Origin of the sequence: Paraburkholderia sp. GAS32 (genome assembly GCF_050434225.1) — a bacterium.
GTDB classification, from domain to species: Bacteria; Pseudomonadota; Gammaproteobacteria; order Burkholderiales; family Burkholderiaceae; genus Paraburkholderia; species Paraburkholderia madseniana.
Window position 1 is genome coordinate 1 of sequence record NZ_JBNPVS010000031.1, and the last position, 57,671, is coordinate 57,671.

Annotated in this window: 45 protein-coding genes and 2 pseudogenes (1 of these 47 running past the window's edge); 23 read left to right on the forward strand and 24 right to left on the reverse strand. The window is 61.3% G+C overall.

Annotation, left to right across the window (positions count from 1 at the left end; translation table 11 throughout):
• Positions 1–616: 616 nt before the first annotated feature.
• A complete protein-coding gene (locus P3T25_RS30760; RefSeq protein WP_429360634.1) occupies positions 617–1,690 on the reverse strand; it encodes a purine-nucleoside phosphorylase in 1,074 nt (357 codons plus the stop codon).
• Between the two features lie 238 nt (positions 1,691–1,928).
• Between P3T25_RS30760 and P3T25_RS30765 the strand changes: the two genes are divergently transcribed.
• Positions 1,929–2,909: an aldo/keto reductase gene (locus tag P3T25_RS30765; protein WP_171928332.1), complete on the forward strand. Its 981-nt coding sequence runs from the start codon at positions 1,929–1,931 to the stop codon at positions 2,907–2,909.
• Positions 2,910–3,024: 115 nt separating this feature from the next.
• Here the strand turns inward: P3T25_RS30765 and P3T25_RS30770 are convergent, their stop codons facing one another.
• The 4 genes from P3T25_RS30770 to P3T25_RS30785 all read right to left on the reverse strand — a co-directional run bounded on the left by P3T25_RS30770 (position 3,025) and on the right by P3T25_RS30785 (position 10,881).
• On the reverse strand, positions 3,025–3,930 hold the full coding sequence (locus P3T25_RS30770) for a cation diffusion facilitator family transporter (RefSeq protein ID WP_054043383.1): 906 nt from the start codon (positions 3,928–3,930) through the stop codon (positions 3,025–3,027).
• A gap of 156 nt (positions 3,931–4,086) precedes the next feature.
• Positions 4,087–8,928 (reverse strand): NAD-glutamate dehydrogenase, encoded by a 4,842-nt coding sequence (locus tag P3T25_RS30775; protein WP_429360637.1) that lies wholly within the window; start codon positions 8,926–8,928, stop codon positions 4,087–4,089.
• 145 nt (positions 8,929–9,073) lie between these two features.
• Entirely contained in the window at positions 9,074–9,850 is a 777-nt protein-coding gene (locus P3T25_RS30780) for an alpha/beta fold hydrolase (RefSeq protein WP_429360639.1), read from the reverse strand.
• Complete coding sequence (locus tag P3T25_RS30785; protein ID WP_154567170.1) at positions 9,847–10,881, reverse strand: M14 family zinc carboxypeptidase; 1,035 nt, start codon at positions 10,879–10,881, stop codon at positions 9,847–9,849. The genes P3T25_RS30780 and P3T25_RS30785 overlap by 4 nt, the downstream gene beginning before the upstream one ends.
• Before the next feature lie 291 nt (positions 10,882–11,172).
• Here P3T25_RS30785 and phnC point away from each other — a divergent pair, with 291 nt between their 5' ends.
• The 4 genes from phnC to P3T25_RS30805 all read left to right on the forward strand — a co-directional run bounded on the left by phnC (position 11,173) and on the right by P3T25_RS30805 (position 15,057).
• Positions 11,173–12,087, forward strand: coding sequence for a phosphonate ABC transporter ATP-binding protein (phnC, locus tag P3T25_RS30790; RefSeq protein WP_429360641.1), 915 nt, complete (start codon positions 11,173–11,175; stop codon positions 12,085–12,087).
• Between the two features lie 42 nt (positions 12,088–12,129).
• On the forward strand, positions 12,130–13,107 hold the full coding sequence (gene phnD / locus P3T25_RS30795; RefSeq protein WP_429360643.1) for a phosphonate ABC transporter substrate-binding protein: 978 nt from the start codon (positions 12,130–12,132) through the stop codon (positions 13,105–13,107).
• The gene (gene phnE, locus P3T25_RS30800) at positions 13,104–13,943 is read left to right on the forward strand and encodes a phosphonate ABC transporter, permease protein PhnE (protein ID WP_154567167.1); all 840 of its coding nucleotides are present in this window, start codon (positions 13,104–13,106) and stop codon (positions 13,941–13,943) included. Before phnD ends, phnE begins: the two co-directional genes overlap by 4 nt.
• Positions 13,944–14,220: 277 nt before the next feature.
• Positions 14,221–15,057 (forward strand): EamA family transporter, encoded by an 837-nt coding sequence (locus tag P3T25_RS30805; protein ID WP_429360646.1) that lies wholly within the window; start codon positions 14,221–14,223, stop codon positions 15,055–15,057.
• Between the two features lie 18 nt (positions 15,058–15,075).
• On the opposite strand, the gene P3T25_RS30810 is transcribed toward P3T25_RS30805, so the two are convergent.
• Positions 15,076–16,593, reverse strand: coding sequence for a PLP-dependent aminotransferase family protein (locus P3T25_RS30810; RefSeq protein WP_429360648.1), 1,518 nt, complete (start codon positions 16,591–16,593; stop codon positions 15,076–15,078).
• Between the two features lie 138 nt (positions 16,594–16,731).
• On the opposite strand from P3T25_RS30810, the gene P3T25_RS30815 reads away from it, so the two are divergent.
• Positions 16,732–18,015: a 4-aminobutyrate--2-oxoglutarate transaminase gene (locus P3T25_RS30815; RefSeq protein ID WP_266239438.1), complete on the forward strand. Its 1,284-nt coding sequence runs from the start codon at positions 16,732–16,734 to the stop codon at positions 18,013–18,015.
• 839 nt (positions 18,016–18,854) lie between these two features.
• Positions 18,855–20,315 carry an NADP-dependent succinate-semialdehyde dehydrogenase gene (gene gabD, locus P3T25_RS30820; protein WP_429360650.1) on the forward strand — a complete coding sequence of 487 codons (1,461 nt, stop codon included), beginning with the start codon at positions 18,855–18,857 and terminating at the stop codon, positions 20,313–20,315.
• Positions 20,316–20,362: 47 nt separating this feature from the next.
• Here the strand turns inward: gabD and P3T25_RS30825 are convergent, their stop codons facing one another.
• The 4 genes from P3T25_RS30825 to mdlC form a co-directional block, all read right to left on the reverse strand.
• Positions 20,363–21,499 carry a porin gene (locus tag P3T25_RS30825; protein ID WP_429360652.1) on the reverse strand — a complete coding sequence of 379 codons (1,137 nt, stop codon included), beginning with the start codon at positions 21,497–21,499 and terminating at the stop codon, positions 20,363–20,365.
• Between the two features lie 210 nt (positions 21,500–21,709).
• The gene (locus P3T25_RS30830) at positions 21,710–22,981 is read right to left on the reverse strand and encodes an MFS transporter (RefSeq protein WP_429360760.1); all 1,272 of its coding nucleotides are present in this window, start codon (positions 22,979–22,981) and stop codon (positions 21,710–21,712) included.
• 356 nt (positions 22,982–23,337) lie between these two features.
• Positions 23,338–24,789, reverse strand: a complete 1,452-nt coding sequence (locus tag P3T25_RS30835) for an aldehyde dehydrogenase (protein ID WP_429360654.1) — start codon at positions 24,787–24,789, stop codon at positions 23,338–23,340.
• A gap of 54 nt (positions 24,790–24,843) precedes the next feature.
• On the reverse strand, positions 24,844–26,463 hold the full coding sequence (gene mdlC / locus P3T25_RS30840) for a benzoylformate decarboxylase (protein ID WP_429360656.1): 1,620 nt from the start codon (positions 26,461–26,463) through the stop codon (positions 24,844–24,846).
• 102 nt (positions 26,464–26,565) lie between these two features.
• Here mdlC and P3T25_RS30845 point away from each other — a divergent pair, with 102 nt between their 5' ends.
• On the forward strand, positions 26,566–27,474 hold the full coding sequence (locus P3T25_RS30845; protein ID WP_429360658.1) for a LysR family transcriptional regulator: 909 nt from the start codon (positions 26,566–26,568) through the stop codon (positions 27,472–27,474).
• 146 nt (positions 27,475–27,620) lie between these two features.
• On the opposite strand, the gene P3T25_RS30850 is transcribed toward P3T25_RS30845, so the two are convergent.
• The gene (locus P3T25_RS30850) at positions 27,621–27,947 is read right to left on the reverse strand and encodes a DUF4148 domain-containing protein (RefSeq protein ID WP_154566036.1); all 327 of its coding nucleotides are present in this window, start codon (positions 27,945–27,947) and stop codon (positions 27,621–27,623) included.
• Positions 27,948–28,164: 217 nt separating this feature from the next.
• Complete coding sequence (locus P3T25_RS30855) at positions 28,165–29,181, reverse strand: GlxA family transcriptional regulator (RefSeq protein ID WP_233465073.1); 1,017 nt, start codon at positions 29,179–29,181, stop codon at positions 28,165–28,167.
• Positions 29,182–29,545: 364 nt separating this feature from the next.
• Between P3T25_RS30855 and P3T25_RS30860 the strand changes: the two genes are divergently transcribed.
• From P3T25_RS30860 to P3T25_RS30880, 5 genes are all read left to right on the forward strand, one after another.
• On the forward strand, positions 29,546–30,499 hold the full coding sequence (locus P3T25_RS30860; protein ID WP_429360660.1) for a choline ABC transporter substrate-binding protein: 954 nt from the start codon (positions 29,546–29,548) through the stop codon (positions 30,497–30,499).
• A gap of 72 nt (positions 30,500–30,571) precedes the next feature.
• Complete coding sequence (locus tag P3T25_RS30865; RefSeq protein ID WP_266256789.1) at positions 30,572–31,501, forward strand: 3-keto-5-aminohexanoate cleavage protein; 930 nt, start codon at positions 30,572–30,574, stop codon at positions 31,499–31,501.
• Positions 31,502–31,577: 76 nt separating this feature from the next.
• On the forward strand, positions 31,578–32,543 hold the full coding sequence (locus P3T25_RS30870; RefSeq protein ID WP_429360663.1) for an L-carnitine dehydrogenase: 966 nt from the start codon (positions 31,578–31,580) through the stop codon (positions 32,541–32,543).
• A 104-nt stretch (positions 32,544–32,647) separates the two neighbouring features.
• Positions 32,648–33,172: a thioesterase family protein gene (locus P3T25_RS30875; protein WP_429360665.1), complete on the forward strand. Its 525-nt coding sequence runs from the start codon at positions 32,648–32,650 to the stop codon at positions 33,170–33,172.
• Positions 33,165–34,112, forward strand: coding sequence for an alpha/beta hydrolase (locus P3T25_RS30880; RefSeq protein ID WP_429360667.1), 948 nt, complete (start codon positions 33,165–33,167; stop codon positions 34,110–34,112). The genes P3T25_RS30875 and P3T25_RS30880 overlap by 8 nt, the downstream gene beginning before the upstream one ends.
• 20 nt (positions 34,113–34,132) lie before the next feature.
• On the opposite strand, the gene P3T25_RS30885 is transcribed toward P3T25_RS30880, so the two are convergent.
• Together P3T25_RS30885 and P3T25_RS30890 are read right to left on the reverse strand one after the other, a co-directional pair.
• Positions 34,133–34,975, reverse strand: a complete 843-nt coding sequence (locus P3T25_RS30885) for an alpha/beta hydrolase (RefSeq protein ID WP_154566026.1) — start codon at positions 34,973–34,975, stop codon at positions 34,133–34,135.
• A 220-nt stretch (positions 34,976–35,195) separates the two neighbouring features.
• Positions 35,196–35,972, reverse strand: a complete 777-nt coding sequence (locus P3T25_RS30890; protein WP_429360669.1) for an NAD(P)H-dependent oxidoreductase — start codon at positions 35,970–35,972, stop codon at positions 35,196–35,198.
• Between the two features lie 70 nt (positions 35,973–36,042).
• On the opposite strand from P3T25_RS30890, the gene P3T25_RS30895 reads away from it, so the two are divergent.
• Complete coding sequence (locus P3T25_RS30895; RefSeq protein WP_266256794.1) at positions 36,043–36,957, forward strand: LysR family transcriptional regulator; 915 nt, start codon at positions 36,043–36,045, stop codon at positions 36,955–36,957.
• A gap of 160 nt (positions 36,958–37,117) precedes the next feature.
• On the opposite strand, the gene P3T25_RS30900 is transcribed toward P3T25_RS30895, so the two are convergent.
• Entirely contained in the window at positions 37,118–37,999 is an 882-nt protein-coding gene (locus P3T25_RS30900) for an aldo/keto reductase family oxidoreductase (protein ID WP_429360672.1), read from the reverse strand.
• 106 nt (positions 38,000–38,105) lie between these two features.
• On the opposite strand from P3T25_RS30900, the gene P3T25_RS30905 reads away from it, so the two are divergent.
• Complete coding sequence (locus tag P3T25_RS30905; protein WP_266239453.1) at positions 38,106–38,999, forward strand: LysR family transcriptional regulator; 894 nt, start codon at positions 38,106–38,108, stop codon at positions 38,997–38,999.
• Between the two features lie 141 nt (positions 39,000–39,140).
• Here the strand turns inward: P3T25_RS30905 and P3T25_RS30910 are convergent, their stop codons facing one another.
• Both P3T25_RS30910 and P3T25_RS30915 read right to left on the reverse strand, forming a co-directional pair.
• A complete protein-coding gene (locus P3T25_RS30910) occupies positions 39,141–40,301 on the reverse strand; it encodes a porin (RefSeq protein WP_429360674.1) in 1,161 nt (386 codons plus the stop codon).
• A gap of 411 nt (positions 40,302–40,712) precedes the next feature.
• Positions 40,713–40,850: pseudogene (locus tag P3T25_RS30915) on the reverse strand (FCD domain-containing protein); the annotation flags it as partial.
• Here P3T25_RS30915 and P3T25_RS30920 point away from each other — a divergent pair.
• From P3T25_RS30920 to P3T25_RS30935, 4 genes and pseudogenes are all read left to right on the forward strand, one after another.
• Positions 40,834–41,043: pseudogene (locus tag P3T25_RS30920) on the forward strand (MFS transporter); the annotation flags it as partial. The pseudogenes P3T25_RS30915 and P3T25_RS30920 overlap by 17 nt on opposite strands.
• A gap of 137 nt (positions 41,044–41,180) precedes the next feature.
• Positions 41,181–42,398: a sensor histidine kinase gene (locus tag P3T25_RS30925; RefSeq protein ID WP_429360676.1), complete on the forward strand. Its 1,218-nt coding sequence runs from the start codon at positions 41,181–41,183 to the stop codon at positions 42,396–42,398.
• A gap of 469 nt (positions 42,399–42,867) precedes the next feature.
• A complete protein-coding gene (locus P3T25_RS30930) occupies positions 42,868–44,715 on the forward strand; it encodes a S10 family serine carboxypeptidase-like protein (RefSeq protein ID WP_429360678.1) in 1,848 nt (615 codons plus the stop codon).
• A gap of 61 nt (positions 44,716–44,776) precedes the next feature.
• Positions 44,777–45,169, forward strand: coding sequence for a 2-oxoglutarate dehydrogenase (locus P3T25_RS30935; RefSeq protein WP_429360680.1), 393 nt, complete (start codon positions 44,777–44,779; stop codon positions 45,167–45,169).
• Positions 45,170–45,252: 83 nt separating this feature from the next.
• Here P3T25_RS30935 and P3T25_RS30940 read toward each other — a convergent pair whose 3' ends face one another.
• Positions 45,253–45,648 carry a hypothetical protein gene (locus tag P3T25_RS30940; protein ID WP_429360682.1) on the reverse strand — a complete coding sequence of 132 codons (396 nt, stop codon included), beginning with the start codon at positions 45,646–45,648 and terminating at the stop codon, positions 45,253–45,255.
• Positions 45,645–46,607 (reverse strand): hypothetical protein, encoded by a 963-nt coding sequence (locus tag P3T25_RS30945; protein ID WP_211707178.1) that lies wholly within the window; start codon positions 46,605–46,607, stop codon positions 45,645–45,647. The genes P3T25_RS30940 and P3T25_RS30945 overlap by 4 nt, the downstream gene beginning before the upstream one ends.
• Before the next feature lie 353 nt (positions 46,608–46,960).
• On the opposite strand from P3T25_RS30945, the gene P3T25_RS30950 reads away from it, so the two are divergent.
• Together P3T25_RS30950 and P3T25_RS30955 are read left to right on the forward strand one after the other, a co-directional pair.
• Entirely contained in the window at positions 46,961–48,427 is a 1,467-nt protein-coding gene (locus tag P3T25_RS30950) for a metallophosphoesterase family protein (protein WP_429360684.1), read from the forward strand.
• Between the two features lie 183 nt (positions 48,428–48,610).
• Positions 48,611–50,941, forward strand: coding sequence for a patatin-like phospholipase family protein (locus P3T25_RS30955; protein WP_429360686.1), 2,331 nt, complete (start codon positions 48,611–48,613; stop codon positions 50,939–50,941).
• A 22-nt stretch (positions 50,942–50,963) separates the two neighbouring features.
• Here the strand turns inward: P3T25_RS30955 and P3T25_RS30960 are convergent, their stop codons facing one another.
• From P3T25_RS30960 to P3T25_RS30970, 3 genes are all read right to left on the reverse strand, one after another.
• The gene (locus tag P3T25_RS30960; protein WP_429360762.1) at positions 50,964–52,094 is read right to left on the reverse strand and encodes an ATP-binding protein; all 1,131 of its coding nucleotides are present in this window, start codon (positions 52,092–52,094) and stop codon (positions 50,964–50,966) included.
• 209 nt (positions 52,095–52,303) lie between these two features.
• Positions 52,304–53,227: an alpha/beta hydrolase gene (locus P3T25_RS30965; RefSeq protein ID WP_429360688.1), complete on the reverse strand. Its 924-nt coding sequence runs from the start codon at positions 53,225–53,227 to the stop codon at positions 52,304–52,306.
• 187 nt (positions 53,228–53,414) lie between these two features.
• Entirely contained in the window at positions 53,415–54,119 is a 705-nt protein-coding gene (locus P3T25_RS30970; protein ID WP_154564641.1) for a response regulator, read from the reverse strand.
• A 278-nt stretch (positions 54,120–54,397) separates the two neighbouring features.
• Here P3T25_RS30970 and P3T25_RS30975 point away from each other — a divergent pair, with 278 nt between their 5' ends.
• On the forward strand, positions 54,398–55,402 hold the full coding sequence (locus P3T25_RS30975; RefSeq protein ID WP_429360690.1) for a DUF535 family protein: 1,005 nt from the start codon (positions 54,398–54,400) through the stop codon (positions 55,400–55,402).
• A 248-nt stretch (positions 55,403–55,650) separates the two neighbouring features.
• Positions 55,651–56,031, forward strand: a complete 381-nt coding sequence (locus P3T25_RS30980) for a DUF2917 domain-containing protein (protein WP_429360692.1) — start codon at positions 55,651–55,653, stop codon at positions 56,029–56,031.
• Between the two features lie 180 nt (positions 56,032–56,211).
• Here the strand turns inward: P3T25_RS30980 and P3T25_RS30985 are convergent, their stop codons facing one another.
• Both P3T25_RS30985 and pcaF read right to left on the reverse strand, forming a co-directional pair.
• The gene (locus P3T25_RS30985; RefSeq protein WP_429360694.1) at positions 56,212–56,784 is read right to left on the reverse strand and encodes a hypothetical protein; all 573 of its coding nucleotides are present in this window, start codon (positions 56,782–56,784) and stop codon (positions 56,212–56,214) included.
• Between the two features lie 555 nt (positions 56,785–57,339).
• On the reverse strand, positions 57,340–57,671 hold the 3' end of the coding sequence (gene pcaF / locus P3T25_RS30990) for a 3-oxoadipyl-CoA thiolase (protein WP_266239467.1). It continues 871 nt past the right edge of the window; the window shows 332 of its 1,203 coding nt (coding positions 872–1,203); the start codon falls outside the window, past its right edge; it ends in the stop codon at positions 57,340–57,342.

Here is a 57,671-nt window from a genome sequence, read left to right on the forward strand (position 1 = left end):
GTGCATCTGGAATCCGTGTTCTCGCACATTCCGCGTGAGTGACAAAGGACTCATCAGCTCCCACTCCGCACTGCGTGCGTCGCGGACGGGTCTGCTAGGGAAACCAGGGGCTCCGGTTGAGGTCTGTGAGGGCCGTCGGCTTCGCCTCGGCGACACGCCGCCGCACTCACCCGGCAACCCCTTACTTCAAACGATATGTCGGTGTCCTGCAATCACAGTTCCGGTTGGAGTTCCAATCACAATCGCGATGGCGTTGGTGACAGCGGTGCAATGGCAAGCCACGGTCCGGTGGCGAGGCGTGAACGCCAAAACGTAGCGGGTGGTTTGATGAAGTACTCTTCGGCGCGCGCAGCGCCGCCGGAAGTATGACGCCCTTGTCACTGGCGTATGCAGGTGCATGAACCCAGATTCCAGATGCACCACTACCCTGTGCGAACTACGAAACCCACTTAGCAGGAGTGGTTTGAGCCGCTTTCTTTTGCCTACTTTTCTTTGCGGCATGCAAAGAAAAGTAGGTGCCGCCCCGCACAGGGGCAACGCTAATAGACCACTAACAAATCAAGGAAAGGCCAAAGCCCCAAGAACACAGACAAGAAGCGCCGCGAAGGCAAAAAAGCTACCTCTTTGGCACCCCCTCCCGCCACTCCCCCCAATGAGTAGCAATATCCTGCACAAGCGGATTCCCAGACCTGTAAAGGTTCTCAATAGCAATCGTAAAACCCCCTTGCGCAGCATAGTTAAGCAAATTATCAGCACTAGTCTGCCCATCATATGGCCGATCAAAATCAGACCCAGCCCGCAGCACCGCAACGCGGCTCAAATCAACCTTATGCACCGAGGCCGCGCGCTTAAGCGCCTCATACGTCGCGTTATCCTCCTGCTGCGTCGTGCAATACACACCATTGCCATCCGTCAGAATCTTGGTCCAATCCCGCGCCCGCTGCCCAAGCAGCGTCCCCGACCACCATGTATCGCCCGCGAGCGTGTCGCACTGAATGACAGTAGGCGGCCGATTCGCAGGCGCATACGAATACTTGGCCCGCGCAGCCTGCGCCTGAGCGTTATCTGACAGCACAACGCTGCGCGACAAGGCAAACGCCGTATCGGCTAGTTGGGTATTCAACTGAAACACCTCCGTCCGATAGTCGAGCGGCGGCTTAGCCGTCGGACTCGTGGTATTGATCCCGAGGTATCCGGTATTCCAGCCAGGCGGAATCTCCCGCCCGTCGATCTCCCACTGAATCCCGAAATCGACCAGGTACTTCGCCCACGCGGCGGATCCGACCGTGCCTTGCTGCGGATCGATCCCGGCAATCCCCGCCACCATAAAATACGTATGCCGCAAATCGAAGCGCGGCGAAAAGGTCAACGCCATGATCGACGCGGCAGCGTTGCTATGCCCCATGCCAGTCGTCATGACACACACGTCCTGCCTATTGCAATGAACCGTCGGGTAGTCAGGCGATAAGCCATCGACCGTAATCTCGCGCCATGGACCAAGCCGATCGAGCCATACCTGCCCTTCCGGCCCGAACATCGAAACGATCATCACCTTGACCGGCCGCCCGTGCGAGCCGCCGTCGCCTTGCGAGAAACCGTCGTTGTCGTCCGCGCTGGCAGGGCCAGATGTAAAGGCGGCGCATGCCGCGAGTGCAATGGCGGAGATTGCGCCAAGTGTGCGAGTCAGCATCGTGATCCTTCCTTTTTGCTTGTGATGCAGATTGGGAGAAAGGCCGCTTTCAAGCCGAAAGAAGTATAGATGCGAAGAAATTATTTTCCACTACGTATTGCAGCAATTCACCCACCACGACCGAACTCCGCCGACCCGCGCGTTCGGTTGGCCCTCCAGCACGTCAACGCGTCCGTTCCTATAATGGGGGGTCGTCAGCACGCACCGCGTTTGTGCACTTCAACACAGGAGCACCTCGATGGACTATGTGAAACTGGGCCGCACCGGCCTCGATGTATCGCGTCTTTGTCTCGGCTGCATGAGTTACGGCGTGCCCGCTCGCGGCACCCACTCCTGGTCGCTCGACGATGAAGCGGCGCGCCCCTTTATCAAGCAGGCGCTCGACCACGGCATCAATTTCTTCGATACCGCCAACGTTTACTCGGACGGCACCAGCGAGGAAATCGTCGGCCGCGCATTGAAGGACTTTGCGAAGCGCGACGAGATCGTGCTGGCCACCAAGGTGAATAGCCGCATGCATCCGGGCCCGAACGGCGCGGGTCTGTCGCGCAAGGCGATCATGGCGGAAATCGACAACAGCCTGAGGCGTCTCGGTACGGATTACGTCGATCTGTATCAGATCCACCGCTGGGATGACGACACGCCGATCGAAGAAACCATGGAGGCGCTGCACGATGTGGTGAAGGCAGGCAAGGCGCGGTATATCGGTGCGTCGTCGATGTATGCGTGGCAGTTCGCCAAGGCATTGCATGTGGCTGAACGCCATGGCTGGACGCGCTTCGTGACGATGCAGAACTACGTGAATCTGCTCTATCGCGAGGAAGAGCGGGAGATGCTGCCGCTGTGCGAAAGCGAGGGCATCGGCGTCATTCCATGGAGCCCGCTGGCACGCGGACGTCTGACGCGCGACTGGAACACTGAAAGCGCACGCTCCGAGACCGACGAGTTCGGCCGCACACTGTACGCACATACCGAAGACGCGGACCGCCGGATCGTGGAACGCGTCAGTCAGATTGCGAAAGAACGCGGTGTGCCGCGTGCGCAAGTCGCGCTAGCCTGGGTGTTGCAGAAGAAGCCGATTACCGCGCCTATCGTCGGCGCGACCAAGCTGCATCATCTGGACGATGCGGTCGCCGCACTGTCGTTGAATCTGAGTGCGGACGAAATCCGTCAACTGGAAGAGCTGTACGTGCCGCATGCTGTGACCGGTTTCAAATAAGCGGCCAATGCACCGGCCAGCGGACGCGAAAGTAAGGGCCTTCCTAGGCGGAGACACTAGCGCGATCCGTTGGCCCCCGACGAACCGGACATATCCCCGCCAGCGAGGCAATGCATCAAACCCGCGGCACGTCCGGTTCGAAAAACACCCAGCGCACTTGCGGAAACGCCTCCTGCAAGTCCGCTTCGATCACGTTGATCGCATCGACCATCGCGCGGCCGCTCGCGTAGTCGATCATTTCCGCTTGCACCGCCACCACCACGTGGCGACCCCACTGCAGCGTAATCATGTTGATGATGCTGCGAATCTCGGAGCGGCCGCGCAGATGCGTCTCGATTGCGCGGCGCACTTCCGGGCTCGCCGATTCGCCGACGATCATCGACTTCACTTCGCGCGCCACCAGCCACGCAATCACCATCAGCAACACGCCGACGCCGATGGAGCCCAGTGCGTCGTAGACAGGATTGCCGGTCACCATCGTCAGCAACACGGCGACAAAGGCGATCGCAAGACCCGCCAACGCGGCAATGTCCTCGCCGGCCACCACCAGCAGTTCGGACTCGCGCGTTTCGCGAAACCAGCGCCACAGGTGTTTGTCCGGATGCGACTTGCGGATCTCCTTCACCGCGCCCCACAACGAAAGCGTTTCGAGCACCACCGAAACGCCCAGTACGACGAGCGCCACATAGGCGTACTGCAAAGGCTCGCGCGCGAATAGACGATGCACGCCTTCGTACACCGAAAACGCGCCGCCGACAAAAAACAGCAGCAATGCCACCAGCAGCGAATAGAAATTGATCTCGCGGCCACCGCCCATAGGATGCAACGGGCTCGCCGGCTTGCGCGCTTCACGCAAGCCGAATAGCAGCAGCAACTGGTTACCGCAGTCAGCGGTCGAGTGAATGGCTTCGGCGAACATCGAGCCGGAACCAGTGAACGCGGCAGCAGCGAACTTGCAGATAGCGATGCCGAGGTTGGCGGCAAGCGCATAGAAAATGGCTTTCGGCGATTCTTCTTTCATCGTCGTTGCGAGGGTCCGTGAGTTTGCAGAGCGCTTTCAGTTGGCAATAGTTCGTATTATGGACATGCCAACCGGCATGCGTCCAACCCCGGCGCTGTTCCTCGCCGGGTTCTGTGACGTATGCAGCACATCTGCCCGCTCTCGCGCTCCGTCGTGCTATGCCCTTTCGAGCGCGGCCATCTCCCGCACGATCACCAGCAGCATCGACAAGCTCGCGCCGCCCGTGGCCCGCAAGTCGGCAAGCAGGCGCGCATAACGCTCGAGTTGCGCGGTGCGCTTGTCGCGCCATGCCTGAACCAACGCGTCCGGCGTGGATGCCTCGTCGGCGTCGGCCAGCGCGCTCGTAGTCAGCGCGCGTTTCAGGCGTGCGAGTTCCGCCAGCGCCGTGGCGCGCGCCAGCATGTCCCAATGCGTGGGCGCCGGCAGCGCGGCCGCGCGCTCGCTGATCCAGCCGTAGTTCAGCAGCGTGCCGAGCGCGAAGTAGACACCCGCCACGAGTTCGAGACTGCGTCCGCAGGTCGACGCCACCTCGGCGATGTCGAGCAAAGCCGCCGATATCTCCCCGCTGGCGATTCGCACCGCCAGTTCGCTATCGACACCGGCGTCCACGAGCACGCGTTGGCGCTCGGACAGCGCTTCGAGATCGGCGCTCGGCAACAGCGCCGGCCATTGCGGCGCGAGCCGTTGCGCCGCATCGCGGCAGCGTGCGAGCAAGCCGGCGACATCACCGTCGCTGACCGCCCCCGATTGCAATTGCCGCAGGAACCACAGCGCCGAGCGTTCGACGAGCCGCGCCACTTCGACGAACATTCGCGCCTGCACATCGTCGGCGACACGATTATCTAGCGCATCGATACTGCGCCATACGTCGTCGAGATCGAACACGTCACGCGCCATGATGCAGGCCCGCACGATGTCACCAGGCTGTGCATCGGTCTCTTCCATCAGCCGATGCACGAACTCGCAGCCGACGCGATTCACCAACGCATTGGTCAAATGCGTCGCAAGGATTTCGCGCCGCAACGGGTGACGCTGCATCGGTTCGCTAAAGCGCTGCCTCAACGGCTTCGGAAAGTATTCGATCAGCATGTCGCTGACGAGCGGGTCTTCCGGCATCGACGATTCGAGCAGGGCGTCGTAGAGCCACATCTTGCTATAGGCAAGCAGCACCGCGCGCTCAGGCGTGGTCAGCCCTTGTTTCGCGGCCTGGCGCTCGGCGACGTCCTCATCGGTCGGCAAGAACTCGATCACACGATTCAGCCGGCCCGCGCGTTCGAGATAACGCATCAGACGCGCTTCCGCATCGAGCAATTCGATGCCATAGCGGCCCGCAATCGAGAGTGCCTGGGTCTGGTAATAGTTGTCCTGCAAGACGAGCAAGCCGACTTCATCGGTCATTTCCGCGAGCAGTGCATTGCGCTGTTTCCCGGTCATTTCGCCGTCGGAGACGACCAGTCCCAGCAGAATCTTGATGTTGACCTCGTGGTCCGAACAGTCGACCCCAGCAGAGTTGTCGATCGCATCGGTATTGATGCGGCCGCCGCGCTGCGCGAACTCGATACGCCCGAATTGCGTGAGACCGAGATTGCCGCCTTCCGCGACGACCTTGCAGTGCAGATCGGAGCCGTTGACACGGATCGCGTCGTTGGCGCGGTCGCCGACCTGCAGATGCGTTTCGCGGCTCGCCTTCACATAGGTGCCGATACCGCCGTTGTAGAGCAGATCGACGGGTGCCTGCAGAATCGCGCGCATCAATTCAGCGGGCGCGAGCGCCGGCGCGCTGATGCCAAGCACCGACTGCACGGCTGGAGACAATGGAATCGTCTTGGCGGTGCGCGGAAACACGCCGCCGCCCGCCGAGATCAGCGACGGGTCGTAGTCGGCCCAACTTGACCGGTCAAGCCCGAAAAGTCGTCCGCGCTCGGCAAGGCTTACCGCCGGGTCGGGATTCGGATCGAGAAAGATATGCCGATGATCGAACGCGGCTACCAGCTTGATATGCGGCGAGAGCAGCATGCCGTTGCCGAATACATCGCCCGACATATCGCCGACGCCCGCGACCGTGAAGTCGGTCGCTTGCGTATCGACGCCCATTTCGCGGAAGTGCCGTTTGACCGACTCCCAAGCGCCGCGCGCCGTGATCGCCATTTTCTTGTGGTCGTAACCGACCGAACCGCCCGACGCAAAGGCGTCGTCGAGCCAGAAGCCATATTCCTGGGAGATCGCGTTCGCGTAGTCGGAGAAGGTGGCGGTGCCCTTGTCGGCGGCGACCACCAGATAGGGGTCATCGGGGTCATGCCGCACCACATCAGGCGGCGGCACCACCGTCGTACCCGCGAGGTTGTCAGTCAAATCGAGCAAGCCGCGCAGGAACGTCTGATAGCAGGCGATACCTTCACGCATCCACGCGTCGCGTTCGGTTTGCGGCGGCGGATTCTTTACGACGAAACCGCCTTTGGAGCCAACCGGCACGATCACCACATTCTTGACCATCTGCGCCTTCATCAACCCGAGGACTTCCGTGCGGAAGTCCTCACGCCGATCCGACCAACGCAGACCGCCGCGCGCAACACGGCCGCCGCGCAAATGCACGCCTTCCACACGCGGCGAGTACACCCAGATTTCAAACATCGGTTTCGGTTCGGGCAAACCGGGCACGTGGGCGGGATTGAATTTGAACGACAGATACGGTTTCGGATGGCCGTCGGCGTCGAAGCGATAGTAATTCGTGCGCTGCGTCGCCTTGATGACCCCGAGGAATTGCCGGAGTATCCGGTCCTCGTCGAGATTCGGCACCTGATCGAGCGCGCTGTCGATCGTCTTCAGCAAGCTATCGACGCGAGCCTCGCGCGTGTCTCCGAGCACCGGATCGAAACGTGCAATGAACAACTCGACCAGCATGCGGGCGATCGCCGGATTGCCGGTGACCGCGCGTTCGATATAAGCATCGCTGAACGTCGAACCCACCTGCCTCAGGTACTTGGCGTAGGCACGCAGAATCGTCACCTCGCGCGCACTCAGTTGTGCGCGCAACACCAGCCGGTTGAAATCGTCGCTTTCGATGCCACCGGTCCACACCTGTTCGAACGCGTCTTCGAAAAGATCCTTCACCCGTTCGATATCGAACTCCGCATCGTCCGCGAGTTCAAGGCCGAAATCGTGAATCCAGGCAGGCGTGGCGTCGAGTGCTTCGATCAGATAAGGCCGCTCTTCATCGACACGCACGCCGAGATGTTCGAGCATCGGCAAGCTGCGCGACAACGCAATGGGCAACCCCGCACGATAAACCTTGAACCGGAACGCGCGTGGCCCTGATTCGATCGGGCGGTACAGGTTCATGGCGAGCCGCTCGCTGCCCTGCACGCGTTCGATCAGTTCGATATCGCGCACCGCGGTACGGGCCGGATAATCGTCGCGATAGCCCGGGGGAAACGAATCCGCATAATGTTGCAGGAGACGGTTGCCCTGCTCTTCGCCGAATGCATCGAGCAATGCGTCGGCGAGATCGTCCTGCCAGCGGCGCGTGACATGAATGAGCCGCGCTTCGAGCTCACGCGTGTCGACAGTCGGCATGCCACCGGGCTTCGCATGCACGACGAAGTGAATGCGCGCGAGTGTCGACTCCGACAACAGCGGCGTGAATTCGACACTTGCGCCGTTGAATGCATCGGTCAGCAGATTGGCAATGCGCTGCCGCAGATCGGTGTTGTACTTGTCGCGCGGCACGAACACGAGACACGACACGAAGCGATCGAAACGGTCGCGCCGGACGAACATACGCGTGCGCTGATGCTCCTGCAAACGCAGCACACCCAGCGCGATATCGTAGAGCTGGTCTTCGTCGGCCTGAAACAGTTCGTCACGTGGATAGGTTTCGAGCACCGTCACCAGTGACTTGGCCAGGTGGCCCTTGGGCAGGAAACCGGCCCGCCGTACGATGTTCGCGCATTTGCGCCGCACGATCGGGATTTCCGAGGCCGACACCAGGTAGGCGGTGGACGTATACAGGCCGATAAAGCGCCGCTCGCCGGTCACTTTGCCGTCCGCACCGGTCAGCTTGATGCCGACGTAATCCAGATAGCCCGGCCGATGCACCGTCGCGCGCGAGTTGGCCTTGGTCAGGAAAATGGGCGACGAGCCGGAGATGATATCGGCGGCCGCCGGTGGCAATGGCGTGACTTCAGCAGCGCCCGCGGGACGCAACTCATCGCGCAGAATGCCGAGGCCGGAGCCGGGTATCGCACGCAGGCCAAAACCGATATCGTGCTGCACCAATTCATAGTCGCGCTGGCCGAGAAACGTGAAATGATCGGCCACCATCCATTCGAGGAACGCGCGGGCCTCGACACCTTCGGGCCCTGCCTCGCCGGCCTTCATGCCTTTGACGGTGACACGCGCGAGTTCGACGATCTTCGGCCAGTCTTCCACTGCAGCGCGCACGTCGCGCAGCACCTTGGCGATCTCGTCACGCAATGCGTCGAGTTTCGCTGCGTCGCCGCAACGGTCGACCTCGAAGTGAATGAATGAGGCAAGCTGCGAGCGCGTATCGGCGGCATCTTCAGCGCCCTGCCCCACTCGCACAATGCTGCCGTCCGGTCCGCGCCAGATGCGGAACACCGGATGCACGACTGAATGCAGCGCGAGCCCGAGGCGGTTGACCGCCATCGATACCGAATCGACCAGAAACGGCATGTCGTCGTTGACGATTTCGATCACCGTGTGATCGGAATGCCAACCATGCTGTTCGAGTATCGGGTTGTAGACGCGCAGCCGTTCGCTGCCTGGTACGAAGCGCTGCGCGGTTTGCCAGTGAGCAAGCGCCGCGCCGTAAAGATCGGCGATGGAGCGGCTTTGAAGGTCGTCGGCGTCGACGAAATCGTAGTAGTGCCGCAGGAAAGGCTCGACGACTTTGAAGGTTGGCTCCGGCAATCGCCCACGCGCAAATTCAAAGACATCGTTCAGCAGGTGCGTGACGGCTTCTTCATTCTTTGCTTGCATGATCAACTCCCCCGGCGGGCGGCAATAGCGAGTATCGCTTGATTCGCATGCATCGTCTGAACCAGGATTATGCGCCTGCCACCCGGAAATCGATGCGCGAGCTCACTTAGGTTATACCCGCTGCCGGCGACCGTGCCGCCTCTGTTTAAAGCGCGGCCTTCAATTCGCCAGCCTCCTGCTTCAGCCATGCCTGAACCTGTTCGCTGGTCCAGGCCGGGTCGTCGTGCGGCAGGTCATGACCGGCCCATTGATGCTCGCGATGCGTTGCGCCCCACGCGGCCGCGAGCTTGACCGAACACACCGGATTGACCAGCTTATCGGCGCGTGAAGAAAGAATCAGCAACGGGCAATGCGGTTTCGCCGTAGCCGCACTAAAGCGCGCGGCGGCCCAAAGCTGCCGTAATGCATTGCCCCGGCTCACCGGCGCGCTCCGGCGAATTTCGCTCCATGCATCGAGATCGGCGCCCAGCGTTTCGACGTTGTTGCACGTCAGCCGATGAATGCCGCTTTCCGCGCGCGGCGCATCGCGCCAGTGTGCTGCGACGCCCAGCAGGCCCGGCCATGCCGACGGACGCAAGCGCTCGTGCATGCGGCTGAACGGCCGCATGCTGGTATTGATCAACACGAGCCGCTCGATCTCGCCGGGATGCCGTTGCGCCCAGTCGGTCGCCACCATGCCGCCGAGCGACATCGCCAGCACGCGATAAGGACCTGCCGCACCCGTTTGCAATGCAGCAATCCGCACGAAGCCCACCATATCCTCGACCGCGGCCGGTGCGCGCAAGTTAGCGAACTCGCCGTTGCCGGGCAGATCGAGCAGCAACAGGCGATCCGTGCCGGTCGCCTCGCGCAGCACACCGGGCAAACGACCCCAGTGGCGTGTTTCGCGCGTCAGTCCACGCAAAAGAATCCATGTGCTCATGGCGCTTCCGGCCTGGTCCAATGGTCGATCGCGCTTTGCAGCAGTTCCTCGCGACGATTGCCTTGCGGTAGCCAGCGTTGCGACGAGAACGCTGCGCGCGCGAGAAAATCGAGCAGATTCGCATGACGCCGCAGCACGCGTGCGGTGCGATGCGCCTTGACCGGATTGAACATGCCCTGGCGCGAAAACAGTTGGCGCGGATTCTTCTTGATCCACAGCCACGAACCGAGTTCGAGCGTCATCGGCAGGAAGACGTTGGGTGGCGGCGTACGGTCGTACGCGAAGTCCCACAGATCGCCATGCAACAGATACTGGTGGCTTTGCGGTTCGAACGCGTAGCCATGATGCGGATGCGCGCGCTCAAACATGGTTTTCAGCACGTACATTTCCGGCAGATGCGGCATCAGCTTGCGCGTGCGCGCGTAGGGAAACCAGATGCTGTCGCGCCAGCCGTAGCCCGAGTGGCAGTCGAGCGCGATGCTCAGGGGCCGCACGGCCATGTCGGTTTCGACCACCCGCAGGAGTGCCGCGGCCTCGGGCTCCATCGGCTCGCCTTGCCGGCCGCGATACCACGGCAGCCACGCACCCACCCGCTGACCGCCGGCGAGCAGCGGCACCCGTTCGTCGGCATTCTGCGGCGCATTGCGCATCAGATCGACCCCATTGGGATTGGCCCGCGTGGCAGCCCACATGCCGCCCGGATTGACGATCGGCATAAAGATCAGACGAATCGATTGCAACTGCCGCACCAGCAGTTCGTCCCATTCCAGCCGGGCGAGCAGCGCGCGCATGTAGTCGAGCACGAGTTGCGAGCCGATCCGTTCGAGTCCGTGAATGCCGCCAAAAAACCCGATTGCCGGCGCGAGCGGATCGGTTGAACCGATACTCGCGGTGTGCACGGCGAATTGCCGGCCCCGCACCGTCGTCTCGCAGACGGTGCGGATCTCGAAGCTGGCGCTGCCCTGGTCGAGGATCGTCTTGAGATCTTCGTACTCCGCAAAACTGTCGGGCAGAAAGCTCAAAGGCTGCATGACGACGTCGAAAGGAACTGCAAGGTTATTGGGGACGGCACACTGAATGACGCAATATAGCCTGGCTGCGGGCGATCATGCGCAGCCCGCCCCGTCCAATGCAAATCATGTCATACGGGTGTCATTTTCCATTCGAACGAATGACTTCTGTCTGCCTTCCCGGCGACTCAAAAAAGACACATATAGATATAGTCGTCTAGACGTTGCGATGCCTTCACTCAACCGTCACAGACGCTTCCTAGAATGAGCCCCACACATGCCGGCAATGGCCGGATGCATGAAGGGGTACTTATGGAAGCAATTCGGGAAGCAATTCGTATCGAACGGTTGAGCAAGACGTTCAGCAACGGCCGCAAGGCGCTAGACGAAATCGATCTGCGTGTCGAGCCGGGCGAAATGGTTGCGTTGATTGGCGCCTCGGGCTCGGGCAAGTCGACACTGCTGCGGCATATCGCGGGCTTCACGGCCTCGGATGCGCAACCGTCGCAGATCGCGATTCTCGGCCGGCCGATCCAGCAGAACGGCCGCATTGTGCGCGAAGTGCGCAGCATTCGCCGCGATATCGGCTTCGTGTTCCAGCAATTCAATCTGGTGAACCGGCTTTCCGTCGAGAGCAACGTGCTGCTCGGCGCGCTCGCGCGGCTGCCTTTGTGGCGCCGTTTGAGCGGGCGCTTTCCGGCCGCGGAGCGGGCGTTGTCGATGGCCGCGCTCAATGAAGTCGGTATCGGCGACCATGCGCGCGAACGCGCCGCCAACCTCTCCGGCGGCCAGCAGCAACGCGCGGCATTGGCGCGCGCGCTGGTGCAACGCGCGCGCATCGTGCTCGCCGACGAACCGATCGCCTCGCTCGATCCCGAATCGTCGCGCCGTGTGATGGAAATGCTGCGCACCCTCAACGTCGAACATCAACTGACGGTGCTGGTGTCGCTGCATCAGGTCGACATTGCGATGCAGTACTGCCCGCGCACCGTTGCACTGCGTCGCGGCAAAGTGGTCTACGACGGCCCCTCCGCCGCGCTGAGCCCTGCCCTGCTCAAGAAACTCTACGGCGACGATGCCCGTGAACTGCTCGAAGAGGCCAACGCGGGCGCGATCAATCATGCGGACAACAACGCTAACGGCGGCGACACCAGCGCACCGACGCAAGACACCGAATCCACCTCGACGCGTTATGCGTTCGCCCTCAATCCGGCGCACTCGAACTGAGCGCGCCCACTCATTCTGTTCACTCAACCGGACCTCAAAGCGATGAAATTCCTGCGTTCATTGATCACGCTGACCGTCGGCGCGGCCGCATTTGCCTGCGTCGCCACCGCACAAGCCGAGGACATCAATCTCGGCATCATCTCGACCGATTCGTCCTCCGTGCTGAAACAGCGCTGGGAGCCGCTGATCGACGACATGAACAAGCAAACCGGCCTGAACGTCAAAGCGTTCTTCGCGACCGACTACGCCGGCATCATCGAAGGCATGCGCTTTAACAAGGTACAGGTCGGCTATTTCGGCAATGCCTCGGCGATCGAAGCGGTGGATCGCTCGCAAGGCGAAGTGTTCGCGAAGGTCCTGTATCTGAACGGCGACGCGGGTTACAAGTCGGTGCTGATCACCAACGTGAACAGCCGCTTCAAGACGCTCGACGACGTATTCAAGAACACGAAGGACGTCACACTCGGTTTCGGCGATCCGAACTCCACCTCGGGCACGCTGATCCCCGGCTATTACCTGTTCGCCCAGCACAAGACGCCGGTCAACACCTCGTTCAAGGCCGTGCTGCCGTCGAGCCACGAAGCGAATCTGCTGGCTGTCGTGAACAACAAGATCGACATCGCGACCAACAACACCGAGATGCTCGACACGCTGAAGAAGCAGCATCCGGACAAGTTTGCGCAAGTACGCGTGTTGTGGACGTCGCCGCTGATTCCGTCGGACCCGCTGGTCTGGCGCAAGGATCTGCCGCAAGCCACCAAGGACAAGATCCGCAACTTCTTCGTGAACTACGGCAAGACCGATCCGCATGAAAAACAGGTGATGGCTGCCATCACGGGCTACGCCGGCTTCGCGGCATCGTCGGATGAGCAGTTGCTGCCGATTCGCCAGGTCGCGTTGTTCCAGCAGAAGCAGAAGATCGAGAGCGACACGCATCTTTCCGACGACGACCGCAAGACCCAACTGGCCGCACTCGACGCCAGGCTGAGCGCACTCAACACCGCCATAGCCAAGCAATGAACACCGTTGATCTGATCACGTCGCCCACGCGTGCGAGCGAAGCGCTCGCCGCGCAGGCGGCGCGCGGCGCCCCCGCTGCGGGCAAACGCAGTTGGCTGTCGCTCATCGGCTGGATCGCCGTGCTTGCCGTGCTGGGTGGCGCCTGGCACGGCGCCGATATGCGACCGCTCGACCTGCTCTCCGACTCCGGCAACATGGGGCAGTTCGCCAAGGACTTCTTCCCGCCGGACTTCACCGAATGGCGCAGCTATCTGCACGAGATGTACGTGACGCTGTCGGTGGCGGTGTGGGGCACGGCCCTCTCGCTCGTGTGCGCGGTGCCGTGTGGGCTGATGTCCGCGCACAACATGGCGCCGATGTGGGTCGTGCAGCCGATGCGCCGCATGATGGACGCGTGCCGCGCCATCAATGAAATGGTCTTCGCGATGCTGTTCATCGTCGCGGTGGGACTCGGTCCGTTCGCCGGCGTGCTGGCGTTGTGGGTGCACACCACCGGCGTGCTCGCCAAGCTCTTCGCCGAAGCGGTCGAGGCAATCGATCCGCGTCCGGCCGAAGGCGTGCGGGCCACCGGCGCGACCAGTCTCGACGAAATCATTTACGGCGTCCTGCCGCAAGTGCTGCCGTTGTGGATCTCGTACGCGCTCTATCGCTTCGAATCGAACGTGCGCTCGGCGATGGTGGTCGGCATGGTCGGCGCGGGCGGAATCGGCGTGGTGCTGTACGAGGCGATCCGCTCGTTCAATTACGCGCAGACGGCCGCGGTGATGATCATGGTGATCGTGGTCGTGACGGTGATCGATCTGGCGTCCGCGTGGCTGCGCGAACGCGTGACGTGAGCGCTTCACGATTCCTGAAAGCCTGGGGGGTGGCGACACGTGCTTCGCCAACCCTCGTCCAGGCCGCTTCGATACTGTGTGCCAGTGTGTAAGTGCGCCGGCCTGCTAGCGCTGCGACGAGGTTGAGCAGCGGGCTCTCGTCGCCACAAATCACCGGTTTTCGCCACATAAAACCCCTTCACTTTAGTCGTCCACCCCTCCATTCCCGCGTTCTGCTGGAATAATCACGTGCTTGCAGCCGGCCCCCCGGCCTTCTTTCTTCTCTCCCTGATCTTCGATGGACACCTTTGTCGTCTTGCTGGTGCTGCTCTCCGCGCTGCTTCACGCTACCTGGAACGCGTTTCTGCATCTATCCGAAGACCGCGTATGGCTGCTCGGCATGATGGCGATTCCGTATGTCGCTGTCAGCGCGGTCGGCGTGATCGTGCTGCCTTTGCCCGCGCCGGCGGCGTGGCCTTATATCTTCGCGTCGGTAGTACTCGAATTCGGCTACCTGCTGGCACTGATCCGCGCTTATAAGAGCGGCGATTTCGGGCAAATCTATCCGATCGCGCGCGGTCTTTCGCCGATGCTCGTATTCGTCGGCGCGCTGGTATTCGCGCACGAATCGCTCAAGCCGTTGGCGGCCATCGGCGTGGCACTGGTGTCACTCGGCATCGTCTCACTCGCGTTCCGCCGCGGCATGCGTTTTTCCGGCGAAAGCGTGCCGTTCGCGCTGCTGACGGGCTTCTTCATCGCCACGTATTCGGTTGTCGACGGAATTGGCGCCCGCGTGGCGGGCAACGGTTTGAGCTACATCATGTGGGTCTATCTGATCTGGAATATCCCGCAGTTTCTGCTCGCCTGGCATTGGCGTGGCGGCGCGAAGGGGCTATTCATCGGCCGCACGGTGGTGCTCAAGGGCATCGCGTCCGGTGTGCTCGCACTCACCGCCTATTGCCTGATCATCGAGGCCTACCGCTATCTGCCGATTGCGATGGTCTCTGCGCTGCGTGAACTCAGTTCGATCTTCGCGGTGCTGATCGGCTGGCTGTTCATGCAGGAGAAGCTGACCACGCGGCGGATCGTGGCTTGCGCACTGGTTACGCTGGGGGCTGTGTTGATTCGGATTTGAGGCCGCAAAACGCCCCGCTCACGCGAACTGCACAAGCGTCGCGTCAATCGCCTCAGCCAGCGTATTGAACGCCGGCGCGATCTCTTCGTCCGGCACACACGCATAGCCGATCAGCAGACCTGAAGGCGCCAGCGACGGCTGCGCGTAATACCCCGACAACGGCCGTACAACGATATTGCGCTCCAGCGCAGCAGCAGCCACCGCGCGGTCGTTACTGCCTTCAGGCAATTGCATCACCAGATGTAAACCAGCATCGCCCCCCACGGCCGGCAACGCATCGCCATAACGCTGCGCAGCGGCATCCAGCAGGGTCTGGCGACGCTGCCCGTAGAGCGTACGCATCTTGCGGATATGCGACGTGAAATGCCCTTCCGCGATGAACTCCGCGAGCATCGCCTGCTGCAACAACTGCCCTTCCCGGTACAACTCCGCGCTCGCAGTCGCAAAGCTCTCGGCCAGCGCTTCCGGCACGACCAGGTAGCCGATCCGCAACCCAGGGAACAGCGTCTTGCCGAAGCTGCCCACGTAAATCACCTGCCCGGATCTATCCAGACCCTGCAGCGATGCCAGCGGCCGGCTGCCATAGCGGTATTCGCTGTCGTAGTCGTCTTCAATGATCCAGCACTGATTCTGCCGCGCGTACTCGAGCAACATGCGGCGCCGCGCGAGGCTCATCACCATACCCAGCGGATATTGATGCGAGGGCGTGACAAGCATCAGCTTCGGCGGCTGCGCGAGATCGTCGGCGGAGGGATTGATGCCTTCCTCGTCGACGGCGATCGGCCGCGATTGCAGGCCGGACACGTGCAGCACGCTGCGCACGCCCCAATAGCAAGGGTCCTCGGTCCAGATCACGTCGCCCGGATCGGATAGCAGGCGCACCGCCAGGTCGACCGACTGGTGGATCCCAGTCGTGACGATGATCTGCTCGGGCGTACAACGCACCGAGCGCGACGTGCGCAGATAGTCCGCCAATGCGTGCCGCAACGAGGCCAGCCCGCCGCCCGGCGCGTAGGTCAGCAGGTCCGGGCGCGGCCGGCGCCAATACTTGTTGTGCAGACGGCTCCAGACGCGCGCCGGAAACTTCGTGACATCCGGCACGCCGGGCATGAACGCACCCCATTGCCGCTTCGACACGCCCGCCCCCGAAATGAGCCTCGTGCCACGCGTCGACAACGCGCGGCTGCCCTGCAAAGGCAGCGGCAGAGGTAACGATTCAAGCGGCGCAGTGAGCGCCTCGGCGTCAGGCACGCCGACGATCTCGTCCGGCGCACTTTCGGCGACGAACGTACCGCGCCCGGTTGCCGAGTTCACATAGCCTTCGAGCACCAACTGCTCGTACACCTGCGTGACCGTATTGCGCCCGATGCCCAATTCCTGCGCTAATAGACGCGACGACGGCACCCTGCTGCCCGCCGGCAATTCTCGCGACAGGATCGCTTGCTGCAACAGCCGATGCAGCTGACGATAGATCGGCTGGCCGTTGCCACGGTCAAGGCGCTGCGCCAGCCAGTCGGACAAAACGCTCGCGCGCATGATTGGCTCCTACATTTTTATTGAAATGGCTCTGAAGTTAAGAGCCAAATCTCATTATAGTCGCTGCATGTGCTGCGCTGAGCGTGCGGCGTCCGTTGGCGGCACCCCCGCAAACACCGAGGAGCGAAGGAGATAACCATGAAGAATGCTGACCTGAAGAGCCGCAAAGACGCCGCCACGCCGCGCGGCGTCGGAGTGATGTGCGATTTCTACGCCGAGCGTGCGGAGAATGCCGAGTTGTGGGACGTCGAAGGCCGCCGTTTCATCGATTTCGCCGCGGGCATTGCGGTGTGCAACACCGGCCACCGTCACCCGAAGATTCTGGCCGCGATCCGCGACCAGCTCGATCATTTCACGCACACCGCGTATCAGATCGTGCCGTACGCGTCGTACGTCGAACTGGCTGAGAAGATCAACGCGCGCGCGCCGGGCGACTATCCGAAGAAAACCGCTTTCTTCACGACGGGCGCCGAAGCCGTTGAAAACGCGATCAAGATTGCGCGTGCTGCGACCGGCCGTCCGGGCGTGATCGCGTTCACCGGCGGTTTCCATGGCCGCACGATGATGGGCATGGCGCTGACCGGCAAGGTTGCGCCGTACAAGATCGGCTTTGGTCCGTTCCCGGCGGACGTGTTCCACGCCCCGTTCCCGAATCCGCTGCATGGCGTGACGACGGCCGACTCGCTGAAGGCGATCGAGTTTCTGTTCAAGGCCGACATCGATCCGAAGCGCGTCGCGGCGATCATTTTCGAACCGGTTCAGGGCGAAGGCGGCTTCTACCCGGCGCCGGCGGAGTTCGTGCGCGCACTGCGCAAGCTGTGCAATGAGCATGGCATTTTGCTGATTGCCGACGAAGTGCAGACGGGTTTTGCCCGTACCGGCAAGTTGTTTGCAATGCACCACTATGACGTGGTGCCTGATCTGATGACGATGGCCAAGAGCCTGGCGGGTGGGATGCCGTTGTCGGGCGTGGTCGGACGTGCTGATTTGATGGACGCTGCGGCGCCTGGCGGTCTGGGTGGCACGTATGCGGGTAACCCGCTGGCGGTTGCGTCCGCGCATGCTGTGCTCGATATCATCGATGAAGAGAAGCTCTGCGAGCGGGCTACCGTTCTGGGTGATCGCGTCAAGGCGAAGCTGATCGCGCTTCAGAGCGAAGTTCCGCAGATCGCCGATGTGCGTGGGCCGGGTGGGATGGTTGCTGTTGAGTTCTGCAAGGCGGGTGGCACCGAGCCGGATGCGGATTTCACCAAGCGGGTGCAGGCTCGGGCGCTTGAGCGCGGGTTGTTGCTGCTGGTTTGTGGTGTTTATTCGAATGTGGTTCGGTTCCTGTTCCCGCTCACTATTCAAGACTCCGTCTTTGATGAGGCTATGGGGATTCTTGAAGCGGTGCTTAAGGAGAGTGTTGCTGTAGCTGTTTGATGGTTTTTTTTGCCTGCGCGGCGCGCGGGTGTGTGGATGCGTGCCGCGTTGGGCTTTGCTTTTTTTTTGCCTTTGCGGCGCTTGTTGTCTGTGTTCTTAGGGCTTTGGCCTTTCCTTGAATTGTTAGTGGTCTATTAGTGTTGCCCCTGTGCGGGGCGGCACCTACTTTTCTTTGCATGCCGCAAAGAAAAGTAGGCAAAAGAAAGCGGCTCAAACCGCTAATGCTAAGTGGGCACCGTGGTCTGCTGCGGGTAGTGGTGCATCTGGAATCCGTGTTCTCGCACATTCAGCGTTAGTGACAAAGGAGTCATCAGCTCCCACTCCGCACTGCGTGCGTCGCGGACGGGTCTGCATGGGAAACCAGGGGCTTCGGTTGAGGTCTGTGGGGGCCGTCGGCTTCGCCTCGGCGAGGTTCCTCTGCACTCCCTTGGGAACCCCACCTCAAACGAGGTGTCGGTGCGATGACGAGCCACGCCCCGATGGCGAGACGTGGGCACCAAAACGTAGCGGGTGGTTTTATGAAGTACGCTTCGGCGCGCGCAGCGCCGCCGGAAGTATGACGCCCTTGTCACAGGCGTATGCAGGTGCACGAACACAGATTCCAGATGCATCACTACCCCTGGCAAACTACGGTGCCCACTTAGCAGGAGTGGTTTGAGCCGCTTTCTTTTGCCTACTTTTCTTTGCGGCATGCAAAGAAAAGTAGGTGCCGCCCCGCACAGGGGCAACGCTAATAGACCACTAACAATTCAAGGAAAGGCCAACGCCCCAGGAACACGGACAAAAAGCGCCGCGAAGGCAAAAAACCTTAAATCCAAACCCCCTGGAGCAAACCAAAAATGCCGACGCTAGTCCTAACCGACCCCTCTCTCCTAAAAACAAAAGCCTACATAGCAGGCGAATGGCAATCCGCCGACGACGGCACGACGTTCGAAGTAAAAAACCCCGCCACAGGCGAAACAATCGCCACAGTGCCCCGCATGGGCACACCCGAAACCCGCCGTGCAATCGACACGGCTAACGCCGCCTGGCCAGCATGGCGAGCCACCACCGCCAAACAACGCGCCACGATCCTGCGTAAATGGCATGACCTCATGCTGGAAAACGCCGACGATCTGGCAAAGATCCTCACCACCGAACAAGGCAAACCCCTCGCCGAAGCCAAAGGCGAAATCCTCTACGCCGCCTCGTTCCTGGAATGGTTCGCAGAAGAAGGGAAACGCGTCAACGGCGACACCATCCCCACACCGGCAAACGACAAACGCATCGTCGTGACGAAAGAACCGATCGGTGTCTGCGCAGCCATCACGCCCTGGAATTTCCCGGCAGCCATGATCACTCGCAAGGTCGGCCCCGCACTCGCAGCCGGCTGCCCGATCATCGTCAAACCGGCCGAAGCCACGCCGCTCTCGGCGCTCGCCCTCGCCGCGCTGGCCGAACGCGCCGGTGTGCCGCGCGGTGTGTTCAATGTCGTCACCGGTGAGCCGAAAGCCATCGGCGCGGAAATGACCGGTAATCCGATCGTGCGCAAACTGTCGTTCACCGGCTCGACGCCGGTCGGCCGTCTGCTGATGGCGCAATGCGCGCCGACGGTCAAGAAAGTGTCGCTCGAACTCGGTGGCAACGCACCGTTCATCGTCTTCGAAGATGCGGATCTGGATGCGGCCGTCGCGGGCGCCATCGCGTCGAAATATCGCAATAGCGGCCAGACATGCGTCTGCACGAATCGCTTCTACGTGCACGATAAAGTCTACGACGCATTCGCCGAAAAACTGCGCGTCGCCGTCGAACAACTCAAGGTCGGCCGCGGCACCGAAGACGGCGTCACGCAAGGTCCGCTGATCAACGAAGCCGCCGTGCTCAAGGTCGAATCGCATATCGAAGACGCCCTCGCCAAAGGCGCACGCATCGTCACCGGCGGCAAGCGCCATGCGCTCGGTCATGGCTTCTTCGAACCGACCGTCCTCGCGGATGTCACGCCGGCCATGAAGGTCGCTCGCGACGAAACCTTCGGCCCGCTCGCGCCGCTGTTCCGCTTCTCGTCGGATGAAGAAGTGATCCGCCTCGCCAACGATACGGAATTCGGCCTCGCGTCGTACTTCTATAGTCGCGATATCGGCCGCGTGTGGCGTGTCGCCGAAGCGCTCGAATATGGCATGGTGGGTATCAACACCGGCCTGATTTCGAACGAAGTCGCGCCGTTCGGTGGCGTCAAGCAATCCGGTCTCGGCCGCGAGGGCTCGCATTACGGTATCGACGACTACGTCGTCATCAAGTACATGTGCGTCGGCGGGATCTAAAGCAACAACGGCCACGTCGGATCATCTGACGTGGCCTTTTAAATCTATCAGAACGAATGACGAATGCCGGCCATCACGCCGAGTTGCCCGATGCCTGGCGCCGGCGTCGTGCCTCCGCCACCTTGGCTCACCGTATAAGCGGCATGCGGACTGTTGAACAGATACGCCCCTTGCAGGTAAACCGCGGAACGCTTCGACAACAGATATGTGGTGCGTAGCGCAGCGATTGTGCCGCGGGTGTCGTCGGCACGATTGATGATGCGGTACACGCCGCCGTCGAGAATGAATGCAGGCGTCACGTTATAGGCCGCAGTCACGTAGTACAGATTCGAGCGCACATCCGGCAACGCCGGCGACACCGTCTCGACGTGACGGCCAAGCCAACCCGCCCCGAGTTTTACCGGGCCGATGTGTCCGTAGCCGTTCAACTGCATCCGCACGTCCTTGTCGCCAGGTTGTGTCAGCGCAAAAGGCGCCGTGCCGTCGAACAGATTCGCGGCCGCGCCCGGGCCGCCGCGTTGTTCGTCGTAGGCGCCCGCCACGCCGTAGCCGTTCATGTCGTAGCGCAGCATCGTCGACCATTCGCGGCAACTCTGCGAACTGCCCGGAATCGAACCCACGCACGTGCCCTGTCCCGGCGAATTGCCGGTACCCGCTGAATCACGGCCGAACGAATAGGTCGCACCGAACGTAAAGCCCGAGAACGTCCCCTTATACGCAATCGTGTTGTCGCTGCGTGCGCTCGGCATGTACTGATCGAATGACCCCGTGCCGCCGTAAATGTCAGGGCCCAGCAGATCGGAATCGAGTATCGCCCAATACGTCATCGTGTACTGGCGGCCGAAAGTTAACGTACCGTAGGGACTCTCGAGACCCACAAAGGCCTGCCGGCCAAACATCCGGCCACCCTGGTTGAGCGTGCCGGCTTTGGTGTTAAAGCCGCTTTCCAGTACGAAGACCGCGGACAACCCGCCACCCAATCCCTCCTTGCCGCGAATCCCCCAGCGCGATGGAAATTCGCCCGTGATGCCCGGCATGCGCACGACGCTGTCGCCCGCGGCGTTCGAATGCGTCACAAATTCGATGCCGGTATCGATAATCCCGTACAACGTCACACTGCTCTGTGCGAACGACGAGGCACTGATACCGAGCAACATGCTGCCCAAAGCGAGTTTGTATTTCATTATCTCCGAGTCTCCTGGACTAGTGTTTTGTGTAAGCGCACACCAATCCGTATGCGACCCGCACGCAGCGTTTTTATGTAGCGATACTAATGACAGACGTGACAATACCGACCGCGATGCAAGCCGTCCGATACGCCAAAGATTGACTGCTTCAGATAGCGGCGATCCGCGTGCCACACCGGATCGCTGCGAGTCAGGACATTGCGTCCCTCAACCGCCCGGCTTCGGAATATGGCGTTTGACCACCATCAGCGCGACCATCACGATCACCATCGCGATTCCGAGCATCCACAAATATGACGATGCACCGCCGGTCGTAATCACCACAGCACCCGCAAACGCGCTGGCAATCGCGCCGAGTCGGCCGAACGCGAGCGCCGATGCGGTACCGGTTGCGCGCACACGGGTCGGATAAACATAAGCGCACAACGCAAACATCGTCGACTGCACCGCATTGACAAACATACCGTGCACACCAAGACCCAAAATCAGCAAGCCGGTGTGGTCGGAGATGTTCACACCAAGCAACAGCAACGCGCTCGCCGCGCCCCCCGCGCTGCAGAGAATCAACGGCCAGCGCGAACCGGTACGGGCGATCACCATCGCGCACAGCAAAGCGCCGACCACACCGCCGAGGTTGTACGCGGTGAGCCCCGACCCCGCCACCGACACCGACAAACCCTGCGTGCTCAGCATCGTCGGCAGCCAACTGAAGGCGCTATAGACGGCCAGCAGGCATAGGCAGAACGAGCACCAGATCGCCACCGTATCGAGCGCCAGGCCCTCGCGGAACAGCGCGGTAAAACCCGTGTGTTTTTCAACAGCCTGTTCGCGCGAGTCGGTAAACACGCAGCCGCTGGCCACCGGACGCGACATCCGGCCAAGCAGGCGTTTGAGTTCCGGCCAGCGCCGCGGGTGCCGGGCGAGAAAGCGCGGCGATTCGGGCAATGTGAAGAACAGCAACACGCTGAGCGCGAGAGGCAGCACACCGCCGATCATGAACAAGCCGCGCCATCCGTACGTCGGCAGAATTTCATGCGCGAACAATCCCGCCACCATGCCGCCGAGCGGCACGCAGACGATCGTCGCGGTGACCGCCAAGGTGCGGCGGCGAGCCGGCGTGAACTCCGCGGTCATAGTCGTCGAGCTCGGCAACGCGCCACCAATGCCGAGACCGGCGATAAAGCGCAGCACGGCAATCGTCACGATGTCGGGCGCAAAGCTGATGCCGCAAGTGGCGGCGCCGAATACCAACACGCTACCGATCACCGCCCAGCGGCGGCCGAAGCGATCGGCCAGCAGCCCGGCGCACGCGCTGCCGATGCCCATGCCGATCAAGCCGGCCGCGACCACTGGTGCAAAAGCCGCGCGCGTGACGCCCCACTCCTTGATGAGCACCGGAATCGCAAAGCCGATCAACTGACTATCGAAGCCGTCCAGAACGATCGACAAGGCCGCGAGAAACACCACGATCTTCTGCATCGTGGTGTAAGGGCCTTCGTCGAGCGTGCGGCCGATATCGACGGCATGGCGCCCCTCCTCGACTCCCGCCTGATGGCCGGCAAGTGGCGCATTGGCCTCGCCGGTTGCCGCACTGGCCGAGCCGGCCGGCGGTACATAACTGGTCATGAAGCTGTCTCCTGGTTTGGGCGCGCGATCTGAGCGCCGCGCTTTTGAGGTCACGTTTTTTTAGTCAGTATGTGAGCGAGTGAATGACTTCCGACATTGCCGTTTCGCGCAAAAGCCATGACATGTATGCATGGCTTTCACGACACTGAGTACCGCTGCGAAGAAATTGCGCGCAGCGATACGCAGCGACTTCAACGGCACTCCACCCTTCAGAACGGGTAATGACGCGGCGTGGTCTGCACCGTAATCCAGCGCAGATCCGTAAACTCTGCGATCCCCGCCTGCCCACCGAAGCGTCCAAAGCCGCTACCCTTCACGCCGCCGAACGGCATTTGCGCTTCGTCGTGAACGGTCGGCCCGTTGACATGGCAGATGCCCGATTCGATGCGCCGCGCGACGTTCATTGCGCGCGCGATATCGCGGCTGAACACCGCCGAAGAAAGCCCATACTCGTTATCGTTCGCACAGGCCACGGCTTCGTCTTCGCTCTTGACGCGCACGATGCCCTTCACAGGTCCGAACGATTCATCGCCATAAATGCGCATGGCGGGCGTGACGTGGTCGAGCAGCGTGGCGGGCATCAACGTGCTATCCGCCTTGCCGCCGCAGACGAGCGTGGCGCCTTTGGCCAGGGCATCGTCGATCAGCGCATTGCAGCGTTGCACCGTGCTCATGTCGACGACCGATCCCAGCACCACCGGCCCTTTGCGTGGGTCGCCGAGCGGCAGACCGCGCGCTTTCTGCGCGAGCTTTGCAACAAACTGATCAGCGATCCGCTCGTCGACGACGATCCGTTCCGTCGACATGCAGATCTGCCCCGAGTTGGCGAACGCGCCGAATGCAGCGGCGTTGACGGCTGCATCGAGATCCGCGTCGTCGAGCACGATCAACGGCGCCTTTCCGCCGAGTTCCAGTACCGACGGCTTCAGATAGCGCGCACACGTCGCCGCGATGATCTTGCCCACATGTGTGGAGCCGGTGAAATTGACACGCCGGACCTTCGGATGAGCGATCAGTGCCTCGACGACTGCGCTTGCATCGGCCGGAGCGTTGGTGACGAAGTTCACCACGCCCTTCGGCAAGCCCGCTTCCTGCAGCACTTCGATAATCAGTCCGTGCGTGCCGGGGCAGACTTCCGAACCCTTCAGCACGACTGTATTGCCACATGCGAGCGGCAACGCGATCGCACGCACGGCGAGGATCACCGGTGCGTTCCACGGCGCGATGCCCAGCACGACGCCGGCCGGCTGGCGCACGCCCATCGCGAGGCTGCCGGGCACGTCGGACGGGATCAACTCGCCACCGATCTGCGTAGTAAGCGCCGCCGCTTCCATCAATCCGCCGGCGGCGAGATGCACATTGAACCCCGCCCACATTGCCGACGCGCCCGTCTCCGCTGCCATCACCGCGGCGAACGCCTCGCTGCGCGCTTCCAGCGCATGCGCGGCCTTCATCAGCAGCGCGCGGCGCTCGCTCGGCCCCAGCGCGGACCATGCCGGAAACGCCGCTGCCGCGGCATCCGCGGCGGCTACTGCGTCGGCAACCGTCGCCGCGGGAGCACGCGTCGCGACTTCGCCGTCGAGCGGATTGCGGCGCTCGAAGGTGGCGCCATTGCTCGCTTGCACGGCTGCGCCGTTGATCAGCATCGAAATACTCTGCATCGTCCTGTCTCCTGCGGAAAGTTTTATGAATGCGGGCGCGGCGCTCGCTTAATGTCAAGCCACGACGACTTCGACCAGCATCGGTCCGGGTGACGCCAACGCGTCGCGCAGCACGTCATGCAGGCGTTCGGCGTCGGTCACGCGTATGCCCTGGCAACCCATGCCTGCAGCAAGCGCCACGAAGTCGAGCCCCGGCAGATCGGTGCCTTGCACCGGATCGCTTGGACCGAAACCGAATTCCGGCGCAAAGTCCTGCAACGCGGCATAGCGGGAATTGTTCAGGATCACGAATGTGATCGGCAGTTTCATCTGCACGGCGCTATAGATGGCCTGGATCGAATACATGCTGGAGCCGTCGCCGATCAGGCCGATCACGCGCGTGCCGGGCTTCGCCAACGCCACGCCGACAGCAGCCGGCATGCCATAACCCAGGCCGCCGCTATCCATCGTGTAGAAGGTGCCGCTGCGCGTAAACGGCAGATAGTTCTGCATCACCGGGCGCGAGCTCGGCGCCTCCTCGACCACGATATCGTCCGCGTGGCGCACCTCGGCGAGGGTCTGCAATGCGAACGCCACCGACATCAACGGAGACGGTTCTGCGCGCGGCGATACGGTGCGTAGTGCGGGCAACGGGCGCGTCTTCGGCGCGGGCCGGGTCAGCAGATCGGCCACGCCGAGGCGAATATTGCCGACCACCGCCGTGCCGGTTGGCGCCCAAGCCGCAATGGTCGGATCGTCGATCAACTGGCACAGCGTTGCACCGGCAGGCAGATGCGGGCCGTGACCTTCGACGTGATACGTGAAGGCCGGCGCGCCGATGACAAAGATCAGGTCATGGCCGCCGAGCAGCTCGACGATCTTCTCGCGCATCGCCGGCAAGAAACCGGCGAACAGGCGGTGGTCTTCGGGGAACGCGCAGCGGCCCGTCATCGGCGCGACAAACACGCGGGCGTTGTGGCGTTCGGCAAGACGCACGACTTCGTCCCAGCCGCCAGCGCGGTCGACAGCGCCGCCCACCACGAAAGCCGGCCGTTCGCAGGCATCGAGCGCCGCGCCGATCTGCGCCAGCACGAACGGCTCCGGCCGCGTCTCGGTACTCACTACGCGTGCCGGCACCGGCTCCGCGGCGCGGTCCCAATCGTCGACGGGAATCGACACCAGCACCGGCCCGCGCGGCTCCTGCATCGCCACGTGATAGGCGCGCGCGATCGCCAGCGGCACGTCTTCGGCGCGTGCCGGTTCGATGCTCCATTTGACGTACGGCTTCGGCAATTCGGTGGCTTGCGCCGACGCGAGGAACGGGTCGAACGGCAGAATCGAACGGGCCTGCTGCCCGGCGGTAATCACGATCGGCGTGCGATTGCGGAACGCGGTGAAGATGTTGCCCATCGCATTGCCCACGCCCGCCGCCGAGTGCAGATTGACAAACGAAGCGTTGCGGGTGGCCTGCGCGTAACCGTCGGCCATGCCGACCACGACTGCTTCCTGCAAACCCAGCACGTAACGGAAATCTTGCGGGAAATCGCGGAACAACGGCAATTCCGTCGACCCCGGATTGGCGAACACCGAAGTCATGCCGAGGCGCCGCATGAGATCGATGACGGCGTGGCGCACGGTGAAGGGTTCGTGTTGAGAAGATCCCGATGCGTCTGAACGGGGCGCGTTGCTGGTCATCCATGTCTCCTAGTGATGAGCGCCGTTTCTTGATGGCTCATTATCGGAAGCTCGAGGTTGATTGAAAATTGCCTTTTTTGAGAAAAGGCATTACTTTTGCGCATGACTTTCAATCTTCAGCAATTGCACGCGTTTGCAACCATCGTCGCGAGCGGCAGCCTGGGCCGTGCCGCGGAGGTGCTGCACGTCACGCAGCCCGCGCTGAGCCGCACCATCAAGCGGCTCGAGGATCAGGTCGGCGCACCGCTGTTCGAACGGCACTCGAAGGGTATGCAGCTTACTGCGATCGGCAGCGCGCTGCTGCCGCACGCCACGCTGCTGCAACGCGAAGCCGATCACGCGCGCGAGGAAATCGACGCGATGCGCGGCCTCGCGAAAGGGACGATTCGCGTCGGCGCTGTGGCGAGCATCGCGACGCTCGTGCTGCCGCTCGCGGTGAGCGGCGTGCTCGCGCGTTGGCCAAATCTGCGTGTGGAGATCATGGAGGGGGTTTGGGACCGGCTTGCTGACAGTCTGATGAAACACGAGATCGATCTCGCGCTCAGCATGGCGGTGCCCGACACGGACGAGATTACCGCGATTGCCGATTGCAGATGGGAGGACACGAGCTATGTGGTCGCCGCGCTCGATCATCCGCTGCGAGGCAAACCGGATTTATCGCTTGCTGACACACTCGATCAGCAGTGGTGTGTGCCGCCTCGTGGAACGGGTCCGTTCGAGCATATGCAGCATGTGTTTGCCGAGCATGGGCTCGGCATGCCGCAGATTGCCGTCGAGACGCGCTCGATCACCGTGCTGAAAAGCCTGGTGACGCGCGCGGGATTTCTAAGCTGGATGGCGACGCCAATGTACGACACCGAAAGCGCGGCCGGCGTGTTCGATACGCTGCCGATTCCTGGTCTGGTCGCGCGCCGTACGTTGACGGCGTTCCGGCGCCGTCAGGGGATTCTGCCGAGTCCGGCGGTGAAGCTGCTGGAGCAACTCAGGCAGTTGACTGCCGTTCAGGGCTAAGTGCCCGCATGAGGCCAGGAGCGCCGAAGGCCTCATTCAACGCTCAATAGCACAGCGGCCCCGCTTTCACATTCAAGTGAAAGCGGGGCCGCTGTCAATCGCGGTCAATCAAGCGGGTGCGAGACTACTGCTCGCGCCACCGCCTATTAATGACCGACGTTGACAACCGGAGCCGAATACGAGCTCGGCGTCGTTTCGGTGCGGCTGCCTGCTTGCGACGAGCCGTTCGTTGCCGTTCCATAACCGCTGGTTTGGGCGACGCCGTTTTGTGCAGCGACGCGGGCTTCAGCAGCCTGAATGTTCGCCGGGTAGTCATCCGCATTCGACAAAGCCGGGTTGTAACCCGCTTTTTCCAGTTGCACCAGCTCCGCACGCACTTGGGCGCGGGTCACCGGCTGATTGGATTGAGCAAAAGCAGCGAGCGGCGCAGTAATGAGAGCGGCGATAACAACAGCTTCGATCAGGGATTTCATGACGACTACCTCCAGAGATTGTTTTTTGCGGCGCTGCAAACGTGTTTGTTTGCAGCCAGTGACGACAGTCTAGGAGGCAGCAGATATAGGGTAAACCCCTAATAAACGAATTCACTGTTGCTACAAACGGCACAATTGCCGTGAACGCTTGTTGAAATATGAGTCATCAAGCCGGCAAATCAGGCTCCCAATGTTTGAGGCTTCGCGCGCAACGAAGTCAGCTTTCCGACAATGCGGGAGTCGATGCCTGGGTGGCCTCACTTGATGACAACACCGCGCTACCATTTCTGCCGCCCGTCACCTGCCGGTCGCTTCTCGGGCTCACGCCGAACCGCGCGCGATACGTCCGCGAAAAATGCGAGGGCGACTCGAATCCGCATGCGACGCAAATCGATGTGATCGACATGTCCGTCTGCTGCAGCAACTCGCGCGCACGGGTGAGGCGCAGTTGCAGATAGAAATGCGTCGGCGTGTCCTTCAGCGACGCACAGAACAACCGCTCCAGTTGCCGCCGCGTCACGCTGATTTCCTCTGCGAGCTGGTCGGGCGTCAGCGGCTCTTCCATATGCTGTTCCATTGCGCCGATCACCTGAATCAGCTTGCGGTTGTGCACGCCGTAACGCGCCGCAATTTCCATCCGCTGATGGTCCGAACGCTGCCGGATCCGGCTCACGACAAACTGTTCCGACACCGCCGAGGCCAACGCTGCGCCGTGCTTGCGGCCGATCAGGTCGAGCATCATGTCGATCGACGCCGTGCCGCCCGCACAGGTAATGCGCCGCGCGCCGATTTCGAACAGCTCCTGGCTTGCGTTCAGCGAGGGATAGCGCTCGCTGAACGCCGACAACGCTTCCCAGTGCACGGTCACGCTGTCCGAGCCGCTCAGGAGCCCGGCTTCCGCAAGGATGAAGCTGCCCGTGTCGATGCCACCGAGCGTCGCGCCCGCGCGCTCGAGCCGCTTCAGACAATCGCCGAGCACGCGCGTATAGCAGGCGAGCGGCTCAAAGCCCGCGACGACGAATACCGTCTGCGCCTCATGGACATCGGCGATTGCCGCTTCTGCATTGATCGAAATACCGTTGCTGGCCGCGACTGGGGCACCGTCGAGACTCAGAATGCGCCAGCGGTAGAGATCGCCGCGAAAGCGGTTCGCCACGCGCAAAGGCTCGACCGCCGACATGAAGCCGATCGCCGAAAAGCCAGGCAGCAGCAGGAACGACATATCTTCGGGCATCGTGCAGATGACTCGATCAGGGACACAGAGGGACACAAGCCGCAAGCGAACGCGGGGTTCCGGGCGAGCGTAGCAAGCAGCGCGCAAGCCGGCAAGGCGCACCAAAATTCACTGCTGCAAATCGATGCTGCACCGCAATGACGAACGATGCTGGTTTTCCCTCGTTGTCGCGTGGGAGCAAGAACGGGTCGCTGGCGGTCGCTTTGGCAGGAATATGGGGCATTAACGTTACGTCACTCGTGCAACTCAAGCCCTGCTCAAGCATGGCTCGAGCCGTATCGCGCAGGTCCGGGGGCCGCTCGGTTTTTTTCTCGCCGCGGCCATTTCGTAACACGCTGTTCAACGTGTCCGAAGGGGGAACGTCATGAAGTTACGCGTCAAAGCCTTGCTTGCCCATTTTGCCTGTCTGGCGGCTGTCGTCGCTGCGTCGCCTGCACTCGCACAGGATCCCGCCACCTGCCGCGCGGTGCATTTTGCCGACATCGGCTGGACAGACATCACGTCGACCACTGCGCTCGCCTCGACCGTATTCGAGGGACTCGGCTATCAGCCTGTGACGACCGTCGCGTCGGTGCCGATTTCGTTCGCGGGCCTGAAGAGCAAGCAGCTCGATGTATCGCTCGGCTACTGGTGGCCGGTGCAGGAGAAAGCGATTACGCCGTTCATCGATTCGAAATCGATCCAGGTGCTGCAACCGCCTAACCTGACTGGCGCTAAAGCGACCTTCGCCGTGCCGAGCTACGAATACGACGCCGGCCTGAAGACCTTCGCCGACATCGCCAAACACCGCGATCAGCTCGACGGCAAGATCTATGGCATCGAACCCGGCAGCAGCGCGAACGCGGCGATACAGAAAATGATCGCCAGCAATCAGTTCGGCCTCGGCGATTTCAAGCTGATCGAATCGAGTGAAGCGGGCATGCTGGTTTCGGTGGATCGCGCCATTCGCGCGAAGAAATGGGTGGTATTCCTCGGCTGGGAACCGCATCCGATGAATATCCAGATCGATATGAAATACCTCACCGGCAGCGACGGCGTATTCGGTCCGAACGATGGCGAAGCACGCGTTTATACGCTGACGTCCCCCGACTTTCTGACGCGTTGCCCGAACGCCGGCAAGCTCGTGAGCAATCTGCGCTTTTCGACGCAACTGGAGAACGTGGTGATGCAATCGGTGATGAACAAGGAGAAGCCTGCCGATGCCGCCAAAGCGTATCTGAAGAAGAACCCGCAAGTACTGGATGCGTGGCTCGCAGGCGTGAAGACGTATGACGGTAAAGACGGTTTGCCGGCGGTGAAAGCCTATCTCGGGCTTTGAGGGGGCCGGCTCTAACCCAGTCCGATTTGCATCCATCCAGTCACGCATTTCAATCCACAGGAACTAGCACGCATGAATCATGAAGTCATCGTGACCTGCGCGGTCACCGGCGCGGGCGATACGGTCGGCAAGCATCCGGCCATCCCCGTCACGCCGAAGCAGATCGCCGAAGCTGCTATCGAAGCCGCGAAGGCCGGTGCCACCGTCGCGCACTGCCACGTGCGCGATCCGAAGACCGGCCGCGGCAGCCGCGATCCGCAGTTGTATCGCGAGGTTGTCGACCGGATCCGTTCGTCAGGCACCGACGTGATCATCAATCTGACGGCGGGCATGGGCGGCGATCTCGAGATCGGTCCCGGCGAAGATCCGATGCGCTTCGGCGCGGGAACCGACCTCGTAGGCGGTTTGACGCGCCTTGCGCACGTCGAGGAATTGCTGCCGGAAATCTGCACACTCGATTGCGGCACGCTCAATTTCGGCGACGGCGACTACATCTACGTGTCGACGCCCGCCCAATTGCGGGCCGGCGCGCAGCGTATCCAGGAACTCGGCGTAAAGCCGGAGCTGGAGATCTTCGACACCGGGCATCTGTGGTTCGCAAAGCAATTGCTCAAGGAAGGTTTGCTCGACGCGCCGCCGCTGTTTCAGATCTGCCTCGGCATTCCATGGGGCGCGCCCGCCGATACCACAACGATGAAAGCGATGGCGGACAGCCTTCCGCCTGGCGCGCAATGGGCCGGCTTCGGCATCGGCCGCATGCAGATGCCGATGGTCGCGCAGGCGATGCTCCTCGGCGGCCACGTACGTGTCGGCCTCGAAGACAACATCTGGCTCGACAAAGGTGTGCATGCAACAAACGGCACGCTGGTGCAACGCGCGGTCGAGATCATCGAACGGCTCGGCGGGCGCGCGCTGACACCTGCGGAAGGACGCCGCAAACTCGGCTTGCCCGCGCGTGGCGAGCGGCAGTTGGAGCGGCGCGTGGCTGGGCAGTACGCGTGAAGATGTCGCGTACCCATTGCGCTTCATATAGCGCGCTGCGGAACCTGAGAACTCATAGGCAAAGGAAACATCAGCAATGGCAGTGATCGTCGATATCAAAACATTTGCGGCAATCGGCGCGGGCGTGATCGGCAGCGGCTGGGTCGCGCGCGCGCTCGCCCACGGACTCGACGTCGTCGCGTGGGATCCCGCTCCCGGCGCGGAGAAACAATTGCGCGAGAACATCGCGAATGCTTGGCCAGCCTTGGAGCGCGTCGGCCTCGCCGAGGGCGCAACGCCCGACAGGCTGCGTTTCGTCGATACGATTGAAACCTGTGTCGAACAGGCGGACTTCATCCAGGAAAGCGCGCCCGAACGCGAAGAATTGAAGCTCGCGTTGCACGAGCAGATCAGTCGTGCGGCGAAGCCGGATGCGATCATCGCCTCATCCACTTCCGGCCTGCTGCCGAGCGATTTCTACGCACGGGCGGTGAATCCGCAGCGTTGCATCGTCGGGCACCCGTTCAATCCGGTGTATCTGCTGCCGCTCGTCGAAGTGCTCGGCGGTGAACGTACCGCACCGGCGACCATCGACGCCGCGATGCAGATTTATCGTTCGCTGTCGATGCGCCCGCTTCTCGTACGCAAGGAAGTGCCCGGCTTTATCGCCGACCGCTTGCTCGAAGCGCTGTGGCGCGAGGCGCTGCATCTGGTCAACGAAGGCGTGGCGACCACGGGCGAAATCGACGATGCGATCCGCTTCGGCGCGGGCATCCGCTGGTCTTTCATGGGCACGTTCCTGACCTACACCCTGGCAGGCGGCGATGCGGGTATGCGCCACTTCATGCAGCAGTTTGGACCCGCGTTGGAGCTGCCGTGGACTAAACTGGTAGCGCCGCAGCTCACTGACGAATTGATCGACCGGGTGGTGGACGGGACGTCCGAACAGGTTGGGCCGCGCTCGATCAAGCAGCTTGAGCGCTATCGGGACGATTGCATTACGAGTGTGCTGGCGGCGATTGGAGAAGCCAAGGCGCGGCACGGCATGCTTCCTGCGGAGTGATACTGTGTGCCGGAAGACGCCCCGCCCCGCTCTGGCGGGACACGTCGGCGGCACAAGATCGCTGCGGCCCGCACCGTCCATAGGGATAAAGGAACCGATTGCATATGTCTACGCCGCACCATGCTTCACTGCCCTGCTATCGCGACGTCGTGCGCGCCGAGTGGGTCGACTACAACGGCCATTTGCGCGACGCGTTCTACATGCTGATTTTCAGCTTCGCGACTGATGCCTTGATCGATGTGATCGGGCTGCCTGATTCGGTGCGCAAGGAACGTGGCCGCTCGATCTATACGCTCGAAGCGCATATCAACTACCTGCATGAAATCAAGGAGGGTGTGCAGGTTCGCGTCGATATGCGCGTGCTTGGGCATGATGCGAAGCGGCTGCATCTGTACCTCGAAATGTTCGCTGATGAGGGAATTGAACCGGTGGCCGCAGGCGAACAGATGCTGCTGCATGTGGATACGGGTGGCCCGCGCGCTGTTGCCTTCGACCCGGATGTCGAGGCGCGCGTGCGGGCGTTGGCAGAAGCGCATGCCGTGTTGCCGGCGGCCAGATTTGCAGGCCGCGTGATCGGCTTGCCTGTCAAGGCGCCGCGTATGAGTAGCGAGGGGAATGAGCATGCTTGAGCCCGAGATCGCTGCGTTCATCGAACGGACCGCCGCCATCTATGCGGGGCATTCGACTTCATTGCCGCCGAGCGAACAGCGCTCGATTTACGATCGCTATGCGGCGGCACTCACGCCGCCTTTGCCAGCCGATGTGATAACCGAAGACGCTGTGTTTCAGGCGAGCGCCGGGCATCTGATCAGGTTGCGGCTTTATCGAAATCGTAGAAAGGCGAGCGGGACAACCGTCTGCACCGTGTTGTACTTTCACGGTGGCGGCTTCGTGCTCGGCTCGTTGGATAGTCACGAGATCGTAACCGCACGAATTGCCGCGGATACCGGACTCGATGTGATTGCGGTCGACTACCGGCTGGCTCCCGAACACCGCGCTCCGGCAGCGCATGAGGATTGTCTGGAGATTACGCTCGCCGCACTCGCCGGCCAGTTGCCGTTCGATTCGCTCTCACGTGGCGCACTGCAGTTGGCGGGTGACAGTGCCGGCGCAACACTTGCTGCCAGCGTCGCGATGCGGTTACGCGATGACGGTGTACAAGGCGTGCGCGGACTTGCGCTCGTCTATCCAATGCTCGGCACCGAGCCGCAAATGCCCGCGCGCGAAAGCGAAGCGCACGCGCCGATGCTCACGCTTGCCAATGTCCGTGCGTTTCGTGATCTGTATTGGGGCGAACGGCCGCCCTATCCTGCGTGGACGATACCGCTCGATGCGGCACGCTTCGACCGACTCCCGCCGACACTTGCCGTAGGTGTTGAACACGATCCGTTGCGGGACGACGCGAGGGTGTTTGTCGACCGCGTTAATGCGGCCGGCGGACACGCCCGGTTGTGGATTGGAACCGGACTCGTGCATGGGTGCTGGCGTGCGCTCGAATCGAGTCCCGGCGTAAAGGCAATGCATCACACCGTCTGCCAGTTTCTAAGCGAGCATTCAGGCATGCAGTGATGGCTCAAGCCATGCACGCGTCACGTCTGTGCCGCTCCGCCACTCCGCTTGAATGAACTGGCAAAGAACAGCACCTGGTATTGCACCGCATTCGCCCAATACTTCCACGTATGCCCGCCGGGCCGCTCCGCGTAATCATGCGGCACGCCCAACTCGACGAGCCGCGCGTGCAGCATCCGGTTCGACTGAACAAGCGAATCGTTCACCCCGCAATCGATCGTCAGCGCAATATGCGCATTTCCCAGACTACGGGCGTTCTCAACAATCGCCTCGTTGTTCCAGAAGTCGGCGTGGCGAGTCGGATCACCAAATACCTGATCGATCCCGGGCTCATCCTCACACCCGCGCGGATCGACCGCTCCGCTAATACTTCCTGCCGCGCCGAATTCGTCCGGCCGGTCTAGCGCGATATGCAGCGCCCCGAATCCGCCCATGCTCAACCCCGTAATCGCTCGCGCCTGGCGCGTCGCAATCGTGCGGAAATGGGTGTCGATATACCCGACGACTTCTGTACCTACATAGGTTGCGTAACGGCTGCGCGGATCGACAGGGCTGTCGATATACCAGCTCTCGTGACCGCCGTCCGGCATGACGAGGATCACGTGATAGCGGTCGGCCAGTTTGCCGATGTGCGAATTCGTCGTCCAGTCGGTGTAGTCGCCGCCTGAGCCGTGCAGTAAATAGACGACAGGAAAGCGATCGACCGCTTTGCCGTGCGTGTATTGGTCAGGCAGCACCACAGTCGCCTCAAACGACCTATGCATGGCCGCGCTGGGAATGGTGACGACCCTGGACTGGAACGCCCAGACCGGGTTCGTAAAAAGCAGCGTCAGAATGAGCCAGAACACACGATTCATTTTCATGGTTTGTCGCTCTCCCCCTTTCTATGTGTCCAAAGAACACTGTCTGGCATCTAGCGGCAAAATTCTGTCAACGACTCTAACAACGGCGACTTACAACCAAATTTCAGCGAAGCATACGGTCCCGTCAGCTTGGTGCCATTCCAAGCGAGTTGGAACGGCCCAAACCGAACGTCTATTTAACAATTACGCCCTGCTCACGAATGTGGGGAACGCAACGCATCTATTCAATGTGCGCTGAAAAACCAACCTGATCCGTAGCAACATCCGGCCGCAACGTAAGCGCCGGGATGTCGTATGCGCCAGCGTTCTGTGGGCGAAACGGTATCGGCGACGTCTTCCAAAGGTCATCGAGACGTTGCCCGAGTTCGTCACGGACTTCTGAAAATCGTGCTTCGTCAATCCGGCTTGTCCGATGAATCACGAACGGTGGCAACACGTCGAAACCAGGGTAATACAGAATGCCGTGCTGGATGGGGAACAAGACATCGTCGATCGGCCCGTTGATACCGCGCGGGCTGTAATGTGACTCCCAGCCACCAGTTGTCACGACCAGCATTGCCCGCTTGCCCGCCATGTTGCCTTCCCCGTAACGGTCGCCCCAGCGCGCGTCGGAGTGCTCCCCGACTCCATACGCGAAGCCATATGCATAGACGCGTTCCACCCAACCTTTCAGGATCGCAGGCATCGAGAACCACCACAGCGGAAACTGCAGAATCACTGCATCCGCCCACCTCAGCTTCTCCTGTTCAAGTGCGATGTCCTGGCTTTGCCGTCCGTCTTTGAAAGCACGCTTCGAATCGAGAGAGGCATCGAAACGCGCGCCCGGTTGCCTGTCCAGGCTGTCGTTTGCATCGAGCGATGCTTTCCAGTTCATCGCATACAGATCGGATACCTGGACAACGTGGCCGGCATCCTCGAGACGCTTGACCGAAAAGTCCTTAAGGGACCCGTTCAATGACCGGGGTTCCGGATGTGCATAGACGAGAAGAACATTCATGACCTGACCTCCTTTGCGAGAAAGCGCCACGATAGGTCTCTTGCCGGTATATTGGAAATGAATAACCAACATGTCAGGTATTGCCATGAATAATCTCAGAAGGCTGGATCTCAACCTGCTGGTGACACTCGATGTCCTGTTGTCGGAGCACAATGTGACCCGTGCAGCCGAACGCCTGAACTTCTCTCAGCCGTCGGTCAGCGTGCATCTTGCCAAGCTGCGGGATATCTTTGGCGACCCGCTGTTGCTGCCGGGTCCCCGAGGCATGCGCCCCACCGCGAGGGCCGAAGAATTGCGCGAACCTTTGCGCCAGGCGCTCGATGCGCTTGAGCACGCGGTGTCGCCGGCCAGCCCGTTTAATCCAACCGAAGCGAGTCATACGTGGCGCGTTGCCGCGACCGACTATGCCGAATCGACGATCCTGCTGCCCGTCCTGTCCAGCTTGCGCACGGCGGCGCCCGGCACCCGGCTCGCGATCGTGGAAGCTGTTCCGCCACGCATCGCGAAGCAGGCGGAACAGGGAGACATCGATCTGGCATTCCATACCAGCGAAGGCGCGCCGCCCGGATTGCGCGGGCGGCTACTTTTCAAGGAGCGGTATGTGCTGGCAGGCCGCGCGGACCATCCGCGCCTGAAGCGCCGGCCAACGCTTGCGCAGTTCTGCAAACTGGAGCACGTGATCGTGTCGCCGGATGGTGGCGGGTTTAGCGGCGTCACGGATGAGGCACTGGCTGCGGTGGGTCTCACGCGCAGGGTTGTGCTTTCGGTTCCGCACTTCCTGTTTGTGATGTCAGCCTTGGCGAGCACGGACCTCGTGGCGATGGTGCCGGCGCGATTGGTGCGCGGCAATGGCGCGCTCAGAGTCGTCGAGGCGCCGGTTGAAGTGCCGGGCTATGAAATGGCGATGCTCTGGCACGAGCGCTCTCATCGAGACCCGGCGCACCAATGGTTGCGGGAATGCATCGTGGACGCGGTGGCGACTTGAACGCCTGTGCATGTGCCGTGGCCTAGGTCGGTGCCAACGCAATGAGTGGTTGAAAAGGCCGTGCTGGTCGATGCGCTGCGCTACCGGGCGGGTCCATCCGCGCAAGGACATCGATAGCATCGACCCGAAGCGGATCGTGCGCGCAATCCAATAAGTGCGATTACGCCTTCTCATTCCTGCCGCCAATTGCGTCCAGTTCAGCGCGCACCTCGTCGGTCAATCTCAAGTGTGCTGCCTGCATGTTTTCCCGCAGATGCCCGAGCGACGAAGTACCCGGAATCAGCAGGATGTTGGGCGCGCGATGCAGGAGCCAGGCGAGCGCCACCTGCATCGGCGTCGCGCCGATCGTTTGCGCGATCGTGGAAAGCGCTGACGACTGAATCGGTGTGAATCCGCCAAGCGGGAAGAACGGTACGTATGCGATGCCCTTCGCTGCCAGTTCATCGACCAGCGCATCGTCTTCCCGGTGAACCAGGTTGTAGTGATTCTGTACGCAGACAATCTTCGCGATGCCCTGTGCCTCGGCAACCTGGGCCGCGGTTGCGTTGCTCAAGCCGATATGGCGAACCAGCCCTCGCTGTTGAAGTTCGGCAAGCGCCACGACCTGCTTTTCAATCGACCCTTCGGACGGGGCATGCACGTCGCCCATGATTCGCATATTGACGACGTCGAGTGCGTCGACACCGAGATTGCGAAGGTTGTCGTGAACGCCGCGTTCGATATCTTCCGGCTCGAGCGCCGGCAGCCACGAACCTTCGCTGCCACGAACCGCGCCCACCTTGGTGACGATCACGAGGTCGTCCGGATACGGATGCAGTGCTTCGCAAATCAACTGGTTGGTGATGTGGGGTCCGTAGAAGTCGCTCGTATCGATGTGATTGACGCCCGACGCCACCGCTTCGCGCAGCACGGCAATCGCCGCGTCGCGATCTTTCGGCGGTCCGAATACGCCGGGTCCGGCCAGTTGCATGGCGCCATAGCCCATGCGTTGCACGGGGTGGCCAGCCAGCGGAGATGTGTCCACAGGGGTGAAGTTCGACATAGCGCGCTCCTTGAGGTGAGGGTTTGAGCAGCAGTATGACGAGGATTGCGTTGTTCGATAATCCGGCCTAAATTGCACGGGTTGTTAAACATTTTGAACAATGGCCATGGAATTCAACGATCTTGCCGCCTTCGTATCAGTCGCGCGCGCCGGCGGCTTTCGCGACGCCGCGCGCATCAGCGGTGTCTCCGCCTCCAGTCTCAGCATTGCCGTGCGCCGTCTCGAATCGAAGCTGGGTATGCGCCTGCTCAACCGAACCACACGCAGCGTGGCCCCGACCGAAGCCGGATTGCGTCTGATCGAAAAGCTGACGCCGTTGTTCAGCGAAATGGAAGCCGCGCTGGACGTCCTGAACCGCTTCAGGGACAAGCCGAGCGGCACGCTCAAACTCAACGTGCCGTCGAGCGCCGCACGCATCGTGTTGCCGACCGTCATTCCCCAGTTCCTGAAAGCCTATCCCGACATACGCGTGGAGGTTGTGGTGGAGGACGGCTTCGTCGATGTGCTGTCGATCGGTTGCGATGCGGGCATTCGCTACGACGAGCGGCTCGAGCAGGACATGATCGCGATGCCAATCGGTCCGCGTGTGCAGCGCTTCGCTACCGCCGCGACGCCGGGCTATCTCGACACGCATGGCAGACCCGAGCATCCGCGCGACCTGCTGGCTCATGCGTGCTTGCGTGGCCAGTTTGCCGGCGGCGCTACGCCGACCTGGTATTTCGAGCGCGACGGCGAGGTAGTGCAGTTGAATCCGTCGGGACCGCTTCTCGTCAGACCCGGCGCGGCAATCGACCTTGCAGTCAGTACTGCTGTCGCAGGCGTGGGGGTGATTCACCTGTTCGAGGACATGCTGCGCCCGCATCTCGATAGCGGGGCATTGGAGCCGATTCTGGAGCCGTGGTGGCAACGCTTTTCGGGGCCGTTTCTGTACTATCCGGGGCGCCGTCACTTGCCGGCACCGTTGCGCGCATTTGTCGATTTCCTGAAGGCGGGTGCTTAGCGTGAGCCTTTTAACTGCGCCTTATATTGGTTCGACTGTCGAGAGGCCGTGAAGATCATCGCACTCGTGAAACGTCGGTGTCGACGGATGCCTGCCAAAGTGCAGGCATCCGGCATAACGGGTCGCGTGACGCGAGGCCGATCAGAATGCGTGACGCATCCCCACCGTAACGGCTACTTGCGTATTGGACGACGAAGGCGAGAGCGTGTTGATCATGGCATGCGAGAGCACGGAATCAGCAGGTGCGCCGTGCACGTTCTGATAGACGCCTTCAAGATAGAAGTCGGTGCGCTTGCTGATCGAATAGTCGGCCTGAAGCATCCCCGTATTCCATCCCGGCGACGAGCCGTTATAAGCGCCATGCGTGTAGGTATACGCGCCCGATAAAGTCAACGCAGGCGTGAGCGCGTACTTGACGTTCGCTTCGTAGTTGTCGAGGCGCAGCGAGCCACTCAGGGTTCCGGCGGAAGCGTCGTTCGCACCGAGGTAGGTGCCGGTTCCGAACGAGAAAACGCCCGACGCGTTGTCCATCTGCGTATGGCTCCACACCAGGCCAACGGTAGCCGGTCCGAACGTATAGTTGCCACCCAGCGACCAGATACGCTGGCGTTGCGCAAGGAAGTTCGCGCTGGTGTCGCCCGTGGTAACGGCGCCGCCTGCGCTGCCTGCGTTGTTCAATTGCAGGTATCCAGCAGCAAGATTGACTGGCCCTTGCGCATAGGAAACACCGAAGCCGTATGAGCGGTTGTTCGCGAAGCTGCCTGCCTTATTGCTGAAGGCATACATCGTTTCGAACGTGACGCCGCTGAACGTCGGGCTCGTGTACTTGACCGTGTTGTTGAAAACGACCGAATTGGCAGCAAGGTTGTCGTTTTCGAACGGATGCGCAGCCATGTTGCCGCCCCACGTGTTGAACTCCGCCGTGAGCGGACCGACCAGGTCGTTCATCACGTCAAACTGGCGGCCGAACGTCACCGTGCCGTATGGATCGCTTTGCAAGCCGACCCACGCCTGAGAGCCGAAACCATCGCCGGAGAAAGCCTGGGCGCCGTTATTCAGCAGGAATCCCTGCTCCAGCTTGAAGACCGCATGCAAGCCGCCACCGAGATCTTCCGTACCCTTGAGGCCGAAGACCGTGTTTTGCGTCGAGCTGCTCACTTCCTGCCAGTTGCTATGGCCGCCCTGATTGTTCGTGTAGACCAATCCTGCATCAATGAGACCATAGAGCGTCACGCTGCTTTGCGCATGCGCCGAAATAGCAAAGGCGCCGGAAAGCGCGACCACGAGTAAAGACTTTTTCATAACTGTTGGCTCCGTGATTGAGCGATGATGGACGTAATCAATTGTGTGCGTTCGACTCCCACTGGCTAGCGCGTTGGCCGCCAACAGGATCTACGAACGCATAGGCAACGGATAGGCAACGCATTCGCAGGCCGGCGCCGTGCGAATTGCGAAAACATCCGATATTGTTTGTTGATTATTGCGTGTGGCGCATTGAATAACGTGTCGATAGCGCGTGCTGACTACAGCATGGTTTTCAATTGAATTACACAGGCGCATCTTGCGAGGCGCTGCCGAAAACGAACAGTGCAATCATATGACGGCGAAAATAAATTCCGCGTCAAAAATAAAAAATTGCGTGGTGCGAAAAGAACACGCAAATGGCACGTTCAGAAGACGTGCCACATCAAGCGTAAAAGGCGCGCAAGCTTCTCGCCAGGCTTGAGTAAACTCCCCCACCACGCGCGCGAGATGCGCCTGCATCGCATCGCGCGCCGCCGCCGGATCGCGGCCCATGATGGCAGCAAAGATACGCTGATGATCTTCCTGTGACGCCGCACGCATCGCCGGCATTTTCATCACCACGTTTACCGGGGTCATGCTGGCGATCACAAAGGGTTCGTTAGTGATTCCGCTGATGGTTGCGGGCTCGCTATGCGTGGTCGGTGCCCTGTCGTATCTGTTCGTTGTCGGTAAGGTCGAACCGTTACCTTCACTCCCACGCGCCCGAACGGCAAAGATTGCCGGACACGAAGCCGCTTGAACAACAACATCGGCGCCGTTGGCTTGAGCCTCGCGTTCATCTGGCCCGGGTTACGCAAGAGCGTGTTCCACAATCAGCAATTGCGACCATAATGGGGCAGAAACTTCTGTTAGAAACTTCACCCCGATGTAGCCAATATGACCGAAACACGCGTTAGCCCGCTGCGCAAATTTGCCGATTTCGTTCGCGAGCAGCGGACGCGCCTGACCGCGCAATGGATGAAAACCGTTTTCGGCGATGTCGACCTCGTCGAAGCGGACAAGCTCACCTATCAACAGCTCGCCGATCACTTGCCGGACCTTCTCGAAGGACTATGCCTTGCGCTCGACGTCGAAGATCTCGAACGCGTCGAGCCGGCGATCGAACGCGATGCGAGAAAACACGGCCTGGTCCGCTGGCGTCAGGGCTACCGGATCGAGGAACTCGTGCGCGAACTCGATCTGTTCCATCAGGTGCTCGCTGACGCGCTGGAAGAATTCGCCGACCAGGACAGCACGTTCACGCGCCGCCATGAAGGACGGGCGCGGCGCCTGATCGCGGAAACACTCAGCATGGTGACGCTCACGTCGATCAAGGAGGTGGTCAGCGAACGGGACCGCAAGATCGATGAGTACACCGGCAGGCTCGAGCGCGCCAATCACGAACTGACGCTCAAACAGCGGCTGGTCGGCGATCTGTACGAGTCGCGCATGCAGATCACCCGCAGCGTGGTCCACGATCTGCGCAATTTTCTGAACGCGTTTTCGATTGCGCTGCAACTGATCGAACGGGCGCCTTCAAAGGCCGATATGGCGCTGACGCTGGCCAACCGGCAGGCCTCGGACATGAAGCAACTCGTCGACCAGATGGTCGAGTACTCCGTTGTGCTCGGCGACGGCACGCCGAACACATTCGAGCCGGTTGAGCTGCATGCGCTTTACGATGAGCTCGTCGCCTCCTCGCGCCCGGCCATCGAGGCCAAAGGACTGAAGTTGCGCACAGTGTTCGATCCGGCGCTATCCGTCGTCACGTCCAGTCGTCTCAAGCTTAAGCAGATTGCCGTCAATCTGCTCTCCAACGCGACGAAGTACACGAAGTCCGGCGAGATCGAACTTGCCTTCGCAATGGCCGATGCGGAGCACTGGTCGATTCGCGTGTCGGATACCGGCGTGGGTATCGCTCCTTCGGACGCGAACCGCGTTTTCGACGAATTCGAGCGTGCTGCAGGCGACGATATTCCTGGCACGGGCCTCGGCCTCGCGATCGTCAAGGAGCTTTGCCGCGTGCTGAACGGTCAAATCGATTTTGCGTCACACGAAGGCGTTGGGACGACGTTCGAAATCCGGTTCCCGCTCATGCAGGCCGAAGCCGAATAACCCCCTGCCGGCATCCGGCGCCAGAACCGGATGATCAGTACATTTTAATTATTACGATTAACAAACAAACATATTTAACCTCGTAATAAATAATCGATTAACTCACACGCGCGCGACGCCCGGACTGGCCCGCTCTTACGCGACTTCAAGCACAATTTCCCGAAGTTGCAATTACGGAAATCCGGTACATCCTTGACAAACGCAGGTGGCGTCACCTATTTTTCATCTGCCGCCAATATACGAATTTCCGATTGCGGAAATATGCCCCGAAAAGAACCGGAATATCCAATCCAGATATTTAGTTATTCTACGCATACTGCATAGAGATCTGAATCTATGCGCTTTGAAGTAAGTTGGTCTCACCGCTGCATGCCGACGATGCATCACTAATATTTCGAACTCCGATATATTTTCATCGGCGATAGCGGCCTTTGTGAAACGGTATCTGAACCCACCACCAAGGATAGAGATGAAACGAGACGAGCGTCTTTCCGGCAAAAGCCAATATCGCCACAGCAGGCTGCCGGGTCTGGGAACGGGCCTGGGAACATTAACGGTCGCGATCCTGCTTCTCGACGGATGCGGCGGAGGGGACGGCGGTTCGTCCTCCGGCACGGCTGTGAGCATGCAGCAGACCGCAGCGAATCAGCAACTCAGCGCGCAGGCCGCCGCGCAGTCGCAAACGCCAACGGCCAATCAAACCTATATCGACCCGGTCGCCTATTCGGGGAATGCCACAGATGGCCTCGCACCGGCTCAAGCCTCCGAAAAAGCTGCAGTCATGCATTACCAGTGGACCCAGGGCAGAACACCGATCAACTACACCACCACGACCGGCCATTTGACGGCCACCGATTCGAGCGGCAACCCCGAAGCCTCGATGTCCTACGTCGCATACACCGTGCCGAGTACGAACGGCTCGCCGCGACCTGTCACGTTCGTCTACAACGGCGGCCCAGGGTCCTCTTCCATCTGGCTGCGGCTCGGGTCGTTCGCGCCGACGCGAGTCGCGACGCCCGACCCGGTGTTCGGGAACTGGCCGAATTATCCGCTCGTCGACAATAAGGAGAGCCTGATCGACACCACGGACATGGTCTTCATCGACCCGCCTGGAACAGGTCTTTCCGAGGCGATTCTGCCGAATACGAACCAGAAGTACTGGACGACCGACGCGGACGTCAACATCATGCGCGACTTTATCCAGCGCTATCTGACGGTCAACAGCCGCAGCAGTTCGCCGATTTATCTGTACGGCGAGTCGTATGGCACGCCGCGCACCGACATGCTCGCATTGGCACTCGAATCGGCCGGCGTGCATCTGACCGGCATCGTTCTTCAGTCTGCAATCCTGAACTATTTCGCGGATGCGATCGAGGCCGTCGCCATCACGAACTCGACGAGCGCGCTGGCATTGGATACAGATACGCTGGCCGGCTATTTCCCCGGCTACGCGGAAGTCGCGGCTTACTACAACCAGGTGTCGCCGGCACCGCTCAATCAGGACCTGTACGCATACCAGGCAAGCCTGTTCGTCACGAACGAATACAACAAGTTCAGGCGGTATTCGCAGTCGTGGGTGCTCAGTCAGCTCGGTATACCGGACGCCCTGGGTACGCCGGTGTTTCCCAATGCGAAAACGCTTCAGTCGTGGACCTTGCCATCCAGTTTGACCCTGCAGGCGCTACAAGGCTACTTCGGCGCCAACCCGTTCTCGACGAGCCTCATACCAGGCACGACGATCGGCCGGTACGACGGACGCGTGTCACTGCCGAACTCGGATCCGCGTCTGCAAAACGACGGGGACCCGTCCGACATCCTGATCTCCCAGCCGTTCACCACGGCTCTGGCTACGCAGATGCCTGACTACCTGGGGTACACGGCGCCGAACGCGACCTATTTGCCGCTGAACGACAACATCATCCAGGTATGGGATTTCTCGCATGATGGACAGCCCCTGCCCGACACGATCCCGGATCTGCTGGGCGCGCTGACACTCAACCCGCAATTGAAGGTACTCGCGGAAAACGGCTTTCATGATCTGGCCACACCGTTCTTCAATACCGAGAAGCAACTGGCACGGCTGCAGACGGTACCCGGTCTGAATCCGGACTTGCAGGTCAACTTCTTCCAGGGCGGACATATGATCTATCTGGATGACGTCGCCCGTCCGCTGATGAAACGGGATCTGGTGCGGTTCTACCGCGGCACGCCGCTTCCGGATGCGCTCGCCCTCTGGACGCTGCCGCCGCCGTGGCGCGACGAGAGCCCCGCCAGTCAGCCGACCGCTACTGCCACGGCGCAAGTCACGGCACCCTGACTGAACTGACGCGATGTGCCTCGTTCGCGATACTCTATTCACTCAATCAATGCGAGTCATCATGTCCCTTTTCGATATGTTGCGGCGTGTCTCCCCGTTGATCATCCTCGGCTGCTTTATTGGCAGCGCGCATGCGTTACCGCCGCAAGCGGTAGCGCCGGCGACGCCGCCAAACGGGGCCAGGGGAGTCGATGGTCCGTTCTTTCCTCAAAACCGTGCTGCTCCCGTCACGCCGACGACCGGCACGGCACTGCAGCAGGAAGCCCAGCAGCGGCTTGAAGCGCGACTGGGGGCGAACACGGCCCTCAGCAATGGCGCCGCGGTCACGAAAACGCAGGCTCAGACCGCGGGGCTCGGCTACGTCGCCAAGCACTTCGATCAGATCGACACGAGCCACAAAGGAAGTGTGACCATGAGCGACGTCAGACAGTATCTGCAGCAGCAAGGTCGTTAGCGGCAGGTCATGGGCCCTTGGCGTTTCTTCTTTGGAAGAGCGCTTTCGACAAGTGCGAATGGCCGCTCCGGCCATTCGCACGTCTACCTCGCCCGGGCGTTCCCGCCAGTCGGCAAACAGTCGCCCATTGCGCCGCCGCGGTCGCTCAGTCCACGCATCACAACTTCGGACGACTTGCCGTCACGTCTCGCCAATTCGGCGAGGTCGAGCAACGCTGCGTATTTCGCCGAACAGTCCTGTTCAGGTTCAATCGCTCGGTGCACAGCAGGTGTTTCGGTGCTTGCGACGCCCTCACCGACTGCAATCGCCATCCCTATTGCGACGATCATCGTTGCCAACACACCTACCTTGCATAGCGTCCGTGTGCATACCGCGTTGAAACGGGGCCGCACCGCCTGAGCACTTCCCCCCTCGCTCATCCACTGCGGACCGGTCCGGCCGGCCTCCTCGCCGGTTCTCGCTCGCACGTTTTCACTCATGACCAGTGCGCCGGCACCCACACATTCCCCACCCAGTGCCCCGGCACCCACACGACAGGGCGCGGTGCAGGAGCCACATAGACAACACGCGGCGCGACATACACAGCAGGCGGCGGGGGCGGCGGAACGTAGACAACCGGAGGCGGCGGCACATACACAACCGGCGGCGGAACAACGACTGGAGGCGGTACGACAACAACCGGCTTCGGTGCAACCACCACCGTCGTGCTGCCCGTCGTGACGACGCCGGTAGTCGTGACCGTTCCGCTCGTCGTCACGGTGTTGCCATGCGTGCCCGTCGTGCTCGTCGACGTTGTAACGACGCCCGGTGCTACACGCGTTGCCGTGCCGGAATGATTGACGGTTCCGCCATCAGACCCGGTCACCGTGCCGGAACGTGAGCACGACGCGCCCGCGCAGTTGGTCGATGCCGAGTGGTTGACCGTGTTGCCGTTCGAGCCCGTGACCGACCCGGATGACGAATACTGGCCGGGCGCGGTTTTGGTCACATCGCCTGAGGTCGTGGCTGTTTTACCGTCGGGTCCGGTGAGGGTGCCGGTGTGCGAACACGTGCCGCCCGCGCAGTTGGTGTCGCCGGCGTGCTGGACCTGGTTGCCGTAGCGTCCGGTCGCGGTGCCCGAATTCGAAAACTGGCCCGGCGCGTTGCGGGTCACCGTGCCGGTGTTGGTCGCCACGCCGCCGTAGGGGCCGGCCACGCCGCCAGCATGCGAACAACTACCGCCGCCACACGAGCCGTAACGCGCGCCGTTATAGGTGCCACGCGACGTGTAGGCGGTGCCGTGCTGCGACCAGGCGAAAGCGGAAGCGCTGCTGAGCGCGAGCACGGTAACGGTTGCGGTAAGCGCGAGCTTGCGCAGCGCGCCACGTACGGATGCGGCGGGTGTCACGGAGGCAGGGGAAGCGGCGGTGGCTGCGACGACGAACGAACAGTTTTTCACGGTATGTCCTTCTTGATTTCGGGCCACTTCTGCTCACTGCGGCGTGGCGACAAACGGACTATAGAAGGACGCCTGGATTTAATCAGCAGCGAAGATATGTCACCCTGTTTCACCATGGCAGAGGCCCGCTGGGCAAGGCTTTGCGGGCGATTCGGAGGCGCCGTGACATAAGCTGACATAAATTGTTTCAGGGCAGCCTCCGCCCGTGTCGCGCGTGGGGCGCAAGCGCGTCAGCAGGCCAGCGTCGACACCGCCACGACACTTTTCCGAAATACGCATGTCGTAGGGTTCGATGAACGCAACGGCGAAAGCCGCTTGCGTATCCCCCGCTTACTCTTCCTCAAGAGGTGCTCATGTCGGCAAAACGCGAGTCGAAATCCATAGCCAAGGCGAAAGAAAGCACGGCGAAAGCAGAAGGCAAACGAAAGTCGCCCGGCAAGGCAGCGGCATCCGGCAAAAAGGCTACTGCGCTCGCCAGCGGCTCGAACCAGCCCGTGGCGACCGTCGGCGCGACGGCACTCCGTTCCCGGATGCTGGACAAGCCCGTGTTCGCACAGCCCCAACCGACCGCGGACCCGATGGTGTTTCGTGTGCCTCATCCATCAGACGATGCGGCCTACAAGGAAATCGACAAGCTCAATGCGGAGCACAAACTGTTTCCGTTGCCGTTTCCTGCGCCGAGAGGCGGCGTCGAGCCCCGACTCACGCTGGCCGAGGTCATGGGCGGCAACGCAACCGCCATCGACAGGATCACAGCCGCCGGACAACTGGTGTTTCACGCGCTGGGAGATTGCGGCAATACGAAAGGTCCGGCCACCCAAAACGAAGTGGCCGACAAATTGACCGCCGATTTCAACGAAGCCAACGCCAGCGAGGTGCCACAATTTGCCTTGCTGCTCGGCGACGTCGTCTATAGCTTTGGCGAGAGCCAGTACTATTACGATCAGTTTTACGAACCGTATCGAGACTATCCGGCGCCGATCCTCGCCTGCGCCGGCAATCATGACGGGATGGTTTCGCCGGAAGCGCATGCAGCGAGTCTCACTGCATTCCTGCGAAATTTTTGCGCGGAGACGTTCGCCGTTACGCCAGAAACCGGCGGCTTGTCGCGCACCGCGCAAATCCAGCCCGGCGTCTTCTTCACGCTCGAGGCGCCGTTCGTGCGCGTGCTGGTGATTTACAGCAATACGCTCGAAGATCCCGGTGTGATTTCAGACCCGAAGATCGGGAGTACTCAGCTCGACTTTCTCGACGCCGCGCTCAAGCGCGTCAAAGCCGAGCAGTTCACCGGCGCACTGCTGATCGCGGATCATCATCCGCCGTACAGCGCAGGCGGACACGGATCGAGCGTCGATATGCTGGCGCAGATCGACAAGGTGTGCGAAGCCAACGGTGTGTGGCCACATGCGTTTCTGTCCGGCCATGCACACAATTATCAGCGCTTCACGCGTACGCGAAATGCGGACGGCACGCAGATTCCCTACCTCGTGTGCGGTAACGGCGGACACGGTTTAGTCAAGCTCGCCGCACAAGGTGCGCCCGCCATCCGCGCGCCGCAAATCATGCAGGCGGCGTCGGCCACCACCGATCAGGTCGTGCTGGAAAACTATGACGACACCAACTACGGCTATCTGCGCGTGGTCGTCACCGCGACGCAGTTGCGTATCGAGTATCACTCGGCGTCCGACGGCCTCAACACGAAAGCGCCGAACGACTACGTAACGATCAACCTCGCCGAACGCAAAGTGGCTCATTTCGTTGCATCAGACTTGGGGCATCCGATGGCGGCCAGGGCCGTGCGAGCTTTGATGCGTCGCTAGCCGCGAAGAACGCGGGACATGTTTCAGGGACCGCGCTCGCGGTCACAACACGTATGGCGCCGCGATGCAGGATAAAAAGCATCAGGACTACGTTTTTCCGCAAACGCGCGTTTGCACCAAATCACCTGTTTTTACCGCGGCAAAACCATGTAATCTCTCGGTTTTCTTTCTGCATCAAAACCGATGAGTCGAGCGTTGGCGAGCGAACAACTTCAACAAACGGCGGCGCACACGCGTCGCCAGCCCATCGTTCTTCGTTTGCGCTGCACCGTGGTGCTGCTGGCGTGTGGGATCGCCACCTTCGCACGCCCCGCTCTCGCAGCCGAATCCGCGTGCAGCGCAGAAGCCGGGCCTGTCGGCCGCCCCTCCGTCGGTCTCGTGCTGTCGGGCGGCGGCGCGCGCGGCTATGCACACCTCGGCGTACTGAAGGTGCTCGAGGAAAACCGCATCCCGGTCGATTGCATCGCCGCCACCAGCATGGGCTCCGTGGTCGGCGGCCTGTACGCGAGCGGTATGACGGCGCAGGACATGCAAAACCGCCTCGCGGGCATCAATCTCGCGGACATCGCGTTCGACGTCACCGAGCGTGCCGATCTGCCTCAATCGCGTCGTGAAGACGAGCGGCTGTATGTGAACAGCCTTTCGCTCGGCTACGGCGCCAATGGTTTCCGCTTGCCGGTCGGACTCGTCCAGGGCAATCGTTTGCAAGCGCTGCTGCAGGACTGGACGTCCGCCGTGCCAGGCAACGTTTCGTTCGACCGGCTGCCGATCCCCTATCGCGCGATCGCAACCGATCTGCGCACCGGCCAGAAGGTCGTGCTCGATCGCGGTTCGCTGCCGCAGGCAATTCGCGCCAGCATGGCATTGCCCGGCCTGTTCGCGCCGGCCGATATCGACGGGCGCACGCTGGTGGACGGCGGCATCGTCAGCAATCTGCCCATCGAAACGGCGCGCGACATGGGCGCGAAAGTCGTAATCGCGGTCGATATCGGCTCGCCGCTGCGGCCACTGGATGCGCTGGCTTCGCCCGCCGACGTGATGCAGCAAATGATCGGCATTCTGATTCACCAGAACGTTGCGCGGCAACGTGAACAGTTGCAGACCGGTGACGTCCTGATCGAACCGGCGCTCGGCTCGCTGAGTTTCACCGATTTCGCCAATGCGAGCCAGGCCATCGCCGCCGGCGCCGCTGCCACGCGCGCGGCCATGCCGCAGCTTCAGCATCTGGCGCTTTCGCCCGCCGACTACGCCGCGTGGCGCGCCCGGCACGGTGCGCCCGCAATGCATCCGGTGCGGATCACGCAGATCGAGATCGCCTCGCAGGGCTCCGTACCTGTGGCACGCATTCGCGCCGCGCTGCATGTCAAAACCGGCGATGTCTACGATCCGGTCGCGCTCAATAAGGACCTGCTGGCGCTCACCACCGCGGGCGACTTCGACAGCGTAAGCCAGCAACTCGTCGACGACGGCGACGCGCACACGCTCATTGTCTCCGCACAGCAGAAGCTGTGGGGACCGAATTTCCTGCTGTTCGGGCTGGGTTTGTCGAGCAGTTCGACGGATGAAGGCGGCTTCCGGCTGCATCTCGGTTATCGCCGGCCGTGGCTCACCTCGTCAGGGCTCGAAGGGCGAGTGGACGGGACCGTCGGCAGCGATCTGATCGACCTGCACGCGGAGCTGCGGCAGCCGCTGTCGAGTTCTTTCGGCTATTACGTGGCGCCTTATCTCGAGTTTCAGCGTCGCTATGCCAACCTCTACGACGACTCCGGCAACGTCAAGATCACGCAATACAGCTTGCAAACCGAGCGCGCAGGGATCGACTTCGGCGTACCACTCGCCCGTCTCGGCGACTTCCGTATCGGCGTGGCCTACGCGCATGGTTTCGCGTCGCCGCAATACAACTTGCCGCTCGAGGATGCGTTTAACTCGCCGCTGCTGTTCCCCGATATCTATGGGCGTCAGCTTAGCGCACGCGCACGCCTCGTGATCGATCAGCTCGACGATCCGCTGTTTGCCCGCAAAGGTTACTTCGGCGAACTACGCGTGGAACGTTCGTTGTTCGCGGGCAGCGACAGCTTCACCGAGGTATACGGAAAGAGCCTTGTCGCGGCAAGCTATGGACGACACAGCATCAACGCGAGCATCGAAGCCGGTAACGACTTCGGCGGCACCAATCTGACGAATCCGTTCGGCTTCACGCTGGGCGGTTTCCAGCATTTGTCGGCCTACGCTGCCGACCAACTGTCCGGCAACTCGATGGCGTACGGTCAGATCACCTATATGAATCAGCTTGCCACGTTCAATGCGTCGCCGATTCGCGGTCTGTTTGCGGGGCTGAGCCTTGAAGCCGGCAACGTCTGGAACCGCGATTCGCAGTTCGGCAGCGGGCCGCTGAAGCGCAGCGTGACGGTCTTCACCGCGATGACCAGCTCATTCGGACCGATCTATCTGGGCGTAGCGTTCGCACCGGGCGGCCGTCATAACTTTTACTTCCAGTTGGGACATACCTATTGAAGCTGCGCGGGTACGGTGTGTTTCACGCCACCGTGCCCACCGGCCAGCTCATTTCGAAGCGTGCTCCGCCAAGCGTCAACGGATCAGTCACGGCGATCCGGCCATGGTGGGCGCGCAGCACCTGTTGCGTAATCGCGAGACCCAACCCGTAGCCGCCAGTCTGACGATCGAGCCGCACGAAGGCATTGAAAATGCGTTCACGTTGGTCGGGTGGCACGCCTGTGCCATCGTCTTCCACGTAGATTTCCACATTGCCATGCTTGACGCTCAATCCGATCATGATCCGCGAGTGTGCGTATTTACCGGCGTTGCGCAGCAAGTTTCGCATTGCGTAGGACATGAGGCGCTTGTCCATCACCACGCGTAGCGATGCGTCGACGTCTGCTTGCGGGACGAGTTGCTTGTCCGCGTAAAGCAGCGTGGCGTCGGTGACCTGGCTGTCGAACCATGCCGTGAGCAACGTGGATTCGAGGTTCGATTGCAGGGAACTGTATTCGAGGCGCGCGTAGGTCAGGCTCATGTCGATGAGCTCGTCGAGCTCGGTGACGTCCTGGTCGATGCTCGCCAATGCGCTGTTGTATTCGGCCGCGGACGCGGGTTCACGGAGATTTTCCAGCGCGAAGCGTACGCGCGCCAAGGGTGTGCGCAATTCATGGGAGATGCCGTTGGTGAGTTCGCGCTGCGCGGCGATCAGGCGTTCCATGCGTTCGGCCAGGGCGTTTAGTGTGCGGGCCAAGGGGCCGATTATGACGCTGTGTGATTCGCGGGCGCGGGTGTTGAAGCGGCCGCCGGTGAAGTCTATTGCGCGTTCGCGGACCATTACCAGGTCTAGCCAGACTGGACGCATCCAGCGGTAGGCGGTGACTGCTGGTAGCAGTAGGGTTGCCAATGCGATTGGTATTGACGCTTTTGCTGTTGTTAGGGTTTGCCAGATTGATGGTGAGGTTTTTAGTGTCAGGGCTAGGGTTGCTATCGACGCTGCTAGTACTAGCACTGTCAGTGTCAGGAGGCGCGTGTAGACACGCAGGTATAGCCTCGACCAGCTCGGGATTCTGTCCGCCCTTGTGTCCGTCCACGAGCGGCGGAAACGGTGCCAGCGCCATTTTCCATAGCGATAGGCAGTTAGTTTTTTTTGCTCCGCTGGGGGTGGCATTTTTTTCTCTTCGATTTCTTTAATGCGGTTGTGGTCTATTAGTGTTGCCCCTGTGCGGGGCGGCACTTACTTTCTTTGCCGCCGCAAAGAAAGATAAGCAAAGAAAGCGGCTCAAACCACTCCTGCTAAGTGGGCACGGTAGCTTACGCAGGGTAGTGGTGCATCTGGAATCTGGGTTCGTGCACCTGCATACGCCAGTGACAAGGGCGTCATACTTTCGGCGGCGCTGCGCGCGCCGAAGAGTATTTCTTGAAACCAAGCGGCAGTTTAGCTCGGTTCCTTCGGTGCGGCACCGTGGTTTGCTTTGCGCTGGGCTGCGTTTGTTTGCTTGCTCTTCCGCTCGTCCCTGACGCCCTCTGTACGAATGCCAGGGTTTGCTCAGCTACCGTGTCTCGTTCGTTGTCCAGTGTGATCATGTGGTAGCTGTCGGTCAAGCGTACGAAGGTCACGGCGCGGCTTCCCAAGTGTTCGCACACGAATTCCGCGGAGCGGATGCTCGTCACTTCGTCTTCCTCGGAATGCATGACCAGGGTCTCGCATGTCACGCGGCTCAGGGCTCGCTTCACCGCGAAGCGCATCCAGTCCACCTGCTCGATCGCCGCCAACGGCACATACGGATAGTGGACGCCACTGCCCTTCTGCAGGTGGCGGCGGATCAGGTTGCGTATGCGCGCGTTCTTGATGCCGAACGGCTCGCCCTCCGGGACGCGAATCAATCGGCGCAGGCCCGGCACGCAATACATCAGGTAGCGCAATGGACGCAGGCGTGAACCGCCCCAGCCGTCGAGGAATAACGGCGGCGAGAGCAGAATCAGGCGCCCTGTCGTCATGCGCTCGCGCGCACTCAACATCAATGCAAGCAAGGCCCCCATCGAAATGCCCGCCACGTCGACTCGCTCATAACGTTTGACCAGTTCGCGGTAGGTGCGGCTCAGCAACTGCATGTAGTCGCTCAACGTCACACGGCTCAACGCGTCAGGGTTCGAACCGTGGCCCGGTAGCGACGGCAAATGTACGTCGCAACCGATCTGCTCGAACTTGCGGTCGAGCGCGCCGAAATCATGGCGTGTGCCACCCAAGCCGTGAATCATCAACACGGCATGGCGGGAAAGTGGGGAAACGCGAGCGGACATCGATAAGCCTGTCATTACACAAGCTTGCGATGCTAATCATCCCCGTCTCGCATGACTGTCGATTTGCTGCCGCGTTTGTGGAGTTTTGTCGGCCGATATTTCGACGTATTACTCGACTGAAACTCAATGCCGACTCAGCCGAATTGCAACCGCAACTCAACCGCGACTGCAACCGCCGCATGCGTCTTCAATCCCACGCCAGCTTGCTGAACTGATAGCCCTTGCCGCGTATCGTCTTGATGCGCTGCGGGGTGCCGGCGTCGTCATGCAGCTTGCGGCGCAGCTTGGAAATGCCGCCGTCGATCGTGCGGTCGAGGCCGTCGAATTCGATGCCGCGCAGTTGCCGCATCAGCTCGTCGCGGCTCACCACCTCGCCCGCGCAACTCACCAAAGCCCACAGTAAATCGAATTCGGCCGATGTCAGATCGGGCAGACTGCCGTCCGGCAGCTTGACCGTGCGGCTGGCCCGGCTGATCTCGAACTTGCCGAAGGTATAGCTCTCCGGTCGGCCAGTCTCCGGCGTGCGTGCGCTCACGCGGCGCAGTTGCGCCTTGATGCGCGCGAGCAGCACGCGTGGTTCGACAGGCTTGTGCACGTAGTCGTCCGCACCGAATTCGAGGCCCAGCACTTCGTCGAACTGCTCATCGCGCGCGGTCACCATGATGATCACGCCGTCGAATTGCTCGCGCGCCTCGCGGCAAATCTGGAACCCGTCCTTGCCGGGAAGGTTCACGTCGAGAATCACCAGGTCCGGGCGGCGCTTGAGAATCGCCGGCACGGCGTCGTTGCCGTGCAGCACGGTCTCGACTTCGTATTCGTGTTTGCGCAGATAACCAGCGACCAGAGCGGACAGGCGGTCATCGTCTTCGACAAGCAGGATCCGGAATGGCATGGGACGAATCGTTCGGGGCTAACTCATTTAATAGCGGCGGGCAACGGTACGGCGCGCTGCACGGCCAGCAAGCGATGGCGCCGCTCTGCATGCGCATCCGCACGGCGCGGACCCGGCCGGCAACGAACCGGACGAGGCGGCTCGACGCACAGCATAGCGGATGCGCCGCACATCATGCGACACGCGCGACAAAACTCGACAAACACTCAAGTAATTCGACACGGAAGCGCGATCCCCGCCACTAGCATCGCCTCGTTGAAATAGCCAAGGGATCTGCCATGACGACCGTTTCCAACCAGGGGGCTCACGCCCGCTCACCGTGGTTCGCGAGAGCCACTGCGTCCTTTGCGGTCATTCAGCAAGCCGCTCATGCACTCTATCCCGGCACCAGCGTGTTTCATCGCTGGCGCCGCCTGCGCTTATGGCTGCGCTCGCTGCTGTCGTGGCGTTCGACGCAAGTATGGCTCAAAGGCTGCGCCATCTCACCCTTGCAAGATCTGGTGCGACGCCATCCCACCGCGCTCGAACGCATGCATCGGCCGTTCCTCCATACCCGCTTCAGTCCGCGCGAACGACTCACGGCGAGCCTCGATCATCATGCGCTGACTCAGCAGCGCGTGCCGCAACTCGCCGCGCGCATTGCCTCAGCCGGCTCGGCGCCGATCGCATCGTTCGAGGTAGGCGCCGAGCGCTGGCACGTGTCGCTCGAGTCGATCGAACAGTTTCAGAAGGAAGGCGACTGGACCTTGTGCATCCGCGATGCGCGGGACCGGCGCATTGTCTCCTGCACCTTCAGCCTCGCCTATCTCGGCGGCAAAGTGCGGCGGCCACGTCTTTGCATCGGCTCCGTCCAGGGTCCGGACACTTCGGTCAACGGGCGCGAGCTGTTTCGCGCGCTCACCAAACGGTGGTACGGACTGCGGCCGAAAGTGCTGGTGATTTATCTCGCGCAATGTGTCGCCGCGGCGCTCGATGCAGGCGGCACCTTCATCGTCTCGAAGCAGGCGCACATCTATACGAACTGGCGCTATTGCCTGAGAAAGCGTCGCGTGGCTGCAGACTACGATCGGCTGTCGATCGAGTGCGGAGCGCTCGCGCGCTGGAATGGCTGGTTCGTTCTCGCGCCGCCGGCGCGCTATCTCGCCGAACGCCAGGGCGACAACACCGGCTGCGCAACCCGTCGCAAGCGTTACGCATTGCGAAACGCACTCGCCGCGCAGATTCGCCTCAGCGTCGCAGCAAGCAAAGCGAGCCGCCCCTGCGTGCCTCGTGTTGTCGTTTGAATCTATTGCGATTTTTTTATTGACAAGACATGCGGCAAAACGGCACACTCATTCGCATGTTGACGCACACCTCCATCGCAGTCGCGATTAAAAACCCAACAATGCATGCCATCATCGGCAGGCGTTTGGGAGCATGTGCGCGTTAGCAGTCTGAATCTGCAAACAAGACCCAAAGGCCCCGCCGGTAACGGAAGGGGCCTTTTGTTTTATAGGTGCCTCCGTCCGCCGGCTCGATGACGGAGAGCAAGATGGATCAGGCAAGCCCGCAGTGCATGGATGACGACTCAAGTCTGTCTGCATATCAACCGGACGAGCGTCTGCCGAAAGTAGTCGTGCATTTTTCCGTAGTGCGAGGCACAACGCTGACGTGGCGTGTCGACGCCGACAGCACGCTCAGTGTTCAAGGCGCACGCCTATGGCTCACGCGCGTCAACTCGCCTTACGATCATTGGCTCGAACCGGGCAACGAGTTCCGGCTGCAGCGCGGCGAACGCGTGTGGCTCAGCACGGATAGCGAACGCAGCGCGCGCGTGTCGTTGAGTTGCGCGCTGCCTGCCAGACGCGGTTTCGTCAGGCGATGGCTGGGGCGGCTTGCATGGTTGGGCCTGGGGGCACCGGCGACTCGATAGCGCGCCCCCTCGCGACTCGATGGTCAAACTTTCGTACCGTACAAAAGCAAACACCCCTGCGATGAGGGGTGTTTGCCGATCAGCCATGCCGGCTGCGAGGAGCCAGTCATGCCGTGTTGCGCGGCTGCTTGATACTGCTTGAACGCGTGCCGCTTACTGGCATGACATTGACTGTGCCGCCTATTGCGGCGTCACCTGCACGGCCGCTGCCGAAACGAATACCGCGTGAACCGTATCGCCAACCTTGACGCCCTTCAGATCGACGTCCGGTCCGACTTCGAGCGTTTGCGTCTGATACGCGCCGCGCAGCGTGACGAGGCGCTTCTTGTGATCGATCTTCTGCACGGTGGCGAGCACCTCGATCTGGCGCGCGGATGCAAAACCGCCCGAGGCCGGGGCATACACTTGCGTATCGACGCGCTCACGAATGCCCTTGTCCGGGCCGGTGACCTTATCGGCCTTCACCAGCAACGCATTCTTGTACAGCACGTCCACCCGATCGCCGACCTTCAGTTGATCGAAGCCCGCGACTTCCTGGCTCACCAGCACGATCACCGCGTTGCCGCCCGGCCCTTTGAGCGTGAGCGTGCGGCTGCCCTGATCGATACCGACGATCTGCGCCTTCACATGCACCGGTTGCACCGCGCTGACAATGCCTTGCGCGGCACTGGCCATCGCATCTTGCGCCCACGCCGGTTGCGCCGCGGCGAAAGCCGCTACCATCAACGCTGCTCCAATCGTCGCTGCCTTCATTTACTCTCTCCTCGAGAAATTGTTCGATCTGGCGTTACGGCGATCTGAAACCGCAGGATGCCGATTAACGCCACGAATGCATACAGCTTCAGGGTGACAATGACTAAATGGGTACGGCGCAACGATTGTACATGCCTTACAAGAAGCTACGACTGTTTATATTGTGATTTTCAAATCAGTGAACGGCATGTTGCGAAATGCCGCAGTGTGGCGTCGCAGCGGCGTCTAGCGGGTTGACAGCACTGCTTTACCTGCCAGACCTATCTATATAGGGCGACAATACATACTATGCATAAAGCATTAAACGCATACTGCATGACAGCCCGATGGTTTCATTATTCTTTTATCGACGACATTCGCCGCAACGCAATATAAAGTCGCATTAACACCGATTAAACATCAATTCAATAGCCGGTGAATCAACGCGCTGCGCAAAATAAAGCAGCCCCGTCGCCTGAGCGAAGGGGCCGTTCATGATGCGGCTACAGGAGTCGCCATACGCGAAGCGTCGACACTCAAGATGCCTCAGCGCTTCCCTGCACACGCGCTAAACCATCACACACGTTCGATCGCGATCGCGATGCCTTGACCGACACCGATACACATCGTGCACAGCGCAAAACGGCCTTGCGTGCGGTGCAACTGATACATCGCGGTGGTCACCAGACGCGCGCCGCTCATGCCGAGCGGGTGGCCGAGCGCGATCGCCCCGCCGTTCGGATTCACGCGCGCGTCGTCGTCCGCGACGCCGAGCGTGCGCAGCACAGCAATACCTTGCGAGGCGAATGCTTCGTTCAGTTCGATCACGTCGAACTGGTCGATGGTCATGTTCAGACGCGCCAGCAACTTCTGCGTGGCCGGCGCCGGGCCGATGCCCATCACGCGCG

Bases quoted from the DNA above. Each gene is read 5' to 3' on its own strand.
- P3T25_RS30815 (WP_266239438.1), top strand. From the start codon at position 16,732: ATGAAGAATGCTGACCTGAAGAGCCGCAAAGACGCCGCCACGCCGCGC.
- P3T25_RS30835 (WP_429360654.1), bottom strand. From the start codon at position 24,789: ATGCAGAGTATTTCGATGCTGATCAACGGCGCAGCCGTGCAAGCGAGC.
- P3T25_RS30870 (WP_429360663.1), top strand. From the start codon at position 31,578: ATGGCAGTGATCGTCGATATCAAAACATTTGCGGCAATCGGCGCGGGC.
- phnC (WP_429360641.1), top strand. From the start codon at position 11,173: ATGGAAGCAATTCGGGAAGCAATTCGTATCGAACGGTTGAGCAAGACG.
- P3T25_RS30885 (WP_154566026.1), bottom strand. From the start codon at position 34,975: ATGAAAATGAATCGTGTGTTCTGGCTCATTCTGACGCTGCTTTTTACG.
- P3T25_RS30810 (WP_429360648.1), bottom strand. From the start codon at position 16,593: ATGCGCGCGAGCGTTTTGTCCGACTGGCTGGCGCAGCGCCTTGACCGT.
- P3T25_RS30895 (WP_266256794.1), top strand. From the start codon at position 36,043: ATGTCAGGTATTGCCATGAATAATCTCAGAAGGCTGGATCTCAACCTG.
- P3T25_RS30960 (WP_429360762.1), bottom strand. From the start codon at position 52,094: ATGCCACCCCCAGCGGAGCAAAAAAAACTAACTGCCTATCGCTATGGA.
- P3T25_RS30970 (WP_154564641.1), bottom strand. From the start codon at position 54,119: ATGCCATTCCGGATCCTGCTTGTCGAAGACGATGACCGCCTGTCCGCT.
- gabD (WP_429360650.1), top strand. From the start codon at position 18,855: ATGCCGACGCTAGTCCTAACCGACCCCTCTCTCCTAAAAACAAAAGCC.
- P3T25_RS30910 (WP_429360674.1), bottom strand. From the start codon at position 40,301: ATGAAAAAGTCTTTACTCGTGGTCGCGCTTTCCGGCGCCTTTGCTATT.
- P3T25_RS30930 (WP_429360678.1), top strand. From the start codon at position 42,868: ATGAAACGAGACGAGCGTCTTTCCGGCAAAAGCCAATATCGCCACAGC.
- P3T25_RS30975 (WP_429360690.1), top strand. From the start codon at position 54,398: ATGACGACCGTTTCCAACCAGGGGGCTCACGCCCGCTCACCGTGGTTC.
- P3T25_RS30955 (WP_429360686.1), top strand. From the start codon at position 48,611: ATGAGTCGAGCGTTGGCGAGCGAACAACTTCAACAAACGGCGGCGCAC.
- mdlC (WP_429360656.1), bottom strand. From the start codon at position 26,463: ATGACCAGCAACGCGCCCCGTTCAGACGCATCGGGATCTTCTCAACAC.
- P3T25_RS30890 (WP_429360669.1), bottom strand. From the start codon at position 35,972: ATGAATGTTCTTCTCGTCTATGCACATCCGGAACCCCGGTCATTGAAC.
- phnE (WP_154567167.1), top strand. From the start codon at position 13,104: ATGAACACCGTTGATCTGATCACGTCGCCCACGCGTGCGAGCGAAGCG.
- P3T25_RS30880 (WP_429360667.1), top strand. From the start codon at position 33,165: ATGCTTGAGCCCGAGATCGCTGCGTTCATCGAACGGACCGCCGCCATC.
- P3T25_RS30900 (WP_429360672.1), bottom strand. From the start codon at position 37,999: ATGTCGAACTTCACCCCTGTGGACACATCTCCGCTGGCTGGCCACCCC.
- P3T25_RS30825 (WP_429360652.1), bottom strand. From the start codon at position 21,499: ATGAAATACAAACTCGCTTTGGGCAGCATGTTGCTCGGTATCAGTGCC.
- P3T25_RS30905 (WP_266239453.1), top strand. From the start codon at position 38,106: ATGGAATTCAACGATCTTGCCGCCTTCGTATCAGTCGCGCGCGCCGGC.
- P3T25_RS30985 (WP_429360694.1), bottom strand. From the start codon at position 56,784: ATGAAGGCAGCGACGATTGGAGCAGCGTTGATGGTAGCGGCTTTCGCC.
- P3T25_RS30760 (WP_429360634.1), bottom strand. From the start codon at position 1,690: ATGCTGACTCGCACACTTGGCGCAATCTCCGCCATTGCACTCGCGGCA.
- P3T25_RS30785 (WP_154567170.1), bottom strand. From the start codon at position 10,881: ATGCAGCCTTTGAGCTTTCTGCCCGACAGTTTTGCGGAGTACGAAGAT.
- P3T25_RS30875 (WP_429360665.1), top strand. From the start codon at position 32,648: ATGTCTACGCCGCACCATGCTTCACTGCCCTGCTATCGCGACGTCGTG.
- P3T25_RS30770 (WP_054043383.1), bottom strand. From the start codon at position 3,930: ATGAAAGAAGAATCGCCGAAAGCCATTTTCTATGCGCTTGCCGCCAAC.
- P3T25_RS30780 (WP_429360639.1), bottom strand. From the start codon at position 9,850: ATGAGCACATGGATTCTTTTGCGTGGACTGACGCGCGAAACACGCCAC.
- P3T25_RS30765 (WP_171928332.1), top strand. From the start codon at position 1,929: ATGGACTATGTGAAACTGGGCCGCACCGGCCTCGATGTATCGCGTCTT.
- P3T25_RS30860 (WP_429360660.1), top strand. From the start codon at position 29,546: ATGAAGTTACGCGTCAAAGCCTTGCTTGCCCATTTTGCCTGTCTGGCG.
- P3T25_RS30865 (WP_266256789.1), top strand. From the start codon at position 30,572: ATGAATCATGAAGTCATCGTGACCTGCGCGGTCACCGGCGCGGGCGAT.
- P3T25_RS30850 (WP_154566036.1), bottom strand. From the start codon at position 27,947: ATGAAATCCCTGATCGAAGCTGTTGTTATCGCCGCTCTCATTACTGCG.
- P3T25_RS30925 (WP_429360676.1), top strand. From the start codon at position 41,181: ATGACCGAAACACGCGTTAGCCCGCTGCGCAAATTTGCCGATTTCGTT.
- P3T25_RS30965 (WP_429360688.1), bottom strand. From the start codon at position 53,227: ATGTCCGCTCGCGTTTCCCCACTTTCCCGCCATGCCGTGTTGATGATT.
- P3T25_RS30845 (WP_429360658.1), top strand. From the start codon at position 26,566: ATGACTTTCAATCTTCAGCAATTGCACGCGTTTGCAACCATCGTCGCG.
- phnD (WP_429360643.1), top strand. From the start codon at position 12,130: ATGAAATTCCTGCGTTCATTGATCACGCTGACCGTCGGCGCGGCCGCA.
- P3T25_RS30805 (WP_429360646.1), top strand. From the start codon at position 14,221: ATGGACACCTTTGTCGTCTTGCTGGTGCTGCTCTCCGCGCTGCTTCAC.
- P3T25_RS30980 (WP_429360692.1), top strand. From the start codon at position 55,651: ATGGATCAGGCAAGCCCGCAGTGCATGGATGACGACTCAAGTCTGTCT.
- P3T25_RS30855 (WP_233465073.1), bottom strand. From the start codon at position 29,181: ATGCCCGAAGATATGTCGTTCCTGCTGCTGCCTGGCTTTTCGGCGATC.
- P3T25_RS30830 (WP_429360760.1), bottom strand. From the start codon at position 22,981: ATGCAGAAGATCGTGGTGTTTCTCGCGGCCTTGTCGATCGTTCTGGAC.
- P3T25_RS30940 (WP_429360682.1), bottom strand. From the start codon at position 45,648: ATGAGTGAAAACGTGCGAGCGAGAACCGGCGAGGAGGCCGGCCGGACC.
- P3T25_RS30775 (WP_429360637.1), bottom strand. From the start codon at position 8,928: ATGCAAGCAAAGAATGAAGAAGCCGTCACGCACCTGCTGAACGATGTC.
- P3T25_RS30950 (WP_429360684.1), top strand. From the start codon at position 46,961: ATGTCGGCAAAACGCGAGTCGAAATCCATAGCCAAGGCGAAAGAAAGC.
- P3T25_RS30935 (WP_429360680.1), top strand. From the start codon at position 44,777: ATGTCCCTTTTCGATATGTTGCGGCGTGTCTCCCCGTTGATCATCCTC.